At 62.7% G+C, this 55,578-nt stretch carries 56 protein-coding genes and 4 tRNA genes; 34 read left to right on the top strand and 26 right to left on the bottom strand.

Going from position 1 to position 55,578, the window contains the following annotated elements:
• The first annotated feature begins 117 nt into the window (after positions 1-117).
• Both RJT37_RS16540 and RJT37_RS16535 read left to right on the top strand, forming a co-directional pair.
• Entirely contained in the window at positions 118-546 is a 429-nt protein-coding gene (locus tag RJT37_RS16540) for a 30S ribosomal protein S12 (protein ID WP_089768796.1), read from the top strand.
• Position 547: 1 nt separating this feature from the next.
• Entirely contained in the window at positions 548-1,162 is a 615-nt protein-coding gene (locus tag RJT37_RS16535; protein ID WP_313686177.1) for a 30S ribosomal protein S7, read from the top strand.
• A 108-nt stretch (positions 1,163-1,270) separates the two neighbouring features.
• On the opposite strand, the gene RJT37_RS16530 is transcribed toward RJT37_RS16535, so the two are convergent.
• Together RJT37_RS16530 and RJT37_RS16525 are read right to left on the bottom strand one after the other, a co-directional pair.
• Positions 1,271-2,035 (bottom strand): DUF5781 family protein, encoded by a 765-nt coding sequence (locus RJT37_RS16530; protein WP_313686175.1) that lies wholly within the window; start codon positions 2,033-2,035, stop codon positions 1,271-1,273.
• Between the two features lie 68 nt (positions 2,036-2,103).
• Entirely contained in the window at positions 2,104-3,096 is a 993-nt protein-coding gene (locus tag RJT37_RS16525) for a transposase (RefSeq protein ID WP_313686173.1), read from the bottom strand.
• A gap of 218 nt (positions 3,097-3,314) precedes the next feature.
• Between RJT37_RS16525 and RJT37_RS16520 the strand changes: the two genes are divergently transcribed.
• From RJT37_RS16520 to RJT37_RS16485, 8 genes are all read left to right on the top strand, one after another.
• On the top strand, positions 3,315-5,504 hold the full coding sequence (locus RJT37_RS16520; RefSeq protein WP_311170665.1) for an elongation factor EF-2: 2,190 nt from the start codon (positions 3,315-3,317) through the stop codon (positions 5,502-5,504).
• A gap of 334 nt (positions 5,505-5,838) precedes the next feature.
• Positions 5,839-6,465, top strand: a complete 627-nt coding sequence (locus tag RJT37_RS16515) for an amino acid-binding protein (RefSeq protein WP_390209115.1) — start codon at positions 5,839-5,841, stop codon at positions 6,463-6,465.
• The gene (locus RJT37_RS16510; protein WP_311170663.1) at positions 6,462-7,427 is read left to right on the top strand and encodes a homoserine dehydrogenase; all 966 of its coding nucleotides are present in this window, start codon (positions 6,462-6,464) and stop codon (positions 7,425-7,427) included. Before RJT37_RS16515 ends, RJT37_RS16510 begins: the two co-directional genes overlap by 4 nt.
• Positions 7,428-7,573: 146 nt before the next feature.
• Complete coding sequence (gene tuf / locus RJT37_RS16505) at positions 7,574-8,839, top strand: translation elongation factor EF-1 subunit alpha (RefSeq protein WP_313686170.1); 1,266 nt, start codon at positions 7,574-7,576, stop codon at positions 8,837-8,839.
• Complete coding sequence (rpsJ, locus tag RJT37_RS16500) at positions 8,840-9,148, top strand: 30S ribosomal protein S10 (RefSeq protein WP_092538099.1); 309 nt, start codon at positions 8,840-8,842, stop codon at positions 9,146-9,148.
• 121 nt (positions 9,149-9,269) lie between these two features.
• A tRNA-Ala gene (locus RJT37_RS16495) sits at positions 9,270-9,341 on the top strand.
• Positions 9,342-9,719: 378 nt separating this feature from the next.
• Complete coding sequence (locus RJT37_RS16490) at positions 9,720-10,139, top strand: type IV pilin N-terminal domain-containing protein (RefSeq protein ID WP_313686164.1); 420 nt, start codon at positions 9,720-9,722, stop codon at positions 10,137-10,139.
• Positions 10,140-10,367: 228 nt separating this feature from the next.
• Positions 10,368-10,655, top strand: coding sequence for a hypothetical protein (locus tag RJT37_RS16485; protein WP_313686162.1), 288 nt, complete (start codon positions 10,368-10,370; stop codon positions 10,653-10,655).
• A 124-nt stretch (positions 10,656-10,779) separates the two neighbouring features.
• On the opposite strand, the gene yciH is transcribed toward RJT37_RS16485, so the two are convergent.
• The 4 genes from yciH to RJT37_RS16465 form a co-directional block, all read right to left on the bottom strand.
• Positions 10,780-11,073 (bottom strand): stress response translation initiation inhibitor YciH, encoded by a 294-nt coding sequence (gene yciH / locus RJT37_RS16480; protein ID WP_311170610.1) that lies wholly within the window; start codon positions 11,071-11,073, stop codon positions 10,780-10,782.
• 160 nt (positions 11,074-11,233) lie between these two features.
• Positions 11,234-13,450, bottom strand: a complete 2,217-nt coding sequence (locus tag RJT37_RS16475) for a transglutaminase TgpA family protein (protein WP_313686159.1) — start codon at positions 13,448-13,450, stop codon at positions 11,234-11,236.
• Positions 13,447-15,009, bottom strand: coding sequence for a DUF58 domain-containing protein (locus RJT37_RS16470; RefSeq protein WP_313686157.1), 1,563 nt, complete (start codon positions 15,007-15,009; stop codon positions 13,447-13,449). Before RJT37_RS16470 ends, RJT37_RS16475 begins: the two co-directional genes overlap by 4 nt.
• Positions 15,010-15,019: 10 nt before the next feature.
• Positions 15,020-15,982, bottom strand: a complete 963-nt coding sequence (locus RJT37_RS16465; RefSeq protein ID WP_313686155.1) for an AAA family ATPase — start codon at positions 15,980-15,982, stop codon at positions 15,020-15,022.
• Positions 15,983-16,207: 225 nt separating this feature from the next.
• Here RJT37_RS16465 and RJT37_RS16460 point away from each other — a divergent pair, with 225 nt between their 5' ends.
• The 4 genes from RJT37_RS16460 (at position 16,208) to RJT37_RS16445 (ending at position 23,022) form a co-directional block, all read left to right on the top strand.
• The gene (locus RJT37_RS16460) at positions 16,208-16,936 is read left to right on the top strand and encodes a TVP38/TMEM64 family protein (protein WP_313686153.1); all 729 of its coding nucleotides are present in this window, start codon (positions 16,208-16,210) and stop codon (positions 16,934-16,936) included.
• 42 nt (positions 16,937-16,978) lie between these two features.
• The gene (gene mutS, locus RJT37_RS16455; protein ID WP_390209114.1) at positions 16,979-19,879 is read left to right on the top strand and encodes a DNA mismatch repair protein MutS; all 2,901 of its coding nucleotides are present in this window, start codon (positions 16,979-16,981) and stop codon (positions 19,877-19,879) included.
• Positions 19,872-21,599 (top strand): DNA mismatch repair endonuclease MutL, encoded by a 1,728-nt coding sequence (mutL, locus tag RJT37_RS16450; RefSeq protein ID WP_313686151.1) that lies wholly within the window; start codon positions 19,872-19,874, stop codon positions 21,597-21,599. The genes mutS and mutL overlap by 8 nt, the downstream gene beginning before the upstream one ends.
• Before the next feature lie 202 nt (positions 21,600-21,801).
• Positions 21,802-23,022: an MFS transporter gene (locus RJT37_RS16445; RefSeq protein ID WP_313686149.1), complete on the top strand. Its 1,221-nt coding sequence runs from the start codon at positions 21,802-21,804 to the stop codon at positions 23,020-23,022.
• Between the two features lie 9 nt (positions 23,023-23,031).
• Here the strand turns inward: RJT37_RS16445 and RJT37_RS16440 are convergent, their stop codons facing one another.
• Complete coding sequence (locus tag RJT37_RS16440; RefSeq protein WP_313686147.1) at positions 23,032-23,466, bottom strand: DUF7573 domain-containing protein; 435 nt, start codon at positions 23,464-23,466, stop codon at positions 23,032-23,034.
• Between the two features lie 89 nt (positions 23,467-23,555).
• Between RJT37_RS16440 and RJT37_RS16435 the strand changes: the two genes are divergently transcribed.
• Entirely contained in the window at positions 23,556-23,801 is a 246-nt protein-coding gene (locus RJT37_RS16435) for a DUF8024 family protein (RefSeq protein ID WP_313686145.1), read from the top strand.
• A gap of 121 nt (positions 23,802-23,922) precedes the next feature.
• On the opposite strand, the gene RJT37_RS16430 is transcribed toward RJT37_RS16435, so the two are convergent.
• The 3 genes from RJT37_RS16430 to RJT37_RS16420 form a co-directional block, all read right to left on the bottom strand.
• Positions 23,923-24,933 carry a 5,10-methylenetetrahydromethanopterin reductase gene (locus RJT37_RS16430; protein WP_313686144.1) on the bottom strand — a complete coding sequence of 337 codons (1,011 nt, stop codon included), beginning with the start codon at positions 24,931-24,933 and terminating at the stop codon, positions 23,923-23,925.
• Positions 24,926-25,678 carry a coenzyme F420-0:L-glutamate ligase gene (locus RJT37_RS16425; RefSeq protein ID WP_313686142.1) on the bottom strand — a complete coding sequence of 251 codons (753 nt, stop codon included), beginning with the start codon at positions 25,676-25,678 and terminating at the stop codon, positions 24,926-24,928. The genes RJT37_RS16430 and RJT37_RS16425 overlap by 8 nt, the downstream gene beginning before the upstream one ends.
• 110 nt (positions 25,679-25,788) lie before the next feature.
• A complete protein-coding gene (locus RJT37_RS16420) occupies positions 25,789-26,298 on the bottom strand; it encodes a metallophosphoesterase family protein (RefSeq protein WP_345785372.1) in 510 nt (169 codons plus the stop codon).
• A 57-nt stretch (positions 26,299-26,355) separates the two neighbouring features.
• Here RJT37_RS16420 and RJT37_RS16415 point away from each other — a divergent pair, with 57 nt between their 5' ends.
• Entirely contained in the window at positions 26,356-27,714 is a 1,359-nt protein-coding gene (locus tag RJT37_RS16415) for an eIF2B alpha/beta/delta subunit family protein (RefSeq protein WP_313686140.1), read from the top strand.
• A gap of 179 nt (positions 27,715-27,893) precedes the next feature.
• Entirely contained in the window at positions 27,894-28,118 is a 225-nt protein-coding gene (locus tag RJT37_RS16410) for a hypothetical protein (RefSeq protein WP_313686138.1), read from the top strand.
• A 304-nt stretch (positions 28,119-28,422) separates the two neighbouring features.
• On the opposite strand, the gene RJT37_RS16405 is transcribed toward RJT37_RS16410, so the two are convergent.
• Positions 28,423-29,238, bottom strand: coding sequence for an IS5 family transposase (locus RJT37_RS16405; RefSeq protein ID WP_313684617.1), 816 nt, complete (start codon positions 29,236-29,238; stop codon positions 28,423-28,425).
• 484 nt (positions 29,239-29,722) lie between these two features.
• On the opposite strand from RJT37_RS16405, the gene RJT37_RS16400 reads away from it, so the two are divergent.
• The 3 genes from RJT37_RS16400 to RJT37_RS16390 all read left to right on the top strand — a co-directional run bounded on the left by RJT37_RS16400 (position 29,723) and on the right by RJT37_RS16390 (position 32,545).
• Positions 29,723-30,535, top strand: coding sequence for a tyrosine-type recombinase/integrase (locus tag RJT37_RS16400; protein WP_313686136.1), 813 nt, complete (start codon positions 29,723-29,725; stop codon positions 30,533-30,535).
• Between the two features lie 69 nt (positions 30,536-30,604).
• Positions 30,605-31,420 (top strand): IS5 family transposase, encoded by an 816-nt coding sequence (locus RJT37_RS16395; protein WP_313684617.1) that lies wholly within the window; start codon positions 30,605-30,607, stop codon positions 31,418-31,420.
• A gap of 354 nt (positions 31,421-31,774) precedes the next feature.
• The gene (locus tag RJT37_RS16390) at positions 31,775-32,545 is read left to right on the top strand and encodes a hypothetical protein (RefSeq protein ID WP_313686135.1); all 771 of its coding nucleotides are present in this window, start codon (positions 31,775-31,777) and stop codon (positions 32,543-32,545) included.
• A gap of 69 nt (positions 32,546-32,614) precedes the next feature.
• Here the strand turns inward: RJT37_RS16390 and RJT37_RS16385 are convergent, their stop codons facing one another.
• The 4 genes from RJT37_RS16385 to RJT37_RS20720 form a co-directional block, all read right to left on the bottom strand.
• Positions 32,615-33,616 carry a tyrosine-type recombinase/integrase gene (locus RJT37_RS16385; protein ID WP_313686133.1) on the bottom strand — a complete coding sequence of 334 codons (1,002 nt, stop codon included), beginning with the start codon at positions 33,614-33,616 and terminating at the stop codon, positions 32,615-32,617.
• A 3-nt stretch (positions 33,617-33,619) separates the two neighbouring features.
• Positions 33,620-34,147: a helix-turn-helix domain-containing protein gene (locus tag RJT37_RS16380; RefSeq protein ID WP_313686131.1), complete on the bottom strand. Its 528-nt coding sequence runs from the start codon at positions 34,145-34,147 to the stop codon at positions 33,620-33,622.
• A 581-nt stretch (positions 34,148-34,728) separates the two neighbouring features.
• Positions 34,729-35,877 carry a CRISPR-associated protein Cas4 gene (locus tag RJT37_RS16375; RefSeq protein WP_313686130.1) on the bottom strand — a complete coding sequence of 383 codons (1,149 nt, stop codon included), beginning with the start codon at positions 35,875-35,877 and terminating at the stop codon, positions 34,729-34,731.
• A 169-nt stretch (positions 35,878-36,046) separates the two neighbouring features.
• Complete coding sequence (locus tag RJT37_RS20720; RefSeq protein ID WP_425604920.1) at positions 36,047-36,352, bottom strand: DUF7344 domain-containing protein; 306 nt, start codon at positions 36,350-36,352, stop codon at positions 36,047-36,049.
• A 357-nt stretch (positions 36,353-36,709) separates the two neighbouring features.
• Between RJT37_RS20720 and RJT37_RS16370 the strand changes: the two genes are divergently transcribed.
• From RJT37_RS16370 to RJT37_RS16355, 4 genes are all read left to right on the top strand, one after another.
• Positions 36,710-36,931, top strand: coding sequence for a winged helix-turn-helix domain-containing protein (locus RJT37_RS16370; RefSeq protein WP_313686129.1), 222 nt, complete (start codon positions 36,710-36,712; stop codon positions 36,929-36,931).
• Between the two features lie 849 nt (positions 36,932-37,780).
• Positions 37,781-38,206, top strand: a complete 426-nt coding sequence (locus RJT37_RS16365) for an ArsR/SmtB family transcription factor (protein ID WP_313686128.1) — start codon at positions 37,781-37,783, stop codon at positions 38,204-38,206.
• A 2-nt stretch (positions 38,207-38,208) separates the two neighbouring features.
• Complete coding sequence (locus RJT37_RS16360) at positions 38,209-38,511, top strand: DUF7521 family protein (RefSeq protein ID WP_313686126.1); 303 nt, start codon at positions 38,209-38,211, stop codon at positions 38,509-38,511.
• Positions 38,512-38,784: 273 nt separating this feature from the next.
• Positions 38,785-39,804, top strand: a complete 1,020-nt coding sequence (locus RJT37_RS16355) for a hypothetical protein (RefSeq protein WP_313686124.1) — start codon at positions 38,785-38,787, stop codon at positions 39,802-39,804.
• A gap of 1,221 nt (positions 39,805-41,025) precedes the next feature.
• Here the strand turns inward: RJT37_RS16355 and RJT37_RS20805 are convergent.
• From RJT37_RS20805 to RJT37_RS16345, 3 genes are all read right to left on the bottom strand, one after another.
• Complete coding sequence (locus RJT37_RS20805) at positions 41,026-41,112, bottom strand: DUF7837 family putative zinc-binding protein (RefSeq protein ID WP_486620754.1); 87 nt, start codon at positions 41,110-41,112, stop codon at positions 41,026-41,028.
• Between the two features lie 498 nt (positions 41,113-41,610).
• Positions 41,611-41,685: transfer RNA gene (locus RJT37_RS16350), tRNA-Ile, on the bottom strand.
• Between the two features lie 107 nt (positions 41,686-41,792).
• A tRNA-Asn gene (locus RJT37_RS16345) sits at positions 41,793-41,865 on the bottom strand.
• A 155-nt stretch (positions 41,866-42,020) separates the two neighbouring features.
• On the opposite strand from RJT37_RS16345, the gene cca reads away from it, so the two are divergent.
• Positions 42,021-43,442, top strand: coding sequence for a CCA tRNA nucleotidyltransferase (cca, locus tag RJT37_RS16340; protein WP_313690020.1), 1,422 nt, complete (start codon positions 42,021-42,023; stop codon positions 43,440-43,442).
• Between the two features lie 73 nt (positions 43,443-43,515).
• Here the strand turns inward: cca and RJT37_RS16335 are convergent, their stop codons facing one another.
• From RJT37_RS16335 to RJT37_RS16320, 4 genes are all read right to left on the bottom strand, one after another.
• Entirely contained in the window at positions 43,516-44,532 is a 1,017-nt protein-coding gene (locus RJT37_RS16335) for a histone deacetylase family protein (RefSeq protein WP_313686122.1), read from the bottom strand.
• Positions 44,533-44,534: 2 nt separating this feature from the next.
• Positions 44,535-44,966, bottom strand: coding sequence for a histone family protein (locus tag RJT37_RS16330; protein WP_313686120.1), 432 nt, complete (start codon positions 44,964-44,966; stop codon positions 44,535-44,537).
• Between the two features lie 88 nt (positions 44,967-45,054).
• On the bottom strand, positions 45,055-46,548 hold the full coding sequence (locus RJT37_RS16325; protein ID WP_313686118.1) for a single-stranded DNA binding protein: 1,494 nt from the start codon (positions 46,546-46,548) through the stop codon (positions 45,055-45,057).
• A 309-nt stretch (positions 46,549-46,857) separates the two neighbouring features.
• Entirely contained in the window at positions 46,858-47,355 is a 498-nt protein-coding gene (locus RJT37_RS16320; RefSeq protein ID WP_313686117.1) for a hypothetical protein, read from the bottom strand.
• Positions 47,356-47,516: 161 nt separating this feature from the next.
• On the opposite strand from RJT37_RS16320, the gene RJT37_RS16315 reads away from it, so the two are divergent.
• From RJT37_RS16315 to RJT37_RS16305, 3 genes are all read left to right on the top strand, one after another.
• A tRNA-Arg gene (locus tag RJT37_RS16315) sits at positions 47,517-47,589 on the top strand.
• A 446-nt stretch (positions 47,590-48,035) separates the two neighbouring features.
• Positions 48,036-48,542 carry a phosphate-starvation-inducible PsiE family protein gene (locus tag RJT37_RS16310; protein ID WP_390209090.1) on the top strand — a complete coding sequence of 169 codons (507 nt, stop codon included), beginning with the start codon at positions 48,036-48,038 and terminating at the stop codon, positions 48,540-48,542.
• A 102-nt stretch (positions 48,543-48,644) separates the two neighbouring features.
• Positions 48,645-49,097, top strand: a complete 453-nt coding sequence (locus tag RJT37_RS16305; RefSeq protein ID WP_313686115.1) for a pyridoxamine 5'-phosphate oxidase family protein — start codon at positions 48,645-48,647, stop codon at positions 49,095-49,097.
• Between the two features lie 9 nt (positions 49,098-49,106).
• Here the strand turns inward: RJT37_RS16305 and RJT37_RS16300 are convergent, their stop codons facing one another.
• A complete protein-coding gene (locus RJT37_RS16300) occupies positions 49,107-49,661 on the bottom strand; it encodes a DUF192 domain-containing protein (RefSeq protein ID WP_313686113.1) in 555 nt (184 codons plus the stop codon).
• A gap of 4 nt (positions 49,662-49,665) precedes the next feature.
• Entirely contained in the window at positions 49,666-49,902 is a 237-nt protein-coding gene (locus RJT37_RS16295) for a DUF7564 family protein (protein WP_313686112.1), read from the bottom strand.
• A 122-nt stretch (positions 49,903-50,024) separates the two neighbouring features.
• Between RJT37_RS16295 and RJT37_RS16290 the strand changes: the two genes are divergently transcribed.
• Positions 50,025-50,669 (top strand): DUF309 domain-containing protein, encoded by a 645-nt coding sequence (locus RJT37_RS16290; protein WP_313686110.1) that lies wholly within the window; start codon positions 50,025-50,027, stop codon positions 50,667-50,669.
• 73 nt (positions 50,670-50,742) lie between these two features.
• Here RJT37_RS16290 and RJT37_RS16285 read toward each other — a convergent pair whose 3' ends face one another.
• Both RJT37_RS16285 and azf read right to left on the bottom strand, forming a co-directional pair.
• On the bottom strand, positions 50,743-51,222 hold the full coding sequence (locus tag RJT37_RS16285) for a universal stress protein (RefSeq protein ID WP_313686108.1): 480 nt from the start codon (positions 51,220-51,222) through the stop codon (positions 50,743-50,745).
• A gap of 214 nt (positions 51,223-51,436) precedes the next feature.
• The gene (gene azf / locus RJT37_RS16280; RefSeq protein WP_313686106.1) at positions 51,437-52,228 is read right to left on the bottom strand and encodes an NAD-dependent glucose-6-phosphate dehydrogenase Azf; all 792 of its coding nucleotides are present in this window, start codon (positions 52,226-52,228) and stop codon (positions 51,437-51,439) included.
• Between the two features lie 123 nt (positions 52,229-52,351).
• Here azf and RJT37_RS16275 point away from each other — a divergent pair, with 123 nt between their 5' ends.
• The 5 genes from RJT37_RS16275 to RJT37_RS16255 all read left to right on the top strand — a co-directional run bounded on the left by RJT37_RS16275 (position 52,352) and on the right by RJT37_RS16255 (position 55,558).
• A complete protein-coding gene (locus tag RJT37_RS16275; RefSeq protein ID WP_313686104.1) occupies positions 52,352-52,696 on the top strand; it encodes a dihydroneopterin aldolase family protein in 345 nt (114 codons plus the stop codon).
• An 84-nt stretch (positions 52,697-52,780) separates the two neighbouring features.
• Positions 52,781-53,218 (top strand): DUF5790 family protein, encoded by a 438-nt coding sequence (locus RJT37_RS16270; protein WP_313686102.1) that lies wholly within the window; start codon positions 52,781-52,783, stop codon positions 53,216-53,218.
• 75 nt (positions 53,219-53,293) lie between these two features.
• The gene (locus tag RJT37_RS16265) at positions 53,294-54,139 is read left to right on the top strand and encodes a helix-hairpin-helix domain-containing protein (RefSeq protein WP_313686100.1); all 846 of its coding nucleotides are present in this window, start codon (positions 53,294-53,296) and stop codon (positions 54,137-54,139) included.
• Between the two features lie 33 nt (positions 54,140-54,172).
• On the top strand, positions 54,173-55,096 hold the full coding sequence (locus RJT37_RS16260) for an aminotransferase class IV (protein WP_313686098.1): 924 nt from the start codon (positions 54,173-54,175) through the stop codon (positions 55,094-55,096).
• A 51-nt stretch (positions 55,097-55,147) separates the two neighbouring features.
• Positions 55,148-55,558, top strand: coding sequence for a Rieske (2Fe-2S) protein (locus tag RJT37_RS16255; protein ID WP_313686096.1), 411 nt, complete (start codon positions 55,148-55,150; stop codon positions 55,556-55,558).
• Positions 55,559-55,578 lie beyond the last annotated feature (20 nt).

The raw sequence follows: 55,578 nt of genomic DNA, 5'->3' as shown, positions 1-55,578 counted from the left end.
CCGAGGCGTATCGACGCCCTCAGAACGCGTTTTAGGGGGCGCTAATCGGACCTGCAGCCGTCTCGTCGGGTGCGAAAAGGGAGCCTTAAGTAGCTCCGCCGGGAATCCCAGGTCACTATGGCGAACGGCAAATACGCCGCGCGCAAACTCAAGCAGGACCGGCAGAAGCGCCGCTGGTCCGACTCGGAGTACGCGCGACGCGAACGCGGTCTCGGAGCGAAGTCCGATCCCCTGGAGGGGGCCCCGCAGGGACGCGGGATCGTCCTCGAGAAGGTCGGGATCGAAGCCAAACAGCCCAACTCGGCCATCCGGAAGTGTGTCCGGGTGCAGCTCATCAAGAACGGCAAGCAGGTCACCGCCTTCTGTCCCGGTGACGGCGCAATCTCCTTCATCGACGAGCACGACGAGGTCACCATCGCCGGCATCGGCGGCGCGAAGGGTCGTGCGATGGGCGACCTCTCCGGCGTGAACTACAAAGTCGAGAAGGTCAACGGCGTCTCGATGATCGAACTGGTCCGCGGCAACGCCGAGAAACCGGTGCGTTAAGATGTCCGAAAGCGAATCCCCCGACCCCGACGCCCCAGCCGACAGCGAGGAGGCCGAGTCGAACGCACAGCTGTTCGACCTCTGGGAGGTCACCGACATCGAGTACTCCGATCCCTCGACTGAGCGGTACATCAACGTCACGCCCGTCGCGCACACGATGGGCCGGCACGCCGGAAAGCAGTTCCAGAAGTCCGAGATCAGCATCGTCGAGCGGCTCATCAACCGCCTGATGCAGACCGAGGAGAACACAGGCCACAAGCAGAAGACGATGAAGATCGTCAAGGACGCCTTCGATCTGGTCCACGACCGGACCGAGGAGAACCCCGTGCAGGTGCTCGTCAGCGCGGTCGAGAACGCCGCGCCGCGCGAGGAGACGGTGCGCCTGAAATACGGCGGTATCTCCGTCCCGCAGGCCGTCGACGTCGCCCCCCAGCGCCGCGTCGACCAGGCGCTGAAGTTCATCGCCGATGGCACGCAGAACGCGTCGTACAAGAGCCCCCAGAGCGCCGCCGAGGCGCTCGCGCAGGTGCTCGTCGGCGCTGCCGACTACGACGTCCAGTCGTACGCTATCGCCCAGAAAGAGGAGTCCGAACGCGTCGCCGAAGCGGCCCGGTAAGCCGTTCGCTACACGCGGATTCCGATTCTCTCTGTTTTCTCTCTTCGATAGGCGACTCCCCCGCAGCGACGCGTCGGTTTGCATCGGAAGTCGGTCGAGGGAGACTGATCAGTCTGCGGCGACGTTCGTGCTCGCGTCTCGGACGACGTATTCGCGGGTCGCGTCCACTAGCGCCTTCCGGTAGTCGCGCTCGGAGGGGTTCTCCCCGAGCGAGCGGAACCGGCGCTTGAACGCGTCTAGGTCGACTGTCGGGGCGTCGTCGGCGGCGGCGTGAGCCAGGTCGTAGAGACGGTGGTCGGGGTCGACTACGTCGTGGCGCTCGACGAGGCCGAGCGCGAACGCCGCGTTGACGGCCGTGATCTCCGGATCCGATCCGGCGGTGACGCGTCGTGAGTCGGGCCACGGCGTCGGTTCCGGCCGCGTCGCGACCGCGCGGGCGAGTTCGGATTCGAGGAACGCGACCAGTTTCGCCGGCGGCATCACCGAGAGCGTGATGTCGTCGGCGTAGATATCTTTCATATGGTTCGCGATCTGATAGCAGTGGGCGACCTTCCGTCGCTCGACTGATTCGCCCGCGAGCGCGAGAAACAGCGCCTCCTCAGTCCGAAAGTGGTGGGAAGTGTGTCCCTCCTCGTTGCGTGCCATATGGGCGAGTTCGTGGACGACCAGCTCTCTGGCCATCGCGCTCGTGGCGGCCTGGCGGGAGATGTTCAGCACGTGGTGGTCGTCGTAGTGTGCCGCCCAGGTCCGTTCGTCGGGGTCCGTCCGGACGTCGACGCGAACCGGCTTGTCGAGTTCGTACTCGGTCTCGAAGAGGTCCGCCGCGCCGAGAAAGGGATCGGCCGGAACGTCCCCACGTACTCGCAGGTCCATGTGTGAAGTTCACACGGGACCGGCGGACAAGACTCTTGCCCCCGCGTGAGGGTGTCATAGAAGTCTTCTCACACCGTGATGATAGTGCTTCCCGGATTGTCTCCGCGTTCGTAGTTGGTGATTGCGACAACGAGACGAAGACATAGAGCGAGGAAAACCTGCGCTCGTGCGTGGACGCGGCCTCGGGCGTGCGTTCGCCCGAGGCCGCAGTCCTTCACTGATTCGTTAGTTCGTTCGACTCCTGTACGGCGGTTGTACGTCTCGTCCAGGATAGATTGCTTCAGCTGAACGTCCTTGCTGTGTTTCTCAATACGGTCTTCGACTCTATATTCGATGTCTTTCGGTTCGTCAGCGTTTCGTGCATTGTACGGGGCGACTGGCACGACCCCTGCGGCAAGCAGGTGGTCGTGCCAGTCGAGCGTGTCGTAGGCACTGTCACCGACCATCCAAATCGGCTTGGCGACGGCGAGCGCGTCACGTGTGACGCGCATCGCCGTCTCTTCTGGCGCTTGTTTGCTCTCGGTGAACTCCGCTGCAATCGGGATCTTTTGTCCGGTTGAGACGATCGTACAGCCGTAGCCGTAGTAGTACTCGTCGTCGGTTGGATCGTAGCACTTTGAGGCGTCTTGATCAGCGGGCATCGCTCTCACGTCTGTTGAATCGATGCAGTAAGTCAAGTCGAGCAGGCCGCGCCGGGCGGCCTGCTCGACGAGGTGGTCCAAGACTTCGTCGACAACGTGTTCAAGATCGGTGAGGAAGCGATCGACCGCGTCTCTCGACGGCGGTCGATCGAAGCCGCAGCTCACCCAAACGACCGTATTCCGAAGCTCCCGTTCAACGGGACGAATGCCGTAGATGTCGTGGTAGTAGCAATGGAGAACCGCGCGCATCATCTCTGGTGGCTCATGCTCTCGTGTTCGCCCCGTCTCCGCCGGGGCGAACACGTCGAACTCTTCAAGAAACTCGAAGGAGAGATACTCAAACAGCGCTAGCGTTTCAGTCTCCGCGACATTGAAGAACGTCTCTACCGAAGGATCATCTTGCAGGGTCGCTGAACTCATTCCACCTCAGCGTTCACCCTGCTCTTTGGTGTGGTAACCGTTCTATGACACCCTCCCCGCGTGCGAATATGCAGCGGCGCGTTCCGATCGACACGGGGATATCCGCCGCCCTGCGTGACAAAAAGAGGCATACGACGGGCGAAAACCGCCGTATCCGTCGATTTCCCCCACCGCAAAACACTACCCTTTTGACCCTCCTGCCGGTACGGGTTCGTATAATGGGCCGACGAAAGAAGATCGTACAAGAGTGTGAGCAACTGATGGAGGATCCGGAGCAGATCCGGAACATCGCCATCGCGGCTCACGTCGACCACGGGAAAACCACACTGACGGACAACCTCCTGGCCGGTGCCGGGATGATCGCCGACGAGGGCGAGGCGACCCGGCTGATGATGGACACCGAGGAGGACGAGCAGGAACGCGGGATCACGATCGACGCCGCGAACGTTTCGATGACCCACGAGTACGAGGGCAACAACCACCTCATCAACCTCATCGACACGCCCGGCCACGTCGACTTCGGCGGCGACGTGACGCGAGCGATGCGCGCCGTCGACGGGGCGCTCGTCGTCGTCGACGCCGTCGAGGGCGCGATGCCGCAGACCGAGACGGTCGTCCGGCAGGCGCTCCGCGAGGGCGTCAAGCCCGCGCTGTTCATCAACAAGGTCGACCGCCTCATCTCCGAGCTCCAGGAGGGTCCCCAGGAGATGCAGGAGCGCCTCCAGAGCGTCATCGCCGACGTCAACGAACTCATCCGCGGGATGACCGAAGAGCGCGACGACATCGACGACTGGACGGTCTCCGTCCAGGACGGCACCGTCGCCTTCGGTTCGGCGCTCTACAAGTGGGGCGTCTCTGCGCCGTCGATGGCTCGAACCGGGATCGGCTTCCCGGAGATCATCGAGATGGAGCGCAACGACCAGCGGCTGGAGCTCCACGAGCAGACGCCGCTTTCGGACGTCGTCCTCGACATGGTCGCCGAGCACTTCCCGGACCCGCTCGACGCTCAGCCCCGCCGGATTCCGCGCGTCTGGCGCGGCGACGACGAATCCGAGCTCGCACGGCAGATGCGCGAGGTCGACGACGACGGCGAGGTCGTCTTTATGGTGACCGACATCTCGATGGACCCCCACGCGGGCGAGATCGCCACCGGGCGGCTGTTCAGCGGCACGATCCAGCAGGGCCAGGAGCTGTACGTCTCCGGGACCGTGGGCAAGAACCGCGTGCAGTCGGTCGGGATCTTCATGGGCGGTGAACGCGAGGAGCTCGACCGCGGCGTCCCCGCCGGCAACATCGCGGCCGTCACCGGCCTCCGGGACGCCATCGCCGGCTCGACGGTCTCCTCGATCGAGATGACGCCGTTCGAGTCGATCGAGCACATCTCCGAGCCGGTCATCACGAAGTCCGTCGAGGCGAAGAATATGGACGACCTGCCGAAGCTCATCGAGACGCTCCAGCAGGTCGCAAAGGAGGATCCGACAATCAGGGTGGAGATCAACGAGGACACGGGCGAGCACCTCATCAGCGGCCAGGGCGAGCTCCACCTCGAAGTCATCACCCAGCGCATCCAGAAGAACCAGGGCATTCCGGTCGAGACGGGCGAACCGATCGTCGTCTTCCGCGAGTCCCCGCAGTCGGAATCCCGCGAGGTCGAGGGCGTCTCGCCGAACCGCCACAACAAGTTCTACATCACGGTCGAGCCCCTCTCGGAGGACATCGTCGAGGCGATCCAGCTCGGCGAGGTTTCGATGGATATGCCCGAACTGGAGCGCCGCGAGGCGCTGCAGGAGGCCGGGATGGACAAAGACACCTCCCAGGAGGTCGAACACATCCACGGGACGAACATCCTCATCGACGACACGAAGGGGATTCAGCATCTCAACGAGACGATGGAGCTCGTCATCGAGGGTCTCGACGAGGCCCTCGACGACGGCCCGCTGGCGAACGAGCCCGTGCAGGGCGCGCTGCTTCGCCTGCACGACGCGCGACTGCACGAGGACACCATCCACCGCGGTCCGGCGCAGGTCATCCCGGCCGTCCGCAACGCCGTCCACCGCGCGCTCATCGACGCCGACATCAAGCTGCTGGAGCCGATCCAGAACGTCCGGATCGACGTGCCCTCCGAACATATGGGCTCGGCGTCCGGCGAGATCCAGGGCCGGCGTGGCCGCGTCGACGATATGTTCCAGGAGGGCGACCTGATGGTCATCGAGGGAATCGCGCCCGTCGAGGAGATGATCGGGTTCTCCTCGGACATCCGCTCGGCGACCGAGGGCCGTGCCTCGTGGAACACCGAAAACGCCGGGTTCCGCGTGCTCGCCGATAATCTCCAGCGCGAGAAGATTATGGAGATCCGCGAGCGCAAAGGAATGAAGCTCGAACTCCCGAGTTCGGTCGATCAGTTCTGAATCGTCCGAACCGTCCCGTAGATCGGACGGTTCCGTCGGCCTTGACTCGCCGTTCCTGTTGACGCGTTCTGGATCTGTTTTGTGATAGCTGCTGCACGGTGTCGCCGTCGACAGCAGCCGCCCCCCGGTGTCGCCGTCACAGCAGCCGCATCTATCCCCAGCGAGCCATCGATGAAGGCTTATATCGGTCCGGGGGTTGATCTTGGGGTATGTGTACTGAGGCGACCCCGCGGCTGGGCCCACCGGCCGCGAGCACGGTTCGTAACGTCGCCGCGTCCTCCGGGAATCGAGGCACGCGGTGCAAAAGCCGGATCCCCTCGGGAGTGAGTCGACCGTGAGCCCGGAGCTTGGATCCGATGCCGAGTCGGAAGACGCCCCTGGCGACAACCGGAGCCGGCGGTCCCGACCGCCAGTAGGGGGCGCCAACAGCGACATCGACGCCGACGGCGACCCTCAGCCGCACACCATCCGGCTGGAACTCGCCGACGAGCCGGGGCAGCTTTTGGCCGCGCTCGAACCGATCTCGGAGAACGGCGGGAACCTGCTTTCGATCTTCCACGAGCGCGGGAACGTCACGCCGCGCGGCCGGATCCCGGTCGAAGTCGACGTCGAAGCCACGCCCGATCGCTTCGAGGCGATCGTCGCGGCGCTCCGCGAGGAGGGCGTCAACGTCGTGCAAGCGGGCGCGGAACACTACGCTGAAGAGGTCGTCGTGCTGCTCGTCGGCCACATCGTCGACAGCGACCTCTCCGATTCCCTCAAGCGGATCGAAGAGAGCCCCGTGACCTCGATCGCTGACTTCGCGCTGAACGCCCCGGAGGGCCGGGGCGACGTCTCCAGTGCCCGCCTGCGGATGGCGACGCGGGCCGGCGAGACCGAGGCGGCGCTGTCGATCGTCCACGAACTGGCCGAAGAGAAGGAGCTTCACGTCATCGAGCCGCTTACCGGGGGTGCGGTATGACCGCCGGGAAGCGTCTCGCTGTCCTCGGAGCGGGCGCGGTCGGAAGCGCCGTCGTCGACCTCGCGGCGGAGTACGGCCACACGGTGGTCGCCTTCGCCGATTCCGCCTCCGCCGTCGTCGACGATGGCGAGCAGGGGATCGACGTCGCGGCCGCGTTAGACCGGAAAGCCGCCGAGGGTCGCGTCGGCGATGGCGACCCCGAAGCCGCGCTAGAGGCCGACTACGACGTCCTCGTGGAGGCGACGCCCACGACGCTCGACGACGCCGAACCCGGATTTTCGCACCTCCGGACCGCCTTAGAGCGCGACCGGCACGTCGTCCTTGCGAACAAGGGACCGGTGGCCGAGCGCTACGGCGACGTCCGCGACCTCGAACGCGAAAGCGACGGCGAAGTGCGCTTCGAGGCGACCGTCGGGGGCGCGATCCCGATCGTCTCGACGATCGAGGACATCTCCCCCGCACAGGTCACCGCCGTCCGGGGCATCCTCAACGGAACGGCGAACTTCATCCTCTCGCGGATGGCCGCCGAAGGAATCGACTACGAACACGTGCTCGCGGAGGCGCAGGACCTCGGCGTCGCCGAAGCGGATCCCACCTTCGACGTCGAGGGGACCGACGCTGCGCTGAAGTGTGTCATCCTCGCGAATATTCTCTCCGAGGGCGAGCGGGAGTTCACGCTCGCGGACGCGGACGTCGAGGGGATCACGAACGTCCCCGGCAGTGCACTCGAACTCGCCGCGGAGGACGGGCGCACAGTGCGACTTGTCGGGGAGGCCACGCGCGAGGGGATCCGCGTCGGGCCGCGGCTCGTCCCGGAGAACGCCGCCCTCGCCGTCACTGGCACCCGGAACATCGCACAGCTGGAAACGACGAACGCGGGACAGTTGAACCTCAGCGGACGGGGGGCGGGCGGTCAGGAGACCGCCTCGGCGGTGCTCGGCGACGTCGGGCGGCTCGAGTGAGCCGTTCAGCGCGGTACGCAACATCGTGGTAGACGGCCACAAACCGCGATACTGCGGCGTTTCGGCCGCCTACGTATCGAAATGGTTTTACGGCTATCTGGCATACGTCGTCGGTACAGAGCGCCTTAGCGCGTGACCTACACAATATGAGCGACAAACCGCACCAGAACCTGGCCATCATCGGCCACGTCGACCACGGAAAGAGTACGCTGGTCGGGCGACTCCTGTTCGAGACAGGGTCCGTCCCCGAGCACGTAATCGAACAGCACCGCGAAGAAGCCGAAGAGAAGGGCAAAGGCGGCTTCGAGTTCGCCTACGTGATGGACAACCTCGCCGAGGAGCGCGAACGCGGGGTCACCATCGACATCGCCCACCAGGAGTTCGACACCGACGAGTACTACTTCACCATCGTCGACTGTCCGGGCCACCGTGACTTCGTGAAGAATATGATCACGGGCGCCTCGCAGGCCGACAACGCGGTCCTCGTCGTCGCCGCCGACGACGGTGTCGCGCCCCAGACCCGCGAGCACGTCTTCCTCGCCCGAACGCTGGGCATCAACGAGCTCATCATCGGCGTCAACAAGATGGACCTCGTCGACTACAGTGAGACCACCTACAAGGAGGTCAAAGACGAGGTCAACAAGCTGCTCAAGCAGGTCCAGTTCAACTCCGACGACGCCGTCTACATCCCGATCTCCGCCTTCGAGGGCGACAACGTCTCCGAGACCTCGGAGAACACGTCGTGGTACGACGGCCCGACGCTTTTGGAATCGCTGAACAACCTGCCGGAGCCGCAGCCGCCGACGGACGCGCCGCTGCGCCTGCCGATCCAGGACGTCTACACCATCTCCGGCATCGGGACGGTCCCGGTCGGCCGCGTCGAGACCGGGACGATCAGCCCGGGCGACAACGTCTCCTTCCAGCCGTCGGACGTCGGCGGCGAGGTCAAGACCGTCGAGATGCACCACGAGGAAGTGCCGAAGGCTGGCCCCGGTGACAACGTCGGGTTCAACGTCCGCGGCATCGGCAAAGACGACATCCGTCGCGGTGACGTCTGTGGTCCCGCCGACGACCCGCCGTCGGTCGCCGAGACGTTCAAGGCGCAGGTGGTCGTGATGCAGCACCCGTCGGTCATCACCGCGGGGTACACGCCGGTCTTCCACGCCCACACGGCGCAGGTCGCCTGTACGATCGAATCGATCGATCAGAAGCTCGACCCCGCCTCGGGCGAGGTCGCCGAGGAGAACCCCGACTTCATCCAGTCCGGCGACGCAGCGGTCGTCACCGTGCGCCCGCAGAAGCCGCTCAGCATCGAGCCGTCCGGCGAGATTCCGGAGCTCGGGTCCTTCGCCATCCGCGATATGGGCCAGACCATCGCGGCGGGCAAGGTCCTCGAGGTCAACGAGCGATAGATGCAGCAGGCACGTGTCCGTCTCGCCGGGACCAGCCCGGACGACCTCGACGACATCTGCGACGACGTTCGCGAGATCGCGAACAAGACGGGGGTCAACCTCAGCGGTCCGATCCCCCTGCCGACGAAGACGCTCGAGGTTCCCACGCGGAAGTCCCCCGACGGTGAGGGGACCGCTACGTGGGAGCACTGGGAGATGCGCGTCCACAAGCGTCTCATCGATATCGACGCCGACGAACGCGCACTCCGGCAGCTGATGCGGATCCAGGTGCCCAACGACGTCAGCATCGAGATCGTTCTCGAGGACTGACCTCCCGGCCACGGCGCTAAGGCGTCGACGTCACCGCCGTGACGTCGTTCGCGTCGGAGTATCTGCCTCGCAGCCGACGAAACAGAAGGTACAAAAGACGTGCGGTCTTCGGTCGGAATGCGGGCTCGTAGATCAGTGGCAGATCGCTTCCTTCGCAAGGAAGAGGCCCCGGGTTCAAATCCCGGCGAGTCCACTTCTCTCATATTTTCGATTTTTCTTCGCCGACTTCCCGCTCGCTTCGCTCACTGGAGTCCCGGCGATTCTACCAACCGTCCTGTCTTGAGGGGTTCCAAAATAACCTGACTCACTCAGGGAAGCGAAAATACCAACTTCTATATTCTTTGACTGAGAGATTAACCTGAGCCTCGCGTGAGGTTCACGTGCAACACAGTACGGTGCAGTGTCTCGGAGTGATTCCCCACTTCGGTCCCACTCCGAGACTCTAGTAGTTGTTCGCTGAATATCATTTAGTATAATTTGAAGGGGAGACTTATATGGAAGTAGTGTGTACCTACTCCCAGACACGGGGTGGGTTGCTGGGGAATACCCTCATACTTGTGTCGCACAAACTATGAAACTACGAAACCTCTTCACAGACGACAGCGCCGTTTCGCCGGTGATCGGTGTGATCCTGATGGTCGCAATTACCGTGATCCTGGCAGCAGTCATTGGCTCGTTCGTGCTCAACCTCGGTGGGTCACTGCAGAACACCGCGCCGCAGGCTACCGTTGACTTCCAGTACAATCAATCGAGTTCGAATGTGACGATTGTTCACCAATCTGGCGATCAACTTGAAAATAGTTCCATCAAAGTTGTCGGGTCTGACACAGGCTATAATCAGTCGGTTTACGGGCAGCCAAACGGGACTTACAGTGCTGGCGATACGGTTCTAGAGGGACCATATGTTGATGGGGAAACGATCCGAGTCGTCTGGCAAGATCCGGAAAGTGGTGACTCAGCCACGATAGCAGAAAGCACCGCACCGAGCTAATCCGGCACCTTTTCCGATTTTTCCGCGTTCGCCAGCGACTGCCAAGTGATCCGGTATGACGTGATTACCTTCGCGACCGGCTCCACCGTCGAAGTAAGCACAACGAACTCACCGTTAGATCGGTTTCCGACGCGCTTCACAGACGTCGCGCCGATCGAGCGAATAGCCGACCGCCACTTCGCGCCCACCGCCGGAAAATTGAATGGAACGCCGCGCGCAACATCGACTATGGCGGTTCAGACAGAGATGAAAGAGGCAGCGGACAGCGGCCGTGAAGACCTGATCCGAACGCTCGCGGAACACCGCGTGCTCCCGACGACCATAGAGCAGTCCGGATCGAGCCTGCTCGGCGGTTCGACGGCGACGTACAGATTCGAATCCGAGGAGAGCGGCGAAAGCGTCGCCGACAGACAGACCTCCGCCCGGGCGGCCGACACACTCGGATTGACCGGCGGTGAAGACTGCGAGAGCGTCCGCGAGGAGATCCAAGCCCACGACGCCTGGAGCGAGTCCTGACGGACGGAGGGCCACCCTGCGGGGACGAGTCGAGTACGTAGCGACGGCGAAGAACGACGCTAGCGCTCGAAGCGTTGGAAACAAAACCGCTCGACGCGGGACGCCCGGGAAGGTTAGGTACCGATCACGCGACGTTGAAGCCCTTCTCGCGGAGGAAGTCCTCCACGCGTCCGGTGTGGTTCCCCTGGAGTTCGATGGCGCCGTCCTCGACCGTGCCGCCGCAGGCGAACTTCGATTTCAGATCCGAGGACAGGCTGTCCATATCGACATCTTTGGGGTCGAACCCTTCGATGACCGTTACCTCCTTTCCGTAGCGGCGCTCGTCGATGCGGATGGTGATCTCCTGGGACTCTTTGGCGACGTCCTCGCAGACGCAAAGCTCCTCAGGGAGTCCGCACGTCGAGCAGACTTCCGACATTACAGCCCGAAACTACAAGATGGGGATATTAAACAGTATCGGGACCCCGATCCGACCGCACGATCGATCGATGGTCGGTCGACTACGTCCGTCCGTATTGCCAGGCCGACAGCGGGTACTCCCCCGACCCCGACAGGACTGAACCCGCCTTGAAAACGGCTCAGCCGAACCGACGCAGGATCGGCGTCGCCGATCGAACCAGCCGGTCGGCCGTCGTCACCGCCTCGTCAGCCTCCACTGGGGTCACACCGGGACCGTACTGTGCACGCTCGTACAGTTCGAGGAGCCGCCGGGCGTCCCGGCGCCGAGAGTCCTCGACGAGCAGGCCCGCCTCCACCAGCGACTGGTGGTACGCTCTCGGCGTTTCGCCGGGATCACGGGCCCGGTACTCGCGTTCGAGCAGTACTGAGAGTCGGCGGTGTGCACGGCTCACGTCGATGTCGGGATCCCCGCTCCGACGCTGGCGTTGGATGGCGAGTAGCTGACGCATCCGGGTGAGCTTCCCGGTCCGGTGTGCGCCCGCGGCGATGCCGAGGAGCCCGACCAATCCGACGGAGAGCGCACGCCAGGAAGGTAGTCCGGGGAGCGGGCCGCTGTCCTCGGTCCCCGTCGACGTGACGACTCCCATCTCCGGGTTCTGCGCGGGACCCAGTGTCCCGTTCACCGCCGACTGGTTGCCCGCGGGCGACGACGACTCGGTCGTGGGCGACGGCGCGATTTCCGTCCCGCTGTTGCCGTCGGGGACCGGCGCAGCCGTCGCATTCGAGGTCGTCAGGTCGACGTTCTCCTCCCCGCTCTGCCGCGCCTCGGTGAGTCGGGCCGACTCAGCAGTCTGCCGCGGACCACCCGGGGTCGGATCGAAGCGCACCCAGCCGACGTCCGGGAAGTACACCTCCACCCAGGCGTGGGAGTCGAGGCCGCGGACCACGTAGCTGTCGTTGCCAACCTGTTCGCCGGCCGTGTAGCCGGTGACGAACCGCGCGGGGATACCCTGGGACCGAAGCATCACGACCATCGTCGTCGCGTAGTAGGTGCAGTAGCCGGCGTCCATCTCGAAGAGGAACAGGTCGGCGATATCGCCGCTCGGTGCAGGGACGCTCAGGGAGTACTCCTTCTCCGACTCCAGATACTCCTCGATGGCGACGGCCTTGTCGTAGGGGGTGATCTCGTCGCCTGCCACGGATTCTGCGCGTTCACGGACGCGGTCGGTGGTGCTGTCGGGGAGCTGGAGGTACTGATCGGTGACCTGCGACGGATAGTCAGTCCCAGCCGCTCGGAGTCGATCGCTCGTCGCGTTCGGAACGCGGCTCATCACGGTGTAGGTGTCGCCGGCTTCGAGCGTCGTCGTCGGCTTGATCGTCCCCTGGGGCGTCACGAGCGTGCGGTCGGTTACCTCGCCATCCAGCCTGACTGGCTCTGCCGCCGCCGGCAGAACGGCCACTTCGTCTTCGGCTGTCACGACCTGTTCGAGGCGATCAGCCGGGCCCGGTGGCCCGCGAAGCTGACCGTCGTAGGGACGGGTGTTCCCAGTCCGAACCCAGCCGTCGCTGGTGTATCGGTCGTAGACGGCCGTTCGCCAGTAGTCCGACTGTGGGCTCTCGATAGTGAACCGGACTTTCGGGGAAAGCCGAATGCTGCCGACGATCTCGACGCGGTCCTGGGCGTCGACGATGCTCCCCTCGACCGTCGGCGAACCGCGGTTCGGGAGGATCGGCGACCCCGCCGCACCGGGCACGACCGACAGCGTCGCCGAGAAGACGACCATCGCTGCGACGAGCGCGGTCAGGACGTCGACCTGTGTCGTCCCGGCTCCGTGCCGGTCGAACGTGTCTGCGGCGACCGCTGTCGTGGCCCCGGCAACGCCGACGATCGTGGTCGTTCCGCTCGCGTCGCCCGTGAGGACGACCAGCCCGAGCGCGACACTCCCTGCCGCAGCGGCGGCGACGTACCGGCGCCTGATCGCCAGATACCACGAGAGGAACACCGGTCCCGGCACGACCGCAATCGCCCAGATGCCGGCACCGACGAGCCGGAGGATCGAGAGCCCGGTCAAAAGCGCAATCGTGTCTTTAAGAATGCGCTCGCCGGTCAACAGTTCGAGTTGACTCCGTGGCAGCGTCGCCAGGTACGCGACGGAGCCGAGAATCAGCAGTCCGATCGTGAGTACGAACGCCACGCGAACGTCGACGTAGCGGCCGACGAGCGCCGCAAGCGCCAGGGAGGCGATCACGACCCCGACGAACGCCGTCCGGCCACCGACGACGTCGGTGACGTGCCAGAGGACGCTCGCGTACGACCACGTCAGCGCGAGCAATCCGAGCGTGGCAAGAGCCGGCTCCGCCGGGACCCGCCGGAGAGAACCGGACGTCTCGGTCATCGGCGCCTCCCGTCTGTCGACGACGCGTCTGGATGGTGCCCGCGACGCGACTCAGGGTGCTGCCCGCGGCGCGACTCGGGATGCTCCTCGCGAGGCTGTGATGCAGATGAATCTCCGGGACTGTCATTGCGATGCCGCGACGGCACGGCGTCGTTGTTTCCGGTCCACCTGTCGATGGGACGCTCCCGATCGTTCGCGCCGCTCCTGTTGGAGTCGTCCAGAAGCGAACCGGAGCCCGTGACCGGCAGATCCGCGAAGGACCGGACGACGCCGCCAGCCCGGATCGAGGCTGTGCCAGCAGCAGCGGTCACCACGATGTCGGCGTCGACTGATGGTACCGGCCCTCCTTCGGCTGTCGCGAGGTGTTCCAATATCGGACGTTCGATCCCCGGTGACGCGGTGACGGTCCCGGACGGGGTGACAAGCGAGACGGGAACGCCGTCATCGAGCGCCGACAGACAGACCGTGGCCGCCGCCTCGGCCATCGCATCGACCGTTTCGACGTCGACCTGGGCTGAACCGAGGTCCGCAGGGGCAGGTCCAGTCTCGTCGCCAGCGTCGACCGCACCCGCAGGTATACCTCCAGTATCCGGCCTCGGCCCCCTCGCGTGTGGATCCGTGCCCCGGTCGTCCGATTCGGTGTCCCGCGTGTTTTGAGTACTGCGATCGCCTGCTGTGGCCCCGTCGTTGCCGGAATCGATACGCTGCCCGCCACCGTCGACCGCCCCAAGGCCGGCAGCGACGACCACACGGTCCCGATCCGGTTCACCGGCGAACTCCTGGACGACGAGCGACCCACGCTTGGCCGACGACTTCCAGTGTACGTCGCGGAGCGGATCACCCGGGACGTACTCGCGCAGGCCCTCGAACGTGTCCCGGCCGCTCGGTCGGGGATCGACTGCACCCGACGCGGCGAGCAGTTCCGTCCTGGCGCCCGGAGCGAGCCGACGGATCGGCGGGAAAACCAGCAGCGTCCCGCGGTTTTCGACGCGGGAGGTCCGCGCGACGAGCCCGAGAACGTCCGTCACGACGACTGTCGCCGGCCCGATCTCGTGTTTCCCGCGTCGCCGCGGAGTGATCTCGTAGGAGACGCTGTCGCCGCCGATCGTCGCGTCGACGACCGCCGCTGTGGCCGCCGCTTCCGCCGGTCCGGTGCCGTCGCCATCGGCCTCAGTATCTTCGTCATCGACCTCGCCGCCGTCGCTGTCAGCCTCGGGATCTCTACTATCGCTGTCAGCCCCGGGGCCCCTGCCATCGCCGTCGACGCCTCCGCCGCCATCGATTCCGGGTGGCAGCCGATCGGAGACCGTCGCCGGGTACGATCGCGGCGCATCGAGTCGCAAGTCGACCGTCCCGCTCGTCCCGGCGGGTCGGGCAGGGGGGAGCGTCCGCTCGATGGTTGGCGTGGGCGCGCGCCACACCTGCACCACGGCGGCGACGAGCGCGACGAGCGCCGGCACGACGACAGCGTCGAGCGATCGGGCGCCGAAGAGCGACCCCGATACGATGGCCCCCGCAACCACGGCAAGCACCACGTAAGCGCGTCGTGTGGGTCGCATCTCTCCTTGGTTACTCCACCGCGACGTCGTCGAGCGCTCTCTCGACGACCGCGGCGCCCTCGACGTCGGTATCGGTTCTGATTCGGTGCCCCCACACGGTCGGTGCCTCACGCTGGACGTCGTCGGGTGTGACGAAGTCCCGTCCCTCGAAGACCGCTCTGGCCTGTGAAGCCCGGACGAGCGCGATCGTCCCCCGCGGACTCACGCCGAGTCGGGCGTGATCGCGAGTGTGGTTCGCAAGTCTGGCGACGTAGGCACGGACCGGCTCCCGGACGGTCACGTCGGCGACGGTCCGTCGGGCGCGGCGGACGTCCTCGACGGTCGCGACCGGTTCGAGCGACTCGATCGGATGATCGCCGGCGAGACGTCCCAGCAGTTCGGTCTCCTCGGATTCCGTCGGATAGCCGAGCCGGATCTTTTTCGTGAATCGGTCGACCTCGGCCACCGGGAGGTCGTACGTCTGGCCCGGTTCGACGTCGTTCTGCGTCGCAATGACGGTGAACGGATCGGGGACCGGGCGCGCGTCGCCGTCGACGGTGACCTGCCGCTCTTCCATCACCTCCAGCAGGGCCGCCTGTGTTTTCGGCGGCGCGCGGTTGATCTCGTCGCCGAGGACGACGTTTGCGAACACCGGGCCGGCGCGGAACTCGAACTCCCGTGTCTTCTCGTTGAACACGCTGACGCCCGTGACGTCCGACGGCAGGAGATCGGGCGTGAACTGTACCCGCTTGAACGAACAGTCGAGCGATGTCGCCACCGCCCGGGCGAGCATCGTCTTCCCGACGCCGGGAACGTCCTCCAAGAGCAGGTGACCGCGGGCGAAAAGCGCCACGAGGATGTGCTCGATGGCGTCGGGATGGCCGACGATGACGCGCTCGACGTTGTCGACGATGCGCGTGGTCAGTTCGGCCGCGTCGTCGACCGGAAGCGGGGGAACGGAGTCCGGGTCGGGGACGGCGTCTGCGTCGGTCATGGTATGAAGTCTTGTGATCCTGGGCGAGGACCGTCGCCGCACGCCCGTCTCACGCTCTCACATATAACGGCTGCGCGTACGTAACTTTGCTGGGTGTCATCGTCCTCCAATCGAAGAGTGATCGGCGAACAGGCGGCGATCAACGGACGAGCCTTCGTCCGCGATACCCCGGAGTAAGTTGTCGTGGGCTTACAAGTGCCCGAGAGTCGTTGCTCCCATCGAACCGTGACCGATTCGACTCTCGACCGGATTCGCGCGTGGATCCAGACGACACAGATCTTTGCGTCCGAGCGAAGTCGGCGTCGGTTCCTCCGGCATCTGATGGCCGTCACTGTCGGCTTCGTCGCCGTCATACTGCTTTTGCGGTCGCACCTTTCGTTTCTGACAGACACCGCTGCGCTCCGGACGTTCATCCGGAGCTTCGGGATATGGGCGCCGATCGCACTCATCGTCCTTCAGGCGCTGCAGGTGGTGGTCGCACCGGTGCCGGGACAGATCCTCGCGGTCGTCGCCGGGTATCTCTTCGGCCCGTGGTGGGGGACGCTCTACAATATGATCGGTATCACCCTCGGCAGCGCGGCCGCGTTCTGGCTCTCACGTCTGTTCGGACGGGCGTACGTCGAAGGGATCGTCGACAGCGATGCGCTCTCGACGTTCGATTCGATCAGCGATCGGTACGTCCGTGTGACGCTTTTTCTCTTTTTCCTGATTCCCGGGCTTCCGGACGACGTCATCTGTTTCGCGGGCGGGCTCACGAAACTGCCGCTGTGGCAGCTCATCCTGCTCGCGGTCGTCGGCCGGGCGCCGGCCTTTTTCCTCGCAAACGTCGTCGGCGGACTGCTGGGCACAGACCAGTTCGCGGCCGCAGCCGTCGTCGCGGCCGCCGTTCTCTTTGTCTCTGCGCTCGGCTATCTGAACCGCGATAGAATCCTTCGGCGGTTCGGCGGCGAGTAGCCATCCCGTCCGCTTTTGGTGTTCGACCGCCGTGCGGTAGGTATGGAACGGGCGGAGTCCGCCCCGTCGTCGACGGCGACGGACGGCGACGACGAAACGCGGCGGCCGGAAGGCCCACCCGAGACGATGCGCGAGCGACGCGAGGAGCTCACGCCGATGCTCTCACAGTACCTGGAACTCTGTGAGGCACACCCCGATGCGATCGTGCTGTTCCAGGTCGGCGACTTCTACGAGGCGTTCTGCGAGGCCGCAGAGACTGTCGCACGCGTCTGCGAGGTGACGCTGACCCAGCGGGAGGACTCGACCGGCACCTACCCGATGGCGGGCATTCCGATCGACAACGCGGCGTCGTATCTGGAGGCGCTGCTCGACGCCGACTACCGGGTCGCCATCGCCGATCAGGTCGAGGACGCCGAGGAGGCGTCGGGGCTCGTCGACCGGGCGGTGACGAACGTCGTCAGCCCGGGGACGGTCGTCGACGACGAACTGCTCGACCGCGCGAGCGCGACGTACCTCGGGGCGATCGTCGAAGCCGAACCGACGGACGAGGGCCGGGGCGCGTCCACGGCCGCAGCGCTCGCGACGCTCGACGTCTCGACCGGCGAGTGTCAGGTGACGAGCGCGCCGACCGACCGGATTCGTGAGGAACTCGAACGGCTCGCTCCGGCCGAACTGCTCGTCGGCCCGGACGCCGCCGTCGAAACGACGACCCTCGGATTCGAGACGATGGTGACCGAGCGGGAGCCGGCGACGTTCGAACTCGGGACCGCCGAGGGGACGCTCGCGTCGTACGTCGCAGAGCCCGCGGCCGTGCTCGACGCACCGATCGAACGGCGCGCGGTCGGCGCGCTCCTGCAGTACGCGGAGTACACCCAGGGCGACGACGGCGCGCTCTCGTACGTCTCGCGGATCCGCCGGTACGACCTCCGGCGGTCGCTCCGCCTGGACGCGACGGCGATGCGGGGCCTGGAACTGTTCGAGTCACGGCAGCCCGGGGGCGGCGAGACGCTGCTCGACGCGGTCGACCGGACCTCCTCGGCCCTGGGTCGCCGAAAGGTGGAGGCGTGGCTCAGGCGGCCGCTGATCGACGCCGAAGCGATCGAGCGCAGACACGACGCTGTCGGCGAACTGCTCGACCGACCGCTGGCGCGGGAGACAGTCAGCGAGTACCTTCGTGAAGTGTACGACCTCGAACGACTCGCCGCGCGCATCTCTCGGGAGCGGGCGAACGCCCGCGACCTCCGGTCGCTGCAGACGACGCTGGACGTCGTCCCGGAAATCAAAGGCGCACTCGAGGAGGCGGAGTCGGCGGCGCTCCGTGACCTCCGCGGGGAACTCGACGAACTCGAAGACGTCCGCGACCTGATCGAGCGGGCGATCGTCGCCGACCCGCCACAGGAGATCACCGAAGGCGGCGTCATCCGCGGAGGGTTCGACGACGAACTCGACGACCTCCGGGCGACCGAGCGGGAGGGCCGCGAGTGGGTGTCGGATCTGGAGGCCAGAGAGCGCGAGCGGACCGGGATCGACTCCCTGGAGGTCGGCTACAACCAGGTTCACGGCTACTACATCGAGGTGACGAACCCGAACCTCGACGCCGTGCCCGACGACTACACCCGACGGCAGACGCTGAAGAACGCCGAGCGGTTCTACACGCCGGAACTGAAGCGGCGGGAGGACGAGATCCTCTCGGCGGCCGAACGGGCCGACTCCCTGGAGTACGACGTGTTCTGCTCCGTCCGCGCCCGGGTCGCAGAGGCGACCGAACGGCTCCAGTCGCTCGCGGACGCGCTGGCTCGGCTGGATGCCCTGGCGTCCTTTGCCGCCGTTGCCGCCGGGTCGGACTACGTCCGACCAGAGATGGGCGCCGACACGCTCCGGATCGATGCCGGCCGCCACCCGGTCGTCGAGCGGACGCAGGCGGAGTTCGTCCCCAACGGGATCGACTTCACCCCGGGCCACGTCGCGGTCATCACCGGGCCGAACATGAGCGGCAAATCGACGTATATGCGGCAGGTCGCGCTGATCTGTCTGCTCGCCCAGGCCGGCAGTTTCGTCCCCGCCGACGCGGCGGAACTGCCGGTCCTCGATCGGATCTTCACCCGCGTCGGCGCCTCCGACGACATCGCGGGCGGCCAGTCGACGTTCATGCGCGAGATGTCGGAACTCACCGAGATCCTCCACGACGCCACCGAGGAGTCGCTCGTCCTCCTCGACGAGGTGGGCCGGGGGACCTCCACAACGGACGGCCTCGCGATCGCGAAGGCGACCACGGAGTTCATCCACGACGAGGTGGGCGCGACGACGCTGTTTGCGACCCACTATCACGATCTGACCGATCTCGCGGCCGACCTCCCGGCAGCGTTCAATCTGCATTTCACGGTGAGTAAAAGCGAAGACGGCTCGGCGTCCGGGAGGACGGCAGCAGAGAACGGGACCGTCGGCGACGCGGACGGCGGCAACGCCGACGATACCAATTCGGACGTGACGTTCCTCCACCGCGTCGCCGAGGGCCCGTCGTCGTCGTCGTACGGCGTCGAGGTCGCGAAACTCGCGGGCGTTCCCGATACGGTGGTCGATCGCGCACGTGACTACATCCGAGCGTCGTCGGGGGAAACGGAATCCGTCTCAGCCGATTCGTCCCCCGAGTCCGAGAAGCAGGCTGTCGATACCGGTCGTGAGAGCGCGGATGGTGAGAGTGCAGACAGCGGGAGAGCAGACGGCGAGTCAGCCAACGAAACATCCGTCGACCGCGGAGACACCCTCGCGGCATACGTCGACGGCATCGAGGAATCAGACGGGTACGACGGCGTCAGCGAGGAAAACCTGAGCGACGCCGAACGCGCCGTTCTCACGGAACTCCGAGACCTCGACGTCGCGCGGACGACGCCGCTCGAAGCGCTCAACACGCTGGAGGAACTACGACGCAAACTAGATGAGTGACGATCCGTCGGCGTCGATACGCGGCGACCACGTTCGCCGCCTGTCCGAGGAGACGGTCGCGAGCGTCGCCGCCGGAGAGGTAATCACCCGGCCGGCAGACGTCGTCGTCGAACTGATCGAGAACGCGCTCGACGCGGGCGCCGGCCGGATCGACGTCGACGTCGCGGGCGACGGCACCGAGCAGATCCGCGTCAGCGACGACGGCCACGGGATGAGCCGGCGCGACGCCGAACTCGCCGTCGAGCGACACACGACGAGCAAGCTGCCGCCCGAGGGATCGATCGAAGCGGCCGGGACACTCGGCTTTCGCGGCGAGGCCCTCGCGAGCATCGCGACCGTCGCCGGACTCGAACTCCTGACGAACGACGGCGACCCGGCGGGAACCCGCGTCGTCGCCGCCGATGGCCCCGGTACGGACCGGGTCGAGACGGCCGGCCGCGGGCAGGGGACAACCGTCACGGTCCGGGAACTGTTCGCCGGGACCCCCGCCCGGCGGGAGTCGCTCGCGACGGCCCGAACCGAGTTTGCGCGGATCAGCGACGCCGTCTCGCGCTATGCCCTCCTACGACCGGACGTAGCCGTCTCGCTGACCCACGACGACGCGGCGGTGTTTTCGACGCCCGGGACCGGCGAGTTCGCCGACGCGCTCCTCGCGGTGTACGACCGGGAGGTCGCCGCGCGGACGACGACGCTCGATGCGTCGCGGGCCATCGGATCGGGCGACAGTGACGCTGGTTCCGGCGATTACGCCGCCACCGCAGGCGAACTGGAGATCACCGGAGTGCTGGTCCACCCGTCGGTCACCCGCGCTCGCCGGGCACACGTGTATACGGCCGTCGACGGCCGGCCAGTTCGCGACGACCGGTTGAGGCGCGCTGTCGCCGCGGGCTACGGGGAACTACTGCCCGACGGCCGCGAGCCGATCGCCGTCGTGTCTATCACCACGCCGCCGTCGTGGGCCGACCACAATGTCCACCCGCGGAAACGCGAGGTGCGGCTCCGCGATCCCGACGCCGTCGCGTCGGCGGTCGAAGCAGCCGTCCACGACGCGCTTTCGACGGCTGATCGGCGTCGGAGCGAGGAACTCGCGATGGATCTCGGAGAGTCCATAGAGCCGCTATCCGCGACCGAATCCGCCTTCGAGGACGCCGAGGTCATCGGCCAGTACCGCGGGCTGTATCTCCTCTGTTCGTTCGACGACGACCTCCTCGTCGTCGATCAGCACGCCGCACACGAGCGGGTGAACTACGAGCGGCTACAGGAGGCCGTCTCGGGGGAGACACCGACCGCCGAGATCGACCCCCCGGCGAGCGTGTCGCTGACGCCAGCACAGTACGCGGCCGTCCAGTCCCACCGAGACGCACTCGTTGAACTGGGGTACGACGTCGACCCGTTCGGAGACACGACTGTGCGCGTGCGATCCGTGCCCGCGCCGATGGGCCGTGCCGCGGCGCCGGAAAGCGTCTGCGACGCGGTGGACGCGCTCCGGAACGGCGAGATGCCGGAGGACGGCCGCGAGACGCTTCTGAAAGAACTCGCCTGTCACCCCTCGCTGAAGGCCGGCGACGAACTCACGGACGCGGAGGCCTCGACGCTCCTAGAACGGCTCGGGTCGTGTGAGAACCCGTACGCGTGCCCCCACGGCCGGCCGACGGTGCTGACCATCGAGGAGGAGGTCCTGGTCCGCGGGTTCGGTCGGCGCGGCCCGCGGATGGAGTGATCGAAAGTCGGGGAGTCGCCTCCGAGCGCCGCCGAGACAGATCGGTGGGTTTCGGGACGACGCTCCGCCGTTCCGATACCAATTTATCCGTTTCTCTGCGAGTGTCCGCCAATGGGTCGGAGAGTTTCCCCGGAGGAAATCACCTGATGGGCACCCGTGTGGTGGAGTGGGGCAACCGACGCCGTCCGGTCCAGGTGTGCCGATGAATCCTCTCGCCCCCGTCGGCCGAGAGGCGAAGGCGCTCTGGGGCGACGGCAAGGGGCGCTCGCTGGGTGTGATTGCGGGCGTCTGGGGGTTGCTCCTGGGGACACGGATGATCTACCCGGTTCTCTTGCCGTATCTCCGGGAATCGTTCGGGCTGAGTCTCTCGGTCGCTGGGTTGTTGGTGACGATCCTGTGGCTCGGTTCGGCGATCGGACAACTTCCGGGCGGGATTCTGGCGGATCGCTACAGCGAGCGGTCGGTGATGACGGTCGGCGCGGCCGTCGTCGCCGTGGCGGTCCTCGTCGTCGTCGCTGCGCCGACGGCGGTGGCGCTGTTCGCCGCGACGGCTCTCGTCGGCCTGGGACAGTCACTGTATCCCGTCGCCAGGATCACACTTCTGGCGGACATCTATCCCGATCGGATCGGGAGCGCCCTCGGCGTCACGATGGCAACGGGGGACCTCGGACAGACGCTGCTCCCGCCGATCGCCGGGACGCTCGCAGCGGCTATCGCCTGGCAGGCCGGCCTCGTCTTCGTCTCGCCGCTTTTGCTCGTCGGGACGCTCGCGCTGTGGCTCCTGTTGCCGCGGGAGGTCGATCCCGGAAGTGGAGGGGAGACAGCCGCTTCCGACGCCCTCTCCGGCGAGACTTCCGGACGGGTACTGGCCGAACTGCGCCAGCAGAACGTCGTCTTCATCTCGTTCATCTTCTTCCTCTACATCCTCGTCTGGCAGGCGTTCACCGGGCTGTATCCGACGTATCTCGTCGAGCAAAAAGGGCTGTCGTCCGCCCGTGCCTCACTGTTATTCAGCCTGTTTTTCGCGGCCGGCGTCGTCGTCAAGCCCGTCGCCGGCGCCGCGTACGATCGGGTCGGGTTCCGCGGCTCGCTCGTGATAGTCCTCTCGGGGCCGGTCGCCGGGCTCGCGCTGCTGCCGGTCGTCGAGGGGACCATCGAACTGGCCGGTATCACTGTGCTCGTGAGCACGATGCTCGGTTCGGGCACGATCACGCAGTCGTTCTTTTCTGACGCGTTCTCCGAATCCGTCCGCGGAACCGGGCTCGGCGTGGTTCGGACGACGACGGCGACGCTCGGCGCGGCCGGCCCGGTCATCTTCGGCGTGATTGCGGACAGCGGCTACTTCGACGAGGGGTACTGGCTACTGGCAGCGATTATCGGGCTCGTCATTCTCCTCACACTCCGGGTCTCCGACGCCGGGTGAGTTCGCCGGTTACCACTCCTTGCACTCGGCGCAGACCTGCCCCGACTCGCCCGTCCAGAGCCGATTGACAGTGGTACCGCAGGCCGAACACTCGATCCCGTCCGGCTCCCAGCGGTACGTCGCCGTCGCCGGTTCGACGTCGTCGGGGGCCGGATCCGTCAGTTCGTTCTCCGCTTCGTCGACCGATTCCTCACTGTCTTCGGGGACGGCGTCGGCATCGGCTGACTCCATACTATCCTCTGGAACGGCGTCGGCATCGACTGACTCCCCACCATCCTCTGGAACGGCGTCGGCATCGACTGACTCCCCACCATCCTCTGGAACGGCGTCGTCTGTCGCTCCGTCTCCGCTATCGGACGCGGCTGTGGCTCCCTCCCCGTCGGTTGAGTCGTCTGTCTTTCGCTCCCCGCCGACGAACTCGTCGAGGGACCGGTCCCGCGCCATATTCGGGTTCTGTGCCGGCGGCGGCTTAGCGGTGACGGCTCGCGCCGGAAGTCCCGTGGACACAAATAGGATGGCGACGAACGGCCGGTATGGTCACGGTCATCGACTTCGTGGTGCAGTTGCTCGTCAGCCTCGTCGACCTCGTGGGGATCTTCATCTTCGAGATCCTGCTGGGTGTCGATCCGATCACGGCGGTCTCGTTCCTCGTCGGCGCCGGGTTGACGACGGCGACGATCGTCTACGGCGCGTACCTGGCTCTCGGTGCGCTCGTGAACCACCTGACCGGGCTGGGGTCGAGTGCGCGGGACTCCGCACCGGATCGCACCGCGAGGTAGCGACACTCCTGCACGCCGGGACAGTAGCGACACTCCTGCACGCCGAGATAGCGACATCGCCTGCACGCCGAGACAGTAGCGACTGGCGGCGCCGCGGACCTGAGACTCCTGACGGCCCCGGCTATCTCTCGTCCGTAGCCCGGTCGAACGCGTCGGCCGCGAGGTCGACGGCCGCCTCGGGGTCGGGCCCGAGCGGCGAGCCGACGACGATTCCGTCGGCGTGCGCGAGGAGGTCGGCCATCCGCTCGACGGCCGAATCGGGCGTGCCGGCAATCGAGAAGGCGTCGATCATTGCGGGCGTGACCGCCTCGAAGGCCGCCGAGAACTCGCCCGCGCTGATCCGCTCGCCGATCGACTCCGAAAGCGACGCGTCGATCCCGTGTCGATCGAGCACTGGCGGCGCCGCGCCCGCGACGATGAAGGCGACCGGCGGCCGAGCAGCCTCGCGGGCGGCCGCCGCATCCGCGTCGATGCTGACACTCGCGTACGCCAGCAGGTCGAAGTCGCCGTAGTCGTCGGGGCGGTCGGTGCGTCCCTCGTCTGCCCGGTCGCGCGCCCACGCGAGGTCGTCGGGGTGGGACCCGTTGAACAGCAGACCGTCGGCGTGTTTACCCGCCATCCGGCACATATGCGGCCCCTCGCCGCCGACGTAGACCGGGATCTCGCCGGGCACGGTGAAGTTCAGCCCCGCGTCCTGTGCGACGAACGTGCCGTCGTGGGTGACTCGCTCGCCCGCCCACAGTTCTCGGGCGACCGTGAACGCCTCGAGCACCGAGCGGAGACCGCGTTCGTCTTCGAGCCCGAGGTTCCGAAGCGTCGAGGGGTCGCCGGGACCGACGCCGAAGACTGCCCGGCCGTCGGAGAGTTCTGCGACCGTCGCGGTCTTTGCGGCCAGCGTCACCGGATGCAACTCGTACGGATTGGCGATTCCCGGCCCGAGGCGCAGCGAGTCGGTTGCGTCCGCAAGCAACGAAAGCGCCGCGAAGGGATCGCGGTTGTTGTAGTGACAGGGAACGAAGGCGGTGTCGTAGCCCGCGCGCTCGGCCGCGACGCCGCGTTCGACGACCGCGGGGATGGGATCGTCGGGCGTCAGTTCGATTCCGAGCGTCGGCCGCGTGGGTGAGTCACTCATACGACCACTCCCGGATGGCCTGCCGGACGAAGTCGGTCTGGATCTCCCTGAAATGGGCGTCGCTGCCGTCGTGGTCGCCCCACTCGAAGTCGCGGACGACGACCACGGGCGTGCCGTCGTCGCCCTCCCCGGCGAGGAGATTTGCTGCGGCGGCGAGTTCGTCGACGACGTTCTCGACAGTGACGTCGAGCGTGCGCCCGTCGCGATCGTGTTCCCCGCGCCAGTCGCGACCGGGCGCGAGCCCGGCCCAGCCGATTGCGACGCCGCGCTGTCCGTGTCTGAACGGGCGGCCGCAGGTGTCTGTGACGACGACGCGCTCGGCAGAGAGTTCGGAACGGATCCGGTCGGCGCTCGCCGAGGGCTGTTCCGGAAGCAGGAGGAGGTCGCCCCCGGGCACGTTCGAGCGATCGATGCCGGCGTTGACGGTGACGTGGCCGAAGCGCGTCTCCGTCAGCAGGAACGGGGCGTCCATCAGCACCTCGACGCTCTCTTCGAGGACCGCCTGCACGAACCGAGGATCTTTCTCCTCGTCCGTTGCCGCCGCGAGTTTATCGGCAAGTTCCCGGGCGCGCGGGCCGGCCGGGAACGACGAAAGGTCGGCGCTTCGTCCCTCCGCCTTCGAGACGATCGTCGAGGCAACACAGACCACGTCGTCGGGACGCAAGTCGACCCGTTCGCGGATCAACGCCGCGAGATCGTGGCCAGCGCGCACCTCCGGCAGGTCGGGGACCGCGAACAGTTCCATACAGGGTAGAGTGACTGTGCCGACAAAAAGCGGGCAGATATTGGCGAGCGTCTCCGGTATGCCATCCGCGATCGCTTCTCTATGGCCGGACGGTTTCGTTCGATAATCGCCTACGCTGGCCGATGGAGCGTCACCGAGACGTCGTCGCCGTCGACGCGGACCTCGTACATCGTCGGCTCCGCGCCCGGCGGTGCACCCGTCGCCGTCCCGGGATTGAGCAGACGGACGCCGTCGACGACCGCATCGAGGGGCTCGTGGGTGTGGCCCGCGATCCCGACGGCGTCGACGCCGCCTTCCTCGCGAACCGTCTCGGCGACGCGCTCGCGGTAGCCGTGTCGTGGGCCCGCGCCGTGGGTGACGACGAAGGTCGCGTCTTCGACGGCCAGCGTCTCGACGATCGGGAGGTCGAACGACCGGGGATCGATGTTGCCGACGACGGCGGTCAAAGACTCCTCGCCACCGGCCAGTTCGACGATCCGTTCGTAGGCGCCCGCGGAGTCGAAATCACCCGCGTGGACCACGTGGTCCGCCGCTTGCGTCCGGTCTTCGATCCACGGCGGGATCGAATCGGCTCGGGAGGGAATGTGGGTATCGCTGACAACGGCGAGTGCCACGACCATACCGGATCGAGAGGCGCCACCGAAAAGACGTTTCGGCCCGAGCGCGAAGAGTCGACGATGGCAGACGTCGTCACGTGCTTCGTCCGGGAGCGGGGGGAGATCCTCCTCACGCGCCGCAGCGACGCGGTCGGGACGTACCAGGGACGCTGGGCCGGTATCTCGGGCTACGTGGAAGGCGATCCCGCAGACGCCGAACGGGACGCGCGCCGTGAACTCCGCGAAGAGGTCGCCTTGACCGACGCGGATCTCGAACTCGTCCGCGCGGGCGACCCGCTCTCCATCGACGATGCTGAGGGGTCGTTCACGGTGCATCCGTTCCTCTTCGAGACCGGGACACGGTCAGTGACGACGAACGAGGAACTCGCCGCAATCGAGTGGGTCGACCCGACCGAGATCCGCCACCGGGAGACCGTCCCGCGCCTGTGGGCGACGTGGCGGCGCGTCGCGCCCACGGTCGAGACCGTTCGCGAGGATCGGACCCACGGGTCGGCGTGGATCGCCGCCCGGGCGCTGGAAGTCCTCCGGGACGCCGCCGTCGACGCCGACGAGTGGGACGACGTCGCGGAGACCGCGCGGAACCTCCGCGACGCCCGGCCGGGGATGGCGGCCGTCGAGAATCGAGTGAACCGCGTGCTCGCGGAGGTCGTGTCGGCGACGGACGCGGACCCCGACTCCGCGTCCGACGCAGCGACGCCGGACCCCGACGCTGTCGTCGATCGAGCGATCGACGCCCTCGCCGCCGCCTTCGAGGCGGATACCGAAGCCGCCGAGACGGCCGCAGCGCGTCTCCGCGACGCCGACGCGACGGTGGTGGCGACGCTCTCGCGGTCGGGAACGGTCCAGGAGGCGATCGCATCGCTTGCGAGCGAGGGGGACGCGACCGCTGATAGCGGCGACACCCGATCGGGGCTCTCAGCACTCGTCGTCGCCGAATCCCGACCGGAACGCGAGGGCGTCGGCGTCGCGGAGTGGGCCGCGCGGGCGACGGACGCGAGCGTGACGCTGACGACGGAGGCCGCCCTGCCGTCGGCGCTTGCGACCCACGAGGTCGACGCCGTCCTCGTCGGCGCCGACGCAGTGCTCCCGACCGGCGACGTGGTCAACAAGACCGGGACGCGGGTGCTCGTGCTTGCGGCACGAGAGATCGGGATCCCGGTGTACGTCGTCGCCGCGGCGGACAAAATCCGGGCGGCGGAGGGAGAAACGAGGGCGAATGATCACGTTTCGGCGGAAACGTCGCCGACGGACGCGGTCTACGACGGCGGCGCCGACGTCGCGGTCCACGCGCCGACGTTCGAGGTGATCCCCGCGGATCTCGTCGACGGTGTCGCCACCGACGCGGGGCTGTTGGACGCAAACGCGGTCCGGGAGGTCGCCGAGCGGCACGCCGAATACGCGGCGTGGGACAAACGATAGTTTGGGTTCCACAGGACAGGGCTTCATTGCGTTGTGCGGGCGCCATAGAAGACTTCCACACCAAACAGAAATCGTACAGAACAGAGGATGCAGTGACCGCCGAGGTGTGTTTCAGTCTGATCACCACGGGGAGTTAGAAACGCCCCAAGGCATTTTGCCGAGGAGAGCCGAAACTGGGTGTGACTGAATCTTCAGACAGGAAAGACGGAGCGACTGCTGAAGGCGAGACGCCCAAAGGCGCACCGGAACCCGAAGAACTCGACAGCCGCGGGGGAGAGGACGTGGAGAGCGAACTTCCACCGGAAGCCCGCGACAAGGAAGAGGATCGCTATCACGACAAGTCCGGTGCAGCGCGCGAGGTGGCGAATCCCGACCAGCATCGCGACGAGGAAGAGTACGATTAGCGGCTCAGGTTGCAGCGGTTCATTTGGAGGCGTTTAGCGGCGTAGCAGATCACGTATTCGACGATCATATCATTTCTTAATTGGAGGAGAGATGCCTTGTTGAACGCAAGACAGCGACGGGGTAGGGTCGATTGTTTGTAGTCTCACGCTGTCAGAGGTGCGTTCTTACAGTCAGAAGATACAGCGGCTGTTACTGACAGCGGTTGCCGAAGGGTCAAAACTATGGTATCTTGCTTCGTTGTTTCGGTGACGACGGCGATGCCTCTCCCGGATACGTCCGGAGAAGGGGAGCAGGCGGCGAGCCCTAACTCGCCGCCTGCGTTAGGTTATGGACGATGCACTTCCGAGTCAGCTCCCGGAACTGGCCGTGCCAGCTCCGGGAGCGGAGCTTCTCGCCGTCGTCTTCTTTCAACTGCGAGAAGCCCGTCTCACTCATCCAGCGTTGGTTGTAATCCTCGGTCATTCGGGCGTTGTGGGCCTTCTGCAACGGTGTTTGTTCCCTGTGCTTGATCAGTGGTCGCGTTGAGTTCGAGCGACACTCCTCACGGAGTTCGCCCCACGAGTAGTTCGCGTCAGCAGACAATACACGCAGGTCTTCCGCGTTCCGGCGGAAGACCTGCATCCCGATGTGGCCGTCCCACGCCTTCTGTGTCGTGAAATGAACGTCTTTGATCGCTAGCGAGTTCACGTCGATCAAGATGGTTGTCTTCATCGACTGGAACGAGTAGTTCGCACGGTCACGGTAGTGATAGCTGGTCTGATCACGCTGGAAGCCACTTGCATCGATTGCGGCTTCACCACTCCAGCCCGCCTGCTCCGCCGAAGCGCGGAGCAGGCGGCGGAGTTCACGCATCCGATACTCGTCTTCCCACCGGCAGAACGAACTGTAGTGTGGTGCCTCGTTGAGATCAAATACGGCGAGGATACCGGGCATCTCGTTGAGGTAGTCTTCAGTCTCACGAAGACTCTTCTCCAACTCAACGCGGAACAAAATCAACGCAATCTGTGTCCACTTGGCGTACCCGTCCGCGCCGTTCGGCGCGGCGGGTACGTCAGGGTCATCTACGTGCTGTTTGGCAAGATCTCGACACATCCGAGCGAGCCGTCTGAGCGATCCCATATCGCCAGACGGCGTCCAATTCCCGGTTAGCTTGACGGTATTTTCCTGTGAGAGCGTCTGAAACTACAGTCAGCTAGCGGCAAAACAAGGCAAGATACTCTCTCCCGATGGTGACGGATTAACTCAAGACTTGACTAAGGAAGACATATTGAGTGCTTGCTACGCGTTATCTTTAGATCATCTAAAAATACCTTCGCACTATGAGGGTTTGTTTGAAGATGCCTATACAGAACGCATAGGTGAGTCATCTCAATAACGTTCATCTGACCTCCCACGAAAAAATAGGAATCTCTCAGCGGAATCGATTCAATCACTCAAAGTAATTCAAGGTCTTATAAAACCGCTCAAAACCCGGTTTGTAGAAAAAACCAATCACCTGACAGACCAAGTAACAGGTGATGTTAGAGCGAATAAAGACATCGAGCAAAGAAGCGTTTCCGGAACCAGGTCAAGGTGCGTATTCACCTGGGAGAGGTGCGGACCGATGACGGAAGACGTGATTGAAGAGTTTCTGAATAACCTCGCCGGTAAGGTAACCGCTGCAACCCTTCGATCGTACAAGGTGTCGATCAAACAGTTTGTGAGTTACTGCGACGAGCACGGGATAGACATCGCTAACCAAACGACGCAACCCGCTGCTAAGCACCTTATCAAGCAATTAGAATCGCAGAGCCCGAGTACGGTACGCGGGGAGCTATCCTCAATCGCTGTTTTCCTTGCGTATCACTGGGGCAAGCGCCCCGACATCGTCCGCGCTCGAATCCGGACCGCTATGACCGACCACGTACGCACACACGACAATATTTCACTCGAAGTCTTCGATGAGTCAACTGTTGACGATCCTATGCGTGACAGCATACAAACCCTCTTATCGTATTTACGGCAGTCCGAGTTCGGAACGCGCGCCCACTTAGTGTTCGAATTGATCGCCACCGAAGGCCTTCGAGTGAGCAGAGTCAGGAGACTCAACACTGAAGATCTAGACTCGTCATTGGATACACTCACACTACCGAGCGCTGACAAACTTAGTGAGGCTGAGCCCAGAGAAGTGAAGCTCAGTCAACCGGCACGAGATGCGCTAGAGACGTACCTCAGATACACGCGGGTTGAGAGCGTTGATGAGAATCCTGAACCCCTCATTACAACTCCCGCTGGTCGGGCTAGTCTGTCCACGATCCGCCGAGATATTCGGCGGACGAGCCAGTCCGTGCTCAACGGTCAAAATAAGTTTGGTGATGAGGATCCTGAGAATACACAGGATTCACAGGTAGAGTTGCCTTGTTTTGCCGCTAGCTGACTGTAGTTTCAGACGCTCTCACAGGAAAATACCGTCAAGCTAACCGGGAATTGGACGCCGTCTGGCGATATGGGATCGCTCAGACGGCTCGCTCGGATGTGTCGAGATCTTGCCAAACAGCACGTAGATGACCCTGACGTACCCGCCGCGCCGAACGGCGCGGACGGGTACGCCAAGTGGACACAGATTGCGTTGATTTTGTTCCGCGTTGAGTTGGAGAAGAGTCTTCGTGAGACTGAAGACTACCTCAACGAGATGCCCGGTATCCTCGCCGTATTTGATCTCAACGAGGCACCACACTACAGTTCGTTCTGCCGGTGGGAAGACGAGTATCGGATGCGTGAACTCCGCCGCCTGCTCCGCGCTTCGGCGGAGCAGGCGGGCTGGAGTGGTGAAGCCGCAATCGATGCAAGTGGCTTCCAGCGTGATCAGACCAGCTATCACTACCGTGACCGTGCGAACTACTCGTTCCAGTCGATGAAGACAACCATCTTGATCGACGTGAACTCGCTAGCGATCAAAGACGTTCATTTCACGACACAGAAGGCGTGGGACGGCCACATCGGGATGCAGGTCTTCCGCCGGAACGCGGAAGACCTGCGTGTATTGTCTGCTGACGCGAACTACTCGTGGGGCGAACTCCGTGAGGAGTGTCGCTCGAACTCAACGCGACCACTGATCAAGCACAGGGAACAAACACCGTTGCAGAAGGCCCACAACGCCCGAATGACCGAGGATTACAACCAACGCTGGATGAGTGAGACGGGCTTCTCGCAGTTGAAAGAAGACGACGGCGAGAAGCTCCGCTCCCGGAGCTGGCACGGCCAGTTCCGGGAGCTGACTCGGAAGTGCATCGTCCATAACCTAACGCAGGCGGCGAGTTAGGGCTCGCCGCCTGCTCCCCTTCTCCGGACGTATCCGGGAGAGGCATCGCCGTCGTCACCGAAACAACGAAGCAAGATACCATAGTTTTGACCCTTCGGCAACCGCTGTCAGTAACAGCCGCTGTATCTTCTGACTGTAAGAACGCACCTCTGACAGCGTGAGACTACAAACAATCGACCCTACCCCGTCGCTGTCTTGCGTTCAACAAGGCATGAAGAGTTCAATGATGAGGCGGATCGATTGTCGTTCATTTTCGGGTTCACGATTTTACTTTACAGCTCCTACGATTGGGTCCCAGTTTACTTGCGGAAAGAAATTAAAAGAGTTAGAAGAAAAATCGAAATAACCGAAGAAGTGACTGAAGATGAACTATACACTTTTTCTGAAGAAGAATCTGGAGCAGTCTATCTCATTCTTGATCTGGCGACAGCAGTTTCTTCCATTCTGATATCGAGAAAGCAAGGGACGGATCAAGGGTATCAAGAAGCCATAGAGATATTGTCTAAATCACAATATATTGAAGGTGCAGATCAAGTATTTGATCAAGAAACTCCGTTCAGTTACTTTCGACAGACCAGACATTTTCTATTGTACTATTCTAAGTGGCAGTTAGGTCAGGATGATGCGTATCAGCATATAGAAGTCTTAGCGGAGGAACAGGAGATCGATGGGTTCCCTCAGGAAGCAATCGCCTCTATGTTAACTCGGACTACAAGGTTTTGGAGCAAGGTCTCTTTAGGTTCGTTGTTCATCGACTCGCTCGATCGCTTCAGTCGAAGACTATTGAATCAACAGAGTACTGAATCCCCTGTGAAGGAAGCCGTCAATCGAGACTTTGCGAAGTTTGGTCCGATCTTGCTGGGGTCACTACTTGATGTCAGAAGAAAGCTGTTGGAAAGAGATTTAGCACTTTACAGTTATATTATCAGCATTAGCAAAATATTGGAAGAACACGATACACGGATTTCGATGACTTTTGATACACCCAGAGGAAAAATGGAACAATCCGTTCCTGCGGTTGGAATTTGGCTTTATTTCACTATTAGTGTTGCTCGCTTACTTACACCCGGTATGATATCCAAGTACAAATGGAGCGTAGAATACTCAGCTAAAGATCTGGACTAAGAGATATCTTATCTATGTGAGAAAAAATGAATTGTTTGCTGGGTTTTGTTTGTGTGCTGACCTCGGGAGTCAGCGGGGAGGATCATACTGGTCACGAATCGCATCGAATTGGCTGCCACCGTGCGAATAATTGAGGGTTGTTGAGGGGTTTGAATGATTAGCGACTAGCTGTCGGTACGATAGATTCACACCTGCCTCTTCAAGCAGCGTAATGAACGAGTGGCGAAGTGTATAAACGGTCACTCGCTTCCACTCACACCGGTTCTTATCGGTATCTAACCGTTCTTGGGCGGACTCAGATAATTGGGAGGTGCCAATTACATCTTGGATTCCAGCACGCTCAGCAGCAGTCTTGATAATCGTGTTGAGGCTGCTATTCGATGCCAGCCTTGTGCCTGTTTGACTCGGGAAAACAAACTCGCTATCTGATGCCAATGCAAACCCAGGCCGGTGATGCTTGAACCACACATCGAACTCAAAGGAGAGTTGATCACTAATCGGTACATCGTATGGTTTTGAGTTTTTAGGATCGTAGATATGCAGCTGATCCGACTGAACATCCTCCGTTCGGAGGTTACGGATATCTGAGTTGCGAAGGCCCGTCTCGACCCCGACAATAGCCATCAATCTGTTCCGATAGCTCTCAAAGGAGTCGAATAACCGCCTTATCTCCTCTTTCGACAAAGCTTCGCGTTCAATCGGCTGGGGGACATTATACTGATTGAGATCGATCTCTCGAAACTGAATTGGGTCGAGTCGTAACTCTTCGCCAGCGTCTGTACGCAAACGGATATAGCGATATAATTCAGCGATCGTAGAAACCTTGCTACTAATCGTACTCTGACGATTACCGGAGCGAACACAGTCCTCCACAAATTCTATTACGTCTGGGAATTCTGCGGTGAGTACTGTCTTGTCGTTGTTATGGAGGAATTCGACATACTCTGTTAAGGTCGAATCGTACCTGGAGACTGTCGAAGGTTCGAGCGATACATTCGCATTGACGGATAGATATTCTTGCGCGTAGTCGTCTGGTACCCGCAGTGATTCGCCGGTTGAACCATATGTCATAGATCAGGACCTCCTGTTATCCTCGGTGAGCCCCATCAGATAGTATCGGCCCGGTGCGCTATCGTTAGCCGCTACAAGCCCATAATCCAGTAACGAACTCAAGACGGGTTGAACTCGTGACGTCGGTAAGCCTAGTCGTTCAGCAAGCCCATCCACTCGAAGTCCTGACTCCGCCGACTCTAATTCATTAAGAATTCGTTCTGCTTCCCCCGGTAGATCGTTGCTATCGAATTTAGACGTCCCAGATTGTGTCTGTTGCTGATCCAGATGCGACTCAATCTCGTTCAGTGTATCCAGTACACGGTTTTGTTGAACTTCGATGTCGTTGATCCGGTTCGCCAACTGTTGAGTCATCAAGCCCGAATCTGTCCCGTCAAGCGTTTGTTTGTGATCTTCGATTGCCGCTCGCAGACAGAGACTTACGTTCCCTTGGTAATTCTGCTCAGCCATCTCCTCTAGTACTGCGTCGAGCGACTCAGTTATCGTGAACTTCCGGCGCGTAAACGCTGATTCAGAGTTTGTCTCGCTCATATTCTATTCCTCTCTGACGGTACACTGTTCTGGGCGATCTCTCTCATAGTTTCTGCCCCGTGAGTTGTTCAGCGGGTAAAAGCCGGAATAATTGCTGCCAACTCTCCCAGATTTCACGAACGGCTCCAGCGCTTACAATCTCGTTTTGTCCTCCACTGGTCTCCCGTGGTGCTGGGATCGATTCGTGATCTAAATCTTGTTCAGTGCGTGATTGCCCGAAATAACGAGATAGTTGCCTTTCAATACAGATATGAGCAAATCCTCTCAGGGATTCTTTCTGGGTGTTTGTAGCGATAATTCGACGTCGTAGTAACTGTAACGTGCTCTCTGAGGGAGTTATTATGATGGTGTCGTCGTATCGGTACTGGTCCATTTCCGTTAGGAGATTATCTATTAGCTCTGATTCGCTCGTGATGCCGTCGTATCCGATCTGCTGTGCCCTTGTGTCTGCTAATGTGTCGGAATTTCCGAGTCCTATCTCCCAGTATAGACTGGAAGTGCCTGGTGTAGATGGTGTTCCACTTTCTGTACCTAATACCAGCACTAACCAGCTCTCACGTAGGTTATCGCGTTGGATCCAACTACCACCCATCCTTCTCATCTCCGAGTTGCTCCTCTGGGGCTGGATCAACGAGGACAGTGGATCCCTTGTTTACACATTCTGGACATTGCGGAGGTTTTGAAGTGTCTCCATCCCACTCGATAGCATCCCACGCGACTGAGTTACCACAACCCCTACATTTCCAGTCGAGCGCACCGTACTCATCAGCCAAGTCGGGATGCGAGTGTGCTAATGATGGTGTGAGCTTGGCTTGATCGTGAGCTTCGAGATATTCAACTAGTTTTTCTCTCGGGTATCCGGTGAATCCGGGTAGTAATCCTTTCGGACCGATATCATCAAACTGCCGCTGACCCTTTCCGCAACGTTCACTGTATGAACAGTAATCGCACTCCCAGCTAGACTCCGGTTCTGCTGGTGGGAGCTCGTCATTCAACCGGTATTCTGCGTGATTCTGCGCCCAATTAAGAACAGTCTCTCGCCAAAAGTAGGGATCGAACTCAATCCTGAACGGCTTAATATCAAACGTAGTCCGACTGCCATACAGTATCACTGCCTCAGAAATCGATCGATCGTATTTTTCTGACAGCCCTTTCAGGTAAGCGTGGGTTTGAGCTTTGTGACGCCTGCTCGGTGCATTAGTATTCTCTATCGAGCGCCTGGTCTTGATCTCTGTGAGTAACACAGGCTCTGCGTCTGCTGTAACGATAACCGGGTCAGTTGCACCTTTGATCCGTAGCTCCCCAGCGTCAGTCTCTACAGTATAATCCACCCAGAGTGAATTCGCTACGTATTCTCTCTGTCCTACAACCGCTTCCTGTAGAAATGGAACGATAATTTGTTCTTCAAACTCCGTCCCAAACCAATATATACCAGTTGGATCGCCCGATTCTTCAGGCGCATTCCGTTGCTTATAGACGGTTTTTCGATGGCATTGTAACAGCTTGCTCGGGCTAAGTCGTCTAGGAGGAGTGATCTTCCCGGGTCCGTTGAAGTAGTGGGTTCCCTCCAAGATATTCTGCCGGTATTGCCGCTCCTTGTACCACTTATCAAAGGAATCGGTGGAAATTCGGTCTGAAGGAGGATCTGGTTTACCAGACACGGAGTCCACCGACTCTTCTCGTCGATGAGGGCCGTCGGAATACGCACGCGGGTTTTTCGAGTTGCTCATTAGATCTCCCGACTGCCTGTGGATAGGATCTCTCCCCGAGGAGACTGTGTTCGGGTGATTGATTTTGGTCCGACAGTGCTGTTCCGACGTGAGAATAGACCTTGATTTGGTAGTAGCACGAATCGAATGATGAACTCGGAGGGTATCATCAATCGCCGGTTGAGCCTGATTAAGACTGTCTCCCGCCTAGATCGTGATCTGAAAGCGCGTTGTGAAAGAGTATCTGCGCGACAGGAGACGTGGTTGTTGCTACCATCGCCATAGCCAGGAGGTTCTGGTCAGGTCCGACCTGCTTGCGATCATCGTCATATTTGATCGCACCGAGACTATCTAATTTCGGCAAATGAGTCTGGATTAACGTCGTGTAGGCGTTATGATACGCATCACCTGTAGCGTGGCTTAGCGGGACGTCATCCTCAATTGAGACGACTTCTCGCGCCAGCTGACTCACACTAATGAGGTACTCTGACTCCATCCGTTGTGCCTGCGCCTCATCTATCTGCGTGTCCCTGTTAAACGATGAGAGGGCTCTATAACTAACAAGACCGATGACTAACCGACGTCGTGAGGACCGTAATCCGTGGTGAATCGCTGATAAGGACTGAGCGGTAAACTGTGTCACCTGCGGTGGGATATCCTCCATAGGTCATCACCTCAGCGACCTCCGTGGCCGAAACATCCTCGCTACTCTGGCCAGACCCTCGTTCTTCCTCACCGGGGGGATCCCAAACATCGTCAATACCATTTATACGCCGCATATTAGAACCTTTCTAGGAACTAATTCCTATAAACGAGCTAATTCCTTTCTGACTGCACTGCCCACGTCAAATAGATGGCTGGACCTGGCCGGGACCCAACTGTCTCGGACGCTGAAATCTTGGAAGTCCTTCAGGAAGCTTCTGATCCGGTTCTCACTACTCAAGAGGTTGCTAAGGAGATCGGTCTCGGCAGGCGAGGAACATTTGATCGGCTGAAGAGGCTCTCGGAAGATGGGAAAATCGAAATGAAAAAAGTAGGCGAGACCGCCTCAGTATGGTGGTATCCGAGCAAATAAGGTCACACAACAGCTGAGCTTCCTCTCCTCTAAACCTTAGGTCAGAATCCTTCAGCGACTATTCTACACAAGGCAGACTACTCGGCTCGACGGACTGGGTATCATAGAGCCCGTGTCACGGTGATTTGTTTCACGATTTCACAGCCGAATCAGCCGTAGGAGTCTGCCTGCGTACTGAGTAACACCAAGGGGGAGAGAGGACAGGGGATAGGATAGTCTGTTCCGACTACCCACCCCAAGCATTAACAGTAATGTTTGTGGGTTATTAGGAATCGACAAGGATTATTTGTCCCTGTATTTGTGAACAATCGATAATGAAATGTGAGCGGTGTCAGAAAGACAAAGCAGTTCACAAATACGAAGTCGATGGGTTCACGGGCTATCTCTGTGAGGAATGTGCCGAAGCCTGGGACAAAATCGCTACTGGGTGACTTTTTCCAAGTGAAATGAAGAGGGTTGGGAACGTGTAACATATTGAGGTTCTTCGTGTGTATTACTGTTGAGCACAGTTTCGGAATATGAATCCCGGAGACTGATTAACAAGGGACAGGTACAAACGGACAGTTGGGTATTAATGATATCCGACCAAACACAATGAACAACGGATATCACGATACCCCAGCAACCGGTGGAAAACAGATCCCAGAGAGTTCGATTCGTCGTGCCCCCCTCGTCTGTAGCTCCCTACCCTCGCCTTCCCCCTTCCACTATGAAACCATCTTATCGGGAAAGATTGATACGACAACCGTAGCAACAACTAAATACGAACGGTTGACCGGCACGGCTTCGGATCGTGAAACCGACCCTCAATCGTACATATGCGGGAAATCAACAGAGGTGGTATAGACTGTGAGCAAAGAATGGGAGCCAGAGAACGTGTTCGATGTCCTCGGGAGTGAGGTTGCTCGGCAAATTCTCGCGTTAGCCAGCCTCCGACCCCTGTCAGCTACCGAACTTGCCGAACACTGTGATGTCTCGGAGCCAACGATTTATCGACGGATTCACGCGCTCCAAGAATACGATATGCTGGACGAGCAGAGAGACATCGACGATGGTGGCCACCACTCTAAGCAGTTCAAAACGAATCTCAAGGAGGCACGGTTCCGGGTTGATGACGGGCAGTTCGATATCGATATCCAGCTCAAGAAGGACTATAGTGACAAATTCACGGACTTCTGGACCGATTTGGAGAAGGGAGCAGAAGACATCTCGAAAGATGCGAACGCCAACTCGCCTCATCGTGATGGATCCTCTTCTGATCTCAGTAGTGGGTAACTATGGCTGAACCGCCGGAGTTCTGGAGTTTTCTCGTAGCCAATTCACTCTTGTTCATCGCTGGAGGAGCCTTGACAGCGCTCAGCTATCGAGCCTACCTTCGCGTCCAGGAACACAGCCTCCGTCTCGCTTCAGGAGGCTTCGCGCTCATCACGTTAGGTGGATTGCTCGATATCATATATCAGCTCGGTATTCGTCGAGATTACCATCTTGGCGGACGTGAATCACTCGCACTCCAAACGATTGATAGCCTGCTGATTACCGCGGGACTCGTCGTGATTTTTTATGCGCTCTCTCGATACTGATTGGATACTCCGAAAACGAGTCGAAGGCCACGTTTCGGACTTGGTACCGGTTATCTTCATTTAGCGCCTCCTGTTGCGAGGCTTCTCTGAACCCGGAACTGATAACGGAGATGAGGAAATTCTCAGTGGGTTTTATGTTCCGAGTCAAGTTCAACAAAAATCTCTTAAGATACTCGCTGCTGTTGATTTCAGCTTGAGGACTCTCTTCAGTTTCGCCATTTGTAACTCTCCATCTCCTTCCTTATTGGCGGAACATAATGTCACACGTGGACGATGAAAGGACGAAAACTGGTTACCAGTCTTGCTGTAATAATGCTCTTAGTGGGCGCAACGCCGATGGCCGCGCTTGCACAAGGAGCTTCAAGTCCACAACCGGTACTACTGGATCAAGATACAACCCATATTGCGGATGTCACTGTTGACGGACAACAGTACAGCGTCTACCGGCACGAGAACGTCTTCCCCTGGGCCAGTGGCATCGACATATATACGAATAGTGAGCGGGTCACCTCAGAATCGACTGCTGAATCGGTAATTACAGCACTCGCCCAACGACGTGCCGTTCAAGACCTCGGAGCAGAAGACATCAGTCAACTCCGCACGACATCACAGAACGCCAGCGCGGCAGCAACCAACGTATCCTCAACAGCTACAGCCATCGACGAGACCCTCGTGTACATAGAGCGAATGAAAACCGTCAGCGAAAACGGAACGACGGTCTATAACGCGTCAGTTGAGGCAGCACCCCAGATCTCTGAATTTAATGAAACCGCACGCGAACTGCACCCAGAACTTCGCTCCTTCGACAACGATTCGACTGCGTACCGATCGAATGCGACGGCCCTCATCAATCTACTCGAACAGCGGGAGAACGGAACTAATGTCGATCCCCAGCAACTCTACACCCAGTACGCAGTGACACTCGACGCGAAAAGCGATCTCTCGGATCATCTGGGATATAGCAGTGTCAGTGAACCCCTCTCCGTAATAGCTGGAACGAGTGAAGCAATCGCAATGAACGTGTCGTCAGTTCCCGAACGCGGAAACGAGACGGCGCAACACTTCCGGAGAGTCCATAATGAGTCGGCTGTCGCTGCAAACCAAACCGCAGCACTCCGCATCGACGACTTCGAATTTGATGACGTTCAAGATCGGGCCGAATCACTCGAAGAAGACTGGATGGAAGAGTGGAACTCCCGACAGAGCCCCGCATCAACAGTCTATCAGTCGATAGCAGCTATCGTAGTGATTATAGCTGTAGTGGGTGGATACATCGCCTGGCGTCGCCGCTGATTCCGTTGCCCATCTTTCGACCAAAAGCTGGATGAATCAGGGCGGAAAATATGGCTCACTCGGATTGAGTGAGTTCAGACAACTCTGGTCCACTACCGAAATTCCTGCCAAAACTTCTCAACGTATACTTCCGAACAGTCTACACAGATCTGGTCGAGACACGGCGATTGGGGAGTATCGACGAGATCGCGCAGGATGATCTCCGTGTGGAACTGATCGGAATGTAACCCTTCTATACATTACCCGTCATCCGGGATGAAGGAATTGTGGTAGGACGATACAGTTGTTGAAAGAGACACGTTCCCACAACAAGTAGACCGACAGTACCCATCATCATTCCAAGTATTGGAGCGATAATGAGGAGGAGTCCAGCGAACGTAATGTCAATCAAGCCTATGACCACGGGATAGAGTGCCTGCTGCGCCATCTTGTCTCTGTATAAGTATAGGATCAGCAAAAAACTCCTCAAAGCTCAAACGACCACTATACATACTCATAGACCACGCCGAATGATCTATGAATCCCCTGACTTGAGCGATTTTTACTCTGTGGTAGTACGCTCTTCTGTAGGAGATTGTTGATACCGTTTGTTCGCTCCCCTGGATGACTGAGTTCGGTACGTAGGGGAACTCTATATTGATGACTCAGCTTGCGATCGTCTCGGTGAAACCGCAGGACGGCACTCTATCAACAATGTGCTTCACAAGAGCGGTGGTAGTAAATCTTCTATGCCACCCTCATATGAACAGACTATTTTGCCGTGAGCGTCCGGAAGAACGTGTGTAAGGACCCGGGGAACCAGGGGCCGTACAAATGATTTAAATTCACGTTTAACCATTCGTTTGATTCTTTATCCATCGGTGGTTATGATAAATTGCCAGCAGAAGTCCTGCTGGTCCCCACCACCCGCCCCCCCCGCGGAGGCCCTGGATGGTCCCTTGCCACCCGCCGCCCCATCCCCCAGCCCTCCATTCAGCCTCTCTTCCCTCGTTTCGAGTCTCTCAACCTCCTGTCCGTGCACAGACTGTCGGCACGACCGAGAGCTGCCAGTCAAGATGGACTCTGATCAGCGTCGGCAATGAGAAACGGCCAACTGCCGGGCTGCGAGAAGAGACCTGATTTCCATCAAGTATTCAATAGGACAGTGTCTTGTCTTGAGCGAATCCTATCTGAGTGTGAGAGCCCCCTTGTTGATACCTTGGAGTGGCCCCAATTTCGGAGTCATTCAGGACTCACAACAGTATCACAAGCTAAGCACTCAGCCCAATTGTCAGTTGTCCCATCTGCTGTTTCGTACTCGATAAGCATCCAAGCCCGTGGAATCTCCTCACTACAGTTTGGACATCGTCCCAGACTCGATTGATCACTCGTCATTTTCCAGAGAGGGGATAGGGGGGGGAAGGAAGCGTGTGACACGCTTCCAGTAGTACCTTAATTATACTCATAAGTAAGTGTTCGGCGGAATTCCGGTCTAAACATACTGTACTGAACGATCGTTCCACCTCTGCGGACCGTTCTCCGTTTGTACCACATTCACGCGCTGTATCTTGCACGCGGGTCTGGGCAGAGGAGCGTGCGGAGGTTTCTATAACACACTTCTACCAAGTTACGACCTCAATAAGCGATTGACTTAGTGGCACGCGCGCATCGGATATCCCAGAAGTCGGGACGGCGACGACCCGCGTATAACGTATGGTTGGACTCCAAACTAAGGCGAGCGGGAGAAAGCCCGCTGAATCGATGAATTCGGCGGTACAGATGCTTTACCTGCCGATACCGATGGCTAAGGATCGTGTATGTTCTGGATGGGCCCTGTGGGGTTCGAACCCACGACCACCCGGTTATGAGCCGAGCGCTCTGACCAGACTGAGCTAAGGGCCCGACACTCTACCGTTCCGCGGTCTCCCTTTTAGACGTTGCCGTTTTCCGGATCGCCGCCGCGAATCCGGGATACCGGCCACTCGGGAGTCGACGTCCGGAAGAAACGACGCCGTCGCCAGGGCTCGAACCTGGGACCACCTCGTTAACAGCGAGGTGCTCTACCACCTGAGCTACGACGGCTTAGCCTGCCTGCACACGTTGCTACACCGAGGTAGTATGATAGGGCTTTCGTTTTCACCGCACAGGGACGAGTCGAACCACCGGAGATGCCACCCGGCACCCGTCCCCGACGCATCGACACCCTTTCGCCGGACCCACGCGAAGCCGTGACAACGATGGCCGACGCCGACGAGAGACGCCGCGTGATCGCGCGGATCCGCGAGCGCGTCACACCCGACGCGGAAGAGCGCGCCGCGATGCGGGCCGCAGTCCAGTCGCTCACCGAGCGGATCGAGGCCCAGCTCGCGGACCTGCCGGTCGAGGCGGACGTGATCCAGGTCGGTTCGACCGCCCGCGGGACGTGGCTCGCGGGCGACCGCGACATCGACCTCTTCGTCCGGTTTCCGCCGGATCTCGACCGCGAGACCCTGGAACGCTACGGGCTGGCAGTCGGCAACGCGGTTCTTCCCGACGGTCACGAGGAGTACGCCGAGCACCCCTACGTGGCCGGGAAGTTCGAGGGCTTCGACGTCGATCTGGTGCCCTGCTACGACGTCGACGACGGCGCAGCACTCCAGTCGGCAGTGGACCGGACCCCGCACCACAACGCCTACCTCCGGGATCGGATCGACGACGACCTGGCCGGCGAGGTGCGCGTGTTCAAGGCGTTCCTGAAGGGAATCGGCGCCTACGGAAGCAATCTCCGGACCGAGGGCTTTTCGGGCTATCTCGCCGAACTGCTCGTGCTCGAAACGGGCGGGTTCGAGGCACTCCTCCAGTCGGCCGCAGGCTGGCACCCGCCGGTGACCTTCGACCCCGAGGAGCACGGAACCGAGTCCCACGACGATCCGCTCGTGATGGTCGATCCGACAGACCCCACGCGGAATGTCGCGGCGGTCTGTTCGGCCGCGAACGTGGGCCGACTCCAGCACTACGCCCGCGAGTTCCTCGACACCCCGCGTGAGGAACTGTTCGAGCCGCGGGAGCCCGACCCACTTTCGCCCGCCGACGTTCGAGATCACGTCGAGCGCCGTGCGACCACCCCCGTCGCCGTCGTTTTCGATGCCCCCGACATCGTCGACGATCAGCTGTACCCGCAGCTCCGGAAATCTCTCTCGGGCGTCCGCGACGAACTCGACCGCCGCGGGTTCGGCCCGATCCGCGCGGCGACCTTCGCGGACGACCGCGCCGTGCTGTTCGTCGAACTCACCCACCGGACGCTCCCGGCGATCGAGCGGCACGAGGGCCCGCCCGTCCACGTCAGAGATCACGCCGAGGGATTCTTCGAAGCGTACGCCGACCAGATGAGCGACGAAAGCGAAACGGACGCCACCGAGGCGGAGGACGCAGATGCCGACGAGCGATCCAAAAGCTACGGACCGTTCATCGAAGGCGACCGGTACGTCGTCGAGCGGAAGCGGTCGCATACCGACGCGGTCGAGTTCCTCCGCTCGGAGGAACTCTTCGCAGTCGGACTCGGCGCGCGAGTCGAGACCGCACTGTCGGAGGACTACGAGGTGCTGGCCGGCCGGGGCGTCGCGACGCTGTGCGAGGAGTTCGGCACGGAGCTGGCGAGATACTTCGACCCGCAGCCGTGAGTGCGGGTGTGTCAGAAAAGGACGCGACGACCGGCCCCTGAGAGATTGCTGCCGGGAAGCATCCGCCCGTCGCTCAGCCGCCGATGTCGTGTGCGTCCCGGACGTCCTCGGCGATCTCGACAGTCTTGTCTTCGGGATCGCCGTCGGGCTCCATCGGCTCGCGGCCGTCGAACGTCTCGTGGACGGTCGCGACGCCCTCCGAGAGCGTATCGAGTCCGTAGCCGCCCTCGAGGACGAACGCGAGCGCCGCGCCGACGTCGTCGGTGAGCGAGCGAACCCGATCGGTCAGGAGGGCATAGCCCTCCGTCGACACCCGCATCCGGGAGATCGGGTCGTGCCGGTGGGCGTCGAAGCCGGCGCTGACGATGAACAGGTCCGGATCGTACGCTTCGACGACGGGACGGAGCAGTTCCTCGACGACCAGGAGGTAGTCCTCGTCGCCGGCGCCCGCCGCCAGCGGGACGTTCAGCGTCGTCCCCGCGCTGTCGCCGGTGCCGGTCTCGTCGATCTCGCCCGTACCGGGGTACAGTCCCTTCTCGTGGATCGAGGCGTAAAGGACGTCTTCCTGGTCGTAGAAGATGTCCTGCGTGCCGTTACCGTGGTGGACGTCCCAATCGAAGATGACCGCGCGTTCGACCTCGGCCTCGGGATCGTCCAGGAGCGTCCGGGCGGCGACCGCGGCGTTGTTGACGAAGCAAAAGCCCATCGCGTCGTCCTCGACGGCGTGGTGACCCGGCGGGCGACCGAGCGCGAAGGGCGTTTCACGTCCCTCGGCGCCCTCGACGGCCGCGCGAGCGGCCCACTGTGAGAGCCCCGCCGAGGCGAGTGCGGCGTCCCAGGTATCGGCGGAGGCGACCGTGTCGGGATCCCAGTTGCCGCCGCCGTCCTCGCAGAACTCGTTGATCTCCGCGACGTAGTCGGGGTCGTGGACCGCGACGACGTCCGATTCGTCGACGGGATCAGCCTCGACGTAGGAGACGCCGTGTCGCGATGCCAGCGCCCGCCGGATCGCACGGAGCCGGTCGGCCGTCTCGGGGTGGCGATCGCCCGTGTCGTGTGCGAGGCACGTCTCGCTGTAGCCGAACTGCATCGCTACTCGAAGAGGGTGAAGTACGTCTGGATGTCTTCGGCCTGGATCGTTCGCCGGTCGGCGTGCCGCGCGAGCGTCGCGGCCGCGCTCGCGACGTTGTCGGCGTAGTCCTCGAGGATGTCCGCGAGGGCGATCCGGGCGTCCATCGAGACGCGGTACCGGTCGTCGATCCGGAGGCGGGCGATACGGTCGATCGGAGCGACCGGCAGTTCGAGTTCCCGGCGGCTCACGACCTGCTGGACGTCGAAGTCCTCGGCCATCAGCGTCTTTCGGCCGTCGGCTGCCGCCCGCTCCGCGGCGTCGACGGCGAGCGCCGCGCCGTGTTCCTGGACGCGGCGGGCGAGCTCCTCGGCGGCCCCGGCGCTGACCCGGAGATCGCCGGCTCTCCGTCGGATGATAGTGTCCACGGGGGCGAACGGCAACTCGACACTCATTATTGATATATGGTGTCCGACCGGCGTATAATCCTTTCCGTAGCGTCGTTTGCCGGCCGCAGGGGCGCGCCGGCTCGGAGCAGTCCCGTTACTTCGTCCGTTCGACCTCGTCGGCGTGGATCGTGCCGTCGCGGCGGGGCCCACTGACCGTCACTTTCTCGCCGAGGCGGAGCGACTCGTCGGTCTCGACGCTGCGCGTCTCGCTGCCGTCGTCGAGGACGACCGGGCTGCCGGCCTGGACGACGGTGCCGGTGAAGGTCTCGGATTCGACCGACTCGTCGTCGGGCCGCTCGGTGACGGCGGCAGCCGCACCGCTCCCGGAGGCGCCGTCCGACGCCGAGGGCGGTTCCGGATCGGCCGTCGCGGTGGTCCCGCCGTTGCCCGCGTCACCACCATCGCCAGCATCCCCGCCGTCGCCGAAGGCCCCGAGCCCGGTCGACTGCGCGGCGTCCGTCTCGGTGTCGGCGGCGTCCTCGGGCGTCTCGTCCATCACGCTCACCGTCGACTGCCAGCCGGCGGAGGCCTCCAGGTCGTCCTGCCAGCCGTCCTGGATCTCGGCGTCCGTGACGACGACGTAGTCCGCGAGATCGATGTCGTCGTCGGCCTTCTCCCCCCAGAGGGCGACCCGGATGTCGCCCGTCTCGTCTTTGATCCGGACGTTCCGGACCTGCCCCTCGGAGCCGTCGTCGCGGTCGAACGTTCGCTTGGGGTCGGTCTCGATGACGCCGCCCGCGATGTCGACGGTCTCGCCGAGTTCCAAAGAGTCGATGTCGCGGGTGTCGGGGACGTACTCGATCTCCTCGTCGATCGGTTCGACCGCGCCGCGGTTGCCGACGTGGAGTTCCAGGGTTCCGTCGCGTTCTCTGACGTAGCCGTCGACGACTTCGACCGAGTCGCCGGCCGAGAACTCCGTCGCCAGATCCGCCTTCTCGTCCCAGAGCGTGACGCGGATGCGACCGGTCGGGTCACCGAGCGTCAGGTTCGCGACGCGGCCCTCGGAGCCGTCGTCGCGGTCGAACGTCCGCACGCTGTCCGTGCTGAGGACGCGCCCCTGCAGGTTCACGTCCGAGAGCCCGAGCGCGAGGTCCTCGACCCGGTAGGACTCCCGCATCTCGACGTCGACCTCCGCGTCCGGGGCCGGTTCGACCTTGTCGACGTCGACCTCGACGCCGTTGTACCCCTCTTTCGGCCGGCCGGCCACACGGAGGTTCTGGCCGACTTCGAGCCGTTCGATGGCGTCTTCGGCCATCTCGTCCCACATCGTGATCCGGATTCGGCCGGACTCGTCGGCGACGTCGACGTTGACGACCCGGCCGTCGTCGTCCTCGCCGTCGCGCTCGAAGGTCCGGAGTTCACCGATTTTCGTCACCTTCGCGAGGAACTTCACCTCGTCCATCCCCGGCGCGACGTCGGCGACGCCCTCGACCTCGTCGTCGCGGAGTTCGTGGGCGAGCAGCATCGCCGCCGTCTCCTCGTCGGCGAGCCCCCCCATCTGTTCGACCTTGTCCTCGACGGCCGCCTCGAACTCCTCGAAGTCGACGTCGGTGTCGAGATCCTCGTACACGTCTTCGATCGCACCCATCTACGCGACACCCCCATCGCGTCGACGGTCGGCGGACCCGAAACGGGGGCCCCCAGTGTGTGCGGATACGGCCACAGGCATATCCACAGCCAGGGAAGGCCGCCGCTTAAGGGTTGTCTTGTGGGCGGTGTCGACCTGTCCCGGGACGACGGTCACACCCGGCTTGCTGCCCGGGACGCTCCACCGCGGTCCGTCAGTTCTCGCGTCGGTTCGTGCCACGGGCGGTGTGGTTCCGCCTTCGGATAAAAAGGTTCGGCGGCGCTTGCGCTTCGGCACCGTGCCGGTCACTCCCCGTCCGCTCGCCGACGCTCACCTTGTCACGTCGACGACGGTCCGTCGGCCGTCCTCGTGATGGTCGTCGTGGACGACCCGAACGCTCGTCACGGCCGTCCCCTCGGTCTCGACATCGACCTCGTAGCCGAGATTCACCATCACCTCCGCGCACGCCTCGTCCTCGTCGCGCTCCTCGACGGCCGCCACGACGACCGTGATCTCCTCGGTGTCGGTGTCGTAATCGGTCTCTGCCAGTCGCGGAACGTTACAGGCGTTGTTTCCGATCACGCAGCCGACGACCGAGATCGATCCGTCGCCGCCGAAACTGACGGTCGCTCCACCCGGATCCGGACAGCGTTCGCGCGGCAGGAGGCTGGCCGTGATGATTCCCGGCGTGACAGTCGTCCGATCCGGAGTCTCCGTCTCGTCGGGCGTCGCTGTGTCCGTGCCGCCCGGGTCGGACCCGCCGGTACAGCCGGCGAGTGCGACCGGGACGGCGGCAGCGAGACGTGCGAGGACCGTGCGGCGGCGCATACCGTCAGATACGGCATACCATCAAAAAGCCGTATCGGAGAGTCAAAGGACCTCTTGTGTCACGGCGTCGGCGGCGGAGACGGCCGGGATCGTGCTACTTCGGCACGGTGCTTCCGCCGCATCGTAACCCTGATAAGTGAACCCGCAGTACGGAGTAGTGAGTCCTGATAGGGTAGTGGACTATCCTCTTGGCTTGCGGAGCCAGGGACCGGAGTTCAAATCTCCGTCAGGACGCTATATTTTACCGACGCTACGCGACGAGCGCAGCGAGTCGCCCGCGTCGGTTTATGCGCCGACAGGAGATTTGAGCAGACGAGTCGCAGCCCGGGAAGCGAACGGAGTGAGCGACCCGGAACGTCTCGGCGAGTTCAAATCTCCGTCAGGACGTTCTCTTCGTTCAGACCTGACGTGCTCCACGCTCGCGTCTGCTCACGTGGAACTCCGTCAGGACGTTCTCTTCGTTCAGACCTGACGTGCTCCACGCTCGCGTCTGCTCACGTGGAACTCCGTCAGGACGTTTCTCTGCAGCACAACACGACGAGCGGAGCGAGTCGCCTGCGCGGTTTATCCGGGCACCTGCAATGCGAGCGGGCCAGCCGCGGCCGACCGCAGTCGGACGTGTGTTTATCACCCTCACGCCGTAATACTCACACGATGCGGCAGCAACGGGGGATGACGTCGTGAGCGACGAAGGGACAGACCAACCGGAGGCCGAGCCGACAGACCTGCTGTCGGAGGAGTCCCATCCGCGACTCCACGCCACCGTCCACCGGATGGACCGGTTCGTCAACGTGGTCGAAATCGCGGCGGGGGCGCTCTTTGCGTTACTGTTCGCCGTGGGTGTCTTCGATCTCGGTCTCCAGATCGCGCAAGCGACGCTCGGAGGGAGTATCACCGACCCGATCGTCGTTATCGGGTTCATCGACGTCGGTCTGCTCTTGCTCATCATCGTGGAGGTGTACCAGACTGTCGTCGCCTACATCAAGGAGAACGACACCCGACGGATCGTTCGGCTGGTGATCTACACCGGCGTGATCGCCGTCGTTCGGAAGATCATCATCTTCCGGACGGGCGAGTACGACTCCATCGAGGCGGCGTTGGTCGCGGCGACCGCCTACGGGATCCTGACGCTGGGACTGGTGGCGCTGCTGTACGTCGACCGACGGACCTCGATGACGGGACAGTAGTCCACTGCGGCGACCGAACGCGAGCAGCGCGGCTGTCACTCGGATTATTACAAAACCATAATACTGGTGCAGACGTAGGATCCGGCGGGGTTGATTCCTGCAATGGACGAATATGGGGTCGGGATGGGAGACGAGGAAATCGGCGCGTTTCTGGAACGCCAGGGACACGGCGTCCTCTCGTTTGCGGGTGAGGAGCCGTACGGGTTACCGGTCTCGTTCGGATACGACGTTCCCGGAAACAGGTGTATCTTCCAGCTGGTGATGGGCGACGAGAGCCGAAAGCAGTCCCGACTGGACGACTCGGATTCGGTGAGCCTCGCCGTCTACGATTGGCAGGACGTCGACGACTGGCAGAGCGTCGTCGTCACCGGGCGACTCACGCCGGTCGAAGACCGCCCGTCCGAGATCACCGAGGCGGTAGAAATCTTCTCCGAATACGCGACGGTTACCACGCTCACCGTCTTTCAGGACGTCAAGGAGACCACCCCGGTCTGGTACGAACTGACTATCACCGAGATGACCGGGCGGCAGTCGCCCCGAAACAGGGCTGAGTAGCGTTCGTCATCACCCGTCGAGATCGAACGCCAGCACGTCGCCCTCGCTAATCCCCCGCTCGCTCGTCCACTCGTATCCCACTTCGAGGACGTACTGGCCGCGGCCGGGATACCGTTGGTTCTCGCCGTTTTCGTCGGGCGCTGGCGCCGGCGCGTGGTGGATGCGGGTGATCCGTCCCTCGTCGTCGGCGTAGACGATGTCGATGCCGAAATCCATCTCACGCATCACGAACGTCCGGTCCGACACCGATTCGTAGGTGAAGAGCATCCCGCGATCCTCCGGCAGCGATTCGGTGTCGCTCAAACCGAGATACCGGAGTTCCGAGGTATCGGCGATTGCAGCTGTCACCGAACCGAGCAGCTCGCCGTCCGGGGAGCGCACCTGGACCTCCGTGGTCTCGTAGTCCGCGTGGATCGGCGTCCCGGGGTCGGTTTCCGGAGACGGTTCCGATGTCTCCGACGTCGTCGACGTCGCCGTTGTCACGGCCTCGGAACCGTCGCCGGCACACCCCGCGAGCGAGGCGCCCAGTGTTCCGGTCAGCGCCAGATACCGGCGGCGGTCCATCGGGTCACTCCTCGTCGTACCGCGATGGCGCGTCCGCCTCCTCGTCGTCGAGGTGCCGAACCGAGGGGGTCGTGTGCCCGTTGGATCGGCGCGGCCCCGCGCTCTCGTCGGCATCGTCGTCGACGGCGCGCTCCTCGGTGGCCCACGCCTCGTGGCAGTCCGGACAGTAGTTCCCTGCGTAGCCGTTCGGACGAACGAACTCGGTACCGCAGTCGAGGCACGTCACACGCGTTCGGGTCATCGTGGTCGGCGGGAGCTGGGCTGTGTGATCATCGGCTATTCACCTTACCAGACGGACTGCACGCGGATAAGTTCATCACCGGCTCCGACAGTGTATTGCCGCCCCGGGCACATCTACCGGGCGTGCGGGACGCACTCCGGATCGGCATCGCCGTCTTCAACGCCGGCGACCACCACGCGGCCCACGACGTCTGGGAGGAGCCGTGGCTCGAACTCGACGCGGGAACGCCCGACGAACAGCTACTCCACGGGCTCATTCAGTACACGGCCGCAGTCTATCACGCGCGCCGCCGAAACTGGAACGGTGCGGCCGGACTTGCAGAGAGCGCCGGGGGGTATCTCGGGACCGTCGGCGACGACTACCACGGCGTCAATGTCGCTGCAGTGTGCGACTACCTCCGACGACTCGCTGCGGACCCCGAGTTCGCCGAGCGCCGCCGACCGCTCGCACTCCGGCACGACGGCGAAGCGGTGACGCCGCTGGATCTGTCCTTCGAGAACGTCGCCAGCGCGGCGACGCTTCTGGCTGCGGAGTACGAAGCGTTCGACGAGAGCGTCGTCGACGACGCGGTTCGGTATGCCAGAGAGGAGTTGCACGGGGCCGGCTCGCCCGAGGGGACGCCACAGCGCCGCTCCCGTGGTTTCGTCGGAATGCTCTTTTCGTTCACCGCAGACCGGGATCGGCGGTCGATCGTCTACCAACGGCTCCGCGGGCACGTCGAGCGGCGGCGCAGCGAGGAGGCCGACGTCTCTGGGATCTTCGATTAGTCCGGAAAGAACGGTTCAGAACGCGGTGTTCGATCGGTTCACCGATTTCGAGCGACGGGACGTCTCTCCGCGACTACGCGGGAGCGGCGGCCTTCTTCGTCGCTTCGGACTGCTCTTTGACGAACGTCACCGGGCAGTCGGCCTCGAAGAGAACCTTCTGCGCCGTCGATCCGAAGAGGGCCTTCCCTGTGGCGGAGCGACTGCGCCCGCCGACGACGACGAGGTCGGCGTCCTCCGTCTTGCTCTCCCGGAGGATGGTATCGCTCGCCTCACCGAGCGCCCCGCGGACGACGTAATCGACGCCGACGCGGTCGAGGCGGTCCGCCATCTCACGAACCGGCCGCGTCCGCCGGGCGACGTCGTCGGGGGTGATCTCCGAGTCGTCGTCGATGTTCAGTTTCGTCGAGATCTCGTCGTACCGTTCTCGACCGAAGGCGTGGAGCAGGACGACCGTCCCGTCGGGGTCGACGATCGAGGTCGCCGTGTCGAGGAGTTCGTCGGTTCGCTGCTCGTCTTTCGGGCCGAATGCCAGTAGTACTGTGTTCATACTCATCTTGGTTGTACTTCTGTCCATAGCTACTTGACTCTTTTGAGATTTACTCCAGATTCGGGTTAATATTTAGTACAAATAAGCAATCCCCGCGGGAATCCACCTCTCTGGCGAGGACGGAGACGTCATCGCCTATAGCCTGGTCGAGACTCCCGGTTCGGGCACTCATAGAGAAGCGGAGGCCGGGGGGACGACTGATACTGACTGTTGTAACTGCTTACCGGTTGTCGCCGTCGACGTGCTCGTCGCCGTCCCACTCCGCAGAGTTGTCCTGCGGGTCGTAGCCGAGAACCTCCTTCGCGCGCTCGATCGAGTAGTACTTGCGGTCGTTATCGGAGATGCCGTAGACTATCTCGTAGCCGTAGTCGGCCAGCAGACACCGCTCGAAGAGGTGCGCGCAGTCGCGGTAGGAGAGCCACATCGCCTGCCCGCGCTCGTAGTCGATCGGCGGGTGCCCCTCGGTGAGGTTGCCGATGCGGACGTTGACCACCGGGAGGTCGTGGTGGTCGTGGTAGTACCGGCCGAGCGTCTCGCCGGCGGCCTTGCTCACGCCGTAGAGGTTGCTCGGTCGGGGGAGTTCGGTCCCGTCGAGCCGGAAGTCGTCCTCGGGGCGGTACAGCTCTGGGGTCCGGGTGTCGGTCTCGTAGGCGCCGACAGCGTGATTGGAGGAGGCGAAGGCGAACTTCTCGACGCCTGCTTCGACGGCCGCGGCGAACATCGTCTGGGTCCCGTCGATGTTGTTCGCGAGGACGCTGTCCCACGGGGCCTCCGGGCGCGGATCGCCAGCGAGATGGATCACGGCGCGGCAGCCGTCGAGCGCCTCGCGGACCGCCGACTCGTCGGTGATGTCGGCGATGTACACGTCGTCGGTACCGACGCCCGCGGGGAGTTTTGTCTCCGGCATCGGCTCGCGGTCGAGCAGCCGCCACGCGAAGCGGTCGCCGAGGTGGCGGAGAATCGCCTGCCCGACGCGGCCGCCCGCTCCAGTCAGGAGAACCGGATCGTCCATTCACACGACCATCGGTACAGGGAGGCCAAGAAACGTCCGATTCGCGCCGACCGGGGCGCTGCAGCCACGAGCGCGTCCGCCGAAAGCCGATACGCCCTTTGCGTCCGGGAGCCAGATCCGAGTATGCCAACCGACGCCGAGCACGCGTGCTTCGAGGCCGGGATCAAGTTCGGATCGCTGTACCACCAGTTTGCGGGTACCCCTGTCAGTCCCGAAAGCGCCGGGAGCCTCGCTCGCGCGATGGAGGAGGCGATCGAGAATCAACCCCACTGTGTCGACGTCGACGTCGACGTCCGGACCGAGCGCATCAGGGAGGAACTGGCGTCGTCGTCCGCCGACTACACCGAACTGACCGGCCGGTTCATCGACGTCGAGATGCGCATCGAGTACGCCGACGTGGCCGTCCGGACGCGGATGGAGATGGAAGACGGGTATCCGCTGATGAAACTCGTCGGCGTCGAGGAGTGATTCCACCGGAATCTCCCTGAGACTCCCGGTTTTACTTTCACTTTTGGGCGTGTATTTAACCTCCCCGGCGCCGAATTTGCCGGTATGAGCTCCCAGAGTACGCTCGCAGACGACGACCTGTTCGGCGAGGCCGCCGCGGAGATGCGCGAGGAGGTCGAGAGTCACCTCGCGGACGCCCGTGACCAGCTTCCCGACCCCGACGCAGTGTGGGACGCGGAGGCGGACAACGTCCTCGGCGTCCTCAACGCGCTCCGCTCGGCACTGGACGGCGACGACGCCCAAGAGCACTTCCGGCAGGCCAAGAAGACGTTCATCGTCGGCCAGCGAGCCGACGCCTTCGACGATCCGGAATCGCTGGAAGCGGAGATCGAGGCCGTCGAAACGCTGTTATCGTCGATCGCGGAGGCCGAGGAACTCGTCGGCGACCTCACCGGGACGGTGCCGGAACTCCGAAACCAGCTCGAGGAGGCTACGGAGGCTGGGGAAGCCGACGGGGACGACGGGACGAGCGACGACGAGTGACCGCGGTCACAGCGGCCCCAGAGCCGGACGACCGTAGTTCCATTTTTAACACTCCGCGAACAATCCACCGGTAGGATGAGCATACTCGAGACGATCCGGTCGTCGTTGCGGTCGCTCCTGGGCGGTGGGGGGAAGTCGGACTCGACCCCGTCGGAGCCCACACACACGGAAGGACAGGTGTCAGTCGAGCACGAGCCGCAGGAGGACCGCGAAGCGGCGGACGCGTCGGCAGAGTCGACGATCAAAGGCACAGACACGGCGACAGCCGACGAGTCCGAGGCGGACGCCGAGGAAGGAGCGGAGGCGGACGCCGTCGCGGAAGCAGAAGAAGGAGCGGAACCGGGGGCGGACGCCGTCGCAGAAGCAGAAAAAGGAGCGGAACCGGAGGCGGACGCCGTCGCGGAAGCAGAAGAAGGAGCGGAACCGGGGGCGGACGCCGTCGCAGAAGCAGAAAAAGGAGCGGAACCGGAGGCGGACGCCGTCGCGGCCGAGACCGATGCCGCCGCCTCCACGGGAACCCTCGTCGACGAGGAGGCCGGCAAAGAGCCCGCGGAAGTGGTCTCCTCACCCGGCACTGACGACGAGGGAGCAGTCGACGCCGACGAACCAGACACAGACGACACAGCCGAGACGGCGGCGACGCCCGAGGACGAAGCGGCGACGGAAGCAGCCGGCGAAGCGGCGGTAGAGACACCTGACGAGCCCGGCGAACCGAAAGGCGAGGAGGCGGACGAAGCCGACGGCGAGCCAGTAGAGACGCTCAAGGGGATCGGGCCGGCCTACGGCGAACGGCTCGGCAACGCCGGCATCGAGACCGTCGCTGACCTCGCGGCGGCCGACGCGGCGGACCTCGCAGCGGAGATCGATGTCTCGGAGAAGCGCGTCACGGGCTGGATCGACCGTGCACAAGAGGAGTCGTAGCCGCGACCCCCCGGGCCGAGGCGCTCGCCGTCGATGAGCGACCTGCAGTACCACGTCGACGGCGAACTCGTGTCCGCCGCGTCGGCGACCGTGAGCGTCCGCGATCGGGGATTTCAGTACGGTGACGCGGTCTTCGAGACGCTCCGGGTCTACGGCGGCGAAGTGTTCCGGTGGGAGGCTCACGCTGATCGACTCGCCGGGTCCACCGAGGTGCTGGCGCTGGAACACGGGCTCTCGAACGCGGAGTTGAAACGCCGCGTCGACGAGACACTGGCCGCGAACGACTTCGCGGACGCGTCGGTGAAACTCTCGATCACCCGCGGTGTTCAGCAGGGGAAACTGACGCCCGATCCGGAAATCGACCCGACGGTCGTCGTGCAGGCGACCCCGCTCCCCCGCGGCGGCGTCGAGGGCGAGCCGGTGTGGGACGAGCCCGCAACCCTCCAGACGGTGAAGACCCGCCGAATTCCCGACGAGGCGCTCCCCTCGCGGGCGAAGACGCACAACTATCTCAACGGCATCCTCGCGCGACTCGAACTCCGGGTGTCGGATGCCGACGAGGCAGTGATGCTCGACGGCGACGGACACCTCGCGGAGGGGGCGACGAGCAACCTCTTTTTCGTCGACGGCGACGCGCTCTGTACACCGAGTCTCGACGGGCCCGTCCTGCCGGGAATCACCCGCGCGGCGGTCCTCGACGTCGCCGAGGCGGAGGAGATTCCGGTCCGTGAGGGCGCGTTCACGCCCGACGATCTCCGGAACGCCGAGGAAGCGTTCGTGACGAACTCCACCTGGGAAGTCCGTCCCGTCGAGACGGTCGACGGCATCTCCGTCGGCGGGGGGCCGGTGACGACGCTTTTGCGGCGCGTCTTCGACGCCCGGATCGAACGGGAGTATTACCGAAGTGACGTAGACGGGGATGCCGATTCCGCTGACAACGACGGTCCGGATACCTGACGCCGCGTTCCGAAACCGTCAGCTTGAATCGCTGTCGCCCAAAGCCGCGGTATGGACGAGGAACGCCGCATCGTCGCGGCCGAGGAGATCACCGCCGACGGGACGGTCGTCTTCACCGCCAAAGGGGGCTTCGAGACGACCGAGGGGATTCTCACCCGCCTCGACGACGGCTCTATCGTCGCCTACACCAACTACTGCCCCCACTGGCGGGACGTCCGGCTCGACAAAGGATCGAGCGCGCTCGTCAGGAACGGCGAGATCGTCTGCGGGAAACACGGCGCGACGTTCGCGAAAAACAGCGGTACCTGCGATTTCGGCCCCTGTGAGGGCGCGGTGCTCGATACGTTCGAGGTGACCGTCGCCGACGGCGCAGTGTATCTCACTGACGACGAGTGGGATTCGGCCGAGCCGGGACTCTCCGAGGAGCTGGATCTCTCTTCGGGCAGTCGGATCGACTTCTAAGATCAGAGTCGAAAAATCGG

This window comes from Halobellus marinus, assembly GCF_032113415.1.
Taxonomy (GTDB): Archaea; Halobacteriota; Halobacteria; order Halobacteriales; family Haloferacaceae; genus Haloquadratum; species Haloquadratum marinus.
The sequence above is the reverse complement of the archived record's forward strand: the minus strand, read 5'-3'. Positions and strand labels throughout refer to the sequence as shown.

Excerpts from the sequence above, each read along its gene's own strand:
- RJT37_RS16540 (WP_089768796.1), top strand. The coding sequence starts at position 118 with ATGGCGAACGGCAAATACGCCGCGCGCAAACTCAAGCAGGACCGGCAG.
- RJT37_RS16535 (WP_313686177.1), top strand. The coding sequence starts at position 548 with ATGTCCGAAAGCGAATCCCCCGACCCCGACGCCCCAGCCGACAGCGAG.
- RJT37_RS16530 (WP_313686175.1), bottom strand. The coding sequence starts at position 2,035 with ATGGACCTGCGAGTACGTGGGGACGTTCCGGCCGATCCCTTTCTCGGC.
- RJT37_RS16525 (WP_313686173.1), bottom strand. The coding sequence starts at position 3,096 with ATGAGTTCAGCGACCCTGCAAGATGATCCTTCGGTAGAGACGTTCTTC.
- RJT37_RS16520 (WP_311170665.1), top strand. The coding sequence starts at position 3,315 with ATGGGCCGACGAAAGAAGATCGTACAAGAGTGTGAGCAACTGATGGAG.
- RJT37_RS16510 (WP_311170663.1), top strand. The coding sequence starts at position 6,462 with ATGACCGCCGGGAAGCGTCTCGCTGTCCTCGGAGCGGGCGCGGTCGGA.
- tuf (WP_313686170.1), top strand. The coding sequence starts at position 7,574 with ATGAGCGACAAACCGCACCAGAACCTGGCCATCATCGGCCACGTCGAC.
- rpsJ (WP_092538099.1), top strand. The coding sequence starts at position 8,840 with ATGCAGCAGGCACGTGTCCGTCTCGCCGGGACCAGCCCGGACGACCTC.
- RJT37_RS16490 (WP_313686164.1), top strand. The coding sequence starts at position 9,720 with ATGAAACTACGAAACCTCTTCACAGACGACAGCGCCGTTTCGCCGGTG.
- RJT37_RS16485 (WP_313686162.1), top strand. The coding sequence starts at position 10,368 with ATGGCGGTTCAGACAGAGATGAAAGAGGCAGCGGACAGCGGCCGTGAA.
- yciH (WP_311170610.1), bottom strand. The coding sequence starts at position 11,073 with ATGTCGGAAGTCTGCTCGACGTGCGGACTCCCTGAGGAGCTTTGCGTC.
- RJT37_RS16475 (WP_313686159.1), bottom strand. The coding sequence starts at position 13,450 with ATGACCGAGACGTCCGGTTCTCTCCGGCGGGTCCCGGCGGAGCCGGCT.
- RJT37_RS16470 (WP_313686157.1), bottom strand. The coding sequence starts at position 15,009 with ATGCGACCCACACGACGCGCTTACGTGGTGCTTGCCGTGGTTGCGGGG.
- RJT37_RS16465 (WP_313686155.1), bottom strand. The coding sequence starts at position 15,982 with ATGACCGACGCAGACGCCGTCCCCGACCCGGACTCCGTTCCCCCGCTT.
- mutS (WP_390209114.1), top strand. The coding sequence starts at position 16,979 with ATGGAACGGGCGGAGTCCGCCCCGTCGTCGACGGCGACGGACGGCGAC.
- mutL (WP_313686151.1), top strand. The coding sequence starts at position 19,872 with ATGAGTGACGATCCGTCGGCGTCGATACGCGGCGACCACGTTCGCCGC.
- RJT37_RS16445 (WP_313686149.1), top strand. The coding sequence starts at position 21,802 with ATGAATCCTCTCGCCCCCGTCGGCCGAGAGGCGAAGGCGCTCTGGGGC.
- RJT37_RS16440 (WP_313686147.1), bottom strand. The coding sequence starts at position 23,466 with ATGGCGCGGGACCGGTCCCTCGACGAGTTCGTCGGCGGGGAGCGAAAG.
- RJT37_RS16435 (WP_313686145.1), top strand. The coding sequence starts at position 23,556 with ATGGTCACGGTCATCGACTTCGTGGTGCAGTTGCTCGTCAGCCTCGTC.
- RJT37_RS16430 (WP_313686144.1), bottom strand. The coding sequence starts at position 24,933 with ATGAGTGACTCACCCACGCGGCCGACGCTCGGAATCGAACTGACGCCC.
- RJT37_RS16425 (WP_313686142.1), bottom strand. The coding sequence starts at position 25,678 with ATGGAACTGTTCGCGGTCCCCGACCTGCCGGAGGTGCGCGCTGGCCAC.
- RJT37_RS16420 (WP_345785372.1), bottom strand. The coding sequence starts at position 26,298 with ATGGTCGTGGCACTCGCCGTTGTCAGCGATACCCACATTCCCTCCCGA.
- RJT37_RS16415 (WP_313686140.1), top strand. The coding sequence starts at position 26,356 with ATGGCAGACGTCGTCACGTGCTTCGTCCGGGAGCGGGGGGAGATCCTC.
- RJT37_RS16405 (WP_313684617.1), bottom strand. The coding sequence starts at position 29,238 with ATGGGATCGCTCAGACGGCTCGCTCGGATGTGTCGAGATCTTGCCAAA.
- RJT37_RS16400 (WP_313686136.1), top strand. The coding sequence starts at position 29,723 with ATGACGGAAGACGTGATTGAAGAGTTTCTGAATAACCTCGCCGGTAAG.
- RJT37_RS16395 (WP_313684617.1), top strand. The coding sequence starts at position 30,605 with ATGGGATCGCTCAGACGGCTCGCTCGGATGTGTCGAGATCTTGCCAAA.
- RJT37_RS16385 (WP_313686133.1), bottom strand. The coding sequence starts at position 33,616 with ATGACATATGGTTCAACCGGCGAATCACTGCGGGTACCAGACGACTAC.
- RJT37_RS16380 (WP_313686131.1), bottom strand. The coding sequence starts at position 34,147 with ATGAGCGAGACAAACTCTGAATCAGCGTTTACGCGCCGGAAGTTCACG.
- RJT37_RS16375 (WP_313686130.1), bottom strand. The coding sequence starts at position 35,877 with ATGAGCAACTCGAAAAACCCGCGTGCGTATTCCGACGGCCCTCATCGA.
- RJT37_RS20720 (WP_425604920.1), bottom strand. The coding sequence starts at position 36,352 with ATGGAGTCAGAGTACCTCATTAGTGTGAGTCAGCTGGCGCGAGAAGTC.
- RJT37_RS16370 (WP_313686129.1), top strand. The coding sequence starts at position 36,710 with ATGGCTGGACCTGGCCGGGACCCAACTGTCTCGGACGCTGAAATCTTG.
- RJT37_RS16360 (WP_313686126.1), top strand. The coding sequence starts at position 38,209 with ATGGCTGAACCGCCGGAGTTCTGGAGTTTTCTCGTAGCCAATTCACTC.
- RJT37_RS16355 (WP_313686124.1), top strand. The coding sequence starts at position 38,785 with ATGAAAGGACGAAAACTGGTTACCAGTCTTGCTGTAATAATGCTCTTA.
- RJT37_RS20805 (WP_486620754.1), bottom strand. The coding sequence starts at position 41,112 with ATGCTTATCGAGTACGAAACAGCAGATGGGACAACTGACAATTGGGCT.
- cca (WP_313690020.1), top strand. The coding sequence starts at position 42,021 with ATGGCCGACGCCGACGAGAGACGCCGCGTGATCGCGCGGATCCGCGAG.
- RJT37_RS16335 (WP_313686122.1), bottom strand. The coding sequence starts at position 44,532 with ATGCAGTTCGGCTACAGCGAGACGTGCCTCGCACACGACACGGGCGAT.
- RJT37_RS16330 (WP_313686120.1), bottom strand. The coding sequence starts at position 44,966 with ATGAGTGTCGAGTTGCCGTTCGCCCCCGTGGACACTATCATCCGACGG.
- RJT37_RS16325 (WP_313686118.1), bottom strand. The coding sequence starts at position 46,548 with ATGGGTGCGATCGAAGACGTGTACGAGGATCTCGACACCGACGTCGAC.
- RJT37_RS16320 (WP_313686117.1), bottom strand. The coding sequence starts at position 47,355 with ATGCGCCGCCGCACGGTCCTCGCACGTCTCGCTGCCGCCGTCCCGGTC.
- RJT37_RS16305 (WP_313686115.1), top strand. The coding sequence starts at position 48,645 with ATGGACGAATATGGGGTCGGGATGGGAGACGAGGAAATCGGCGCGTTT.
- RJT37_RS16300 (WP_313686113.1), bottom strand. The coding sequence starts at position 49,661 with ATGGACCGCCGCCGGTATCTGGCGCTGACCGGAACACTGGGCGCCTCG.
- RJT37_RS16295 (WP_313686112.1), bottom strand. The coding sequence starts at position 49,902 with ATGACCCGAACGCGTGTGACGTGCCTCGACTGCGGTACCGAGTTCGTT.
- RJT37_RS16285 (WP_313686108.1), bottom strand. The coding sequence starts at position 51,222 with ATGAGTATGAACACAGTACTACTGGCATTCGGCCCGAAAGACGAGCAG.
- azf (WP_313686106.1), bottom strand. The coding sequence starts at position 52,228 with ATGGACGATCCGGTTCTCCTGACTGGAGCGGGCGGCCGCGTCGGGCAG.
- RJT37_RS16275 (WP_313686104.1), top strand. The coding sequence starts at position 52,352 with ATGCCAACCGACGCCGAGCACGCGTGCTTCGAGGCCGGGATCAAGTTC.
- RJT37_RS16270 (WP_313686102.1), top strand. The coding sequence starts at position 52,781 with ATGAGCTCCCAGAGTACGCTCGCAGACGACGACCTGTTCGGCGAGGCC.
- RJT37_RS16265 (WP_313686100.1), top strand. The coding sequence starts at position 53,294 with ATGAGCATACTCGAGACGATCCGGTCGTCGTTGCGGTCGCTCCTGGGC.
- RJT37_RS16260 (WP_313686098.1), top strand. The coding sequence starts at position 54,173 with ATGAGCGACCTGCAGTACCACGTCGACGGCGAACTCGTGTCCGCCGCG.
- RJT37_RS16255 (WP_313686096.1), top strand. The coding sequence starts at position 55,148 with ATGGACGAGGAACGCCGCATCGTCGCGGCCGAGGAGATCACCGCCGAC.